Source organism: Lacticaseibacillus sp. 22 (assembly GCF_055413445.1).
Window position 1 is genome coordinate 57,672 of record NZ_JBVAYD010000001.1, and the last position, 57,671, is coordinate 115,342.

Sequence of the window (57,671 nt, forward strand, 5' to 3'; positions counted from 1 at the left end):
CAAGTTTCAGCTTGATGTGACCACAGGCAACGGGCTTAAGGCAATTAACATTTTCAAGAATGACAGCACGAAGGAAAATGTTGAACAATATGAATATTGGATTAACAATTTCATTGAACGTGGTGTGCTCGAGCCTAAATAAGTCTCTTTGAAAATCACGGTAACTTTCCTTTTAAACAAGCGGAGATTACCGTGTTTTTTTGTTGCATGAATCACGGATTAAAGCGTTACGACTGGTAAAGCATGAGCCACATCACGGATGCGTGGTTTTAGTGAGGCGAATGTCGTGACCGCCAAATCAAGTGACCAAAAGTGGTAAGCTGGAAACATTGAAATTTTGATATGAAGGAGGGCTTGTATGTTTGAACATGGGTTTATTGAGGTACATGATGCCAATCAGAACAATTTACAACATGTGAATGTGAAGATACCTAAGGATGCCATTACGGTTTTTGTGGGGCGGTCAGGATCAGGCAAATCATCGTTAGTGTTCGATACGATTGCTGCGGAGTCACGGCGGGAGTTGAACGAAACTTTTCCGAGCTTTACCCAGCAATATTTACCAAAGTATGGCCAGCCTGATGTCGGTTCGATCGATCACTTGCCGGTTGCCATTGTGGTGGAGCAAAAACGTATCGGGAAAAACGCTCGCTCAACTTTAGCAACTTACACGGGTATTTACTCACTGTTACGGCTGTTGTTTTCGCGTGCCGGCAAGCCATTCATCGGCTATTCGGACACATTTTCGTTTAATTTACCTCAGGGGATGTGCCCCACCTGCCAAGGCTTAGGTTACGTGGATGATATTGACGTCAGTAAGTTGATTGATCCCAATAAATCGCTTAACCAAGGGGCGATCACCTTTGTCAGTTTTGGACCGGATACCTGGCGTTGGCGGCGTTATGCCTACAGCGGATTGTTTGATAATGACAAACCCTTACGTGACTACACGCCCGAAGAAATGAAACTGTTGCTTTATGCACCCCAACAAACTCTGAAGCATGCACCGGCTAAATGGCCAAGAACAGCGCTATATGAAGGTGTCGTGCCTCGCATTAAACGATCCATTATTGGTAAAAAAGAAGCAGAACATCATAAGGCCGCACTGGCAGAAATCGTAACGCGTAAGCCTTGTCCGGATTGCCAAGGGACACGCCTACGTCCGGAAGTGTTAACCTGTTTGATTAATCAAACCAATATTGCCCAAGTGCTGCAAATGGACTTGGTAAACGTACGGCATTTTCTGAAAGCCATTCAAGTGCTGCTGGTTCAGGATGTGATCCGGGAATTATTACGCAAAATTGATGCACTGATTGATATTGGCCTCGGCTATCTTTCTTTAGATCGACCCACCGAGACGCTTTCCGGTGGTGAAACCCAACGGATCAAAATCGCCAAGTTTCTAACCAGTGCTTTGGTCGATATGGTTTACATTCTCGATGAACCAAGTGTTGGGTTACATCCTCACGATATCGAGCTAATCAAGCGGGCACTACTGCGGCTCAAGGAAAAAGGCAACACCATCTTGATCGTTGAGCATAACCCAGCGCTGATTGCATTAGGCGACTATATTGTTGAGGTCGGCCCCGGTGCTGGCACAACTGGCGGCCACATTACATTTACCGGCACTTATAAGCAGCTGTTGACGAGTCAAACCTTAACCGGGCGTCTGCTTAAACAGCGACTGACATTTCGGCAACCGCGATCGGCTAAAACGACCATCCATTTGCCGCATATTACCCGCCACAACCTTCAAGATGTCGATGCGGCCATCCCACTGGGCATCGAAACGGTTATCTCCGGTGTGGCAGGTTCCGGTAAAAGTACGTTAGTTGCGGCGTTACGTGATCATTTAACGGTGCCGTACATTGATCTGGCCCAAGCGGATATTGGCGCTAATATCCGTTCGACACCCGTGACTTATTTGAAAATCCTTGATCCAATTCGGAAAGTATTTGCTCAAGCCAATCACGTTGGCAGTAGCTGGTTTAGCTACAATGGCCGTGGGGCGTGTCCACGCTGCAAAGGCAAAGGGGTCACCATTACTAACATGGCCTTCATGGATCCGGTTGTTTCCGTTTGCGAACAGTGCCATGGCAAACGTTACAACGATCAGGCACTTGGATATACGTTTCAAGGCAAAAACATGGCAGATGTTTTAGCCATGCCGATTGCCGCAGCTCAGACATTTTTTGCGCAGAATCACGACATTGCCAAGCCGTTAGAAAATATGGCGCGAGTTGGCCTTGATTACCTCACGCTCGGTCAGCCGCTGACGACATTATCTGGTGGGGAAAAACAACGATTGAAGCTTGCGGTGGAATTAAACCGCACTGGCGAAATTTACTTATTGGACGAACCGACTGCCGGGTTGCATCTACAAGACGTCACCAAATTACTGCATTTGTTTGATGATTTGGTGGCAGCGGGGAACTCACTCATCATTGTTGAGCATAACTTGCAAGTCATCAGTCAGGCCGATTGGCTCATTGACATGGGACCGGATGCTGGTATCTATGGCGGTAAGATTCTCTATGCTGGCACGCCGCAAGCTAGTATGGAGGCTAAGCAATCGCGCACCGGACAGGCTTTGCGGCAATATAATGCAGCACCGGAGCGTCAGCCCGATTAATGGCAGCACTTTGGCGCACTTAGCAGGAAGCTCGCTTGCTATCTGTTCTTGGCCTGCTATAATAGCACTTACTGGAATTCGACCTTCAAATCGGATATCTCCAGAATCTGATGAAATGATGGTGATTGTTTTGGACAATTCCAACACCCGTGTTGTTGTTGGCATGTCCGGCGGCGTTGATTCAAGCGTCACGGCATTATTGCTGAAGCAACAAGGATATGATGTTGTCGGTGTCTTCATGAAAAACTGGGATGACACTGATGAAAATGGTGTTTGTACGGCCACCACGGACTATGAGGATGTTGCTAAGGTGGCTAGTGAGATAGGTATTCCTTATTATTCGATTAATTTCGAAAAGGAATACTGGGATCGCGTTTTTCAATACTTCCTTGATGAGTACAAAGCTGGGCGCACACCAAACCCGGACGTGATGTGCAACAAGGAAATCAAGTTCAAGGCATTTTTGGATTATGCCGAGCAGCTAAATGCGGATTACATTGCAATGGGGCACTATGCGCAGGTTAAAACCGATGAGCAGGGCGCTGTTCATATGTTGCGAGGCGCGGACGGTAATAAGGATCAAACGTACTTCTTAAGTCAGCTTTCCCAGGATCAGCTCAAGAAGTCGATGTTTCCAATCGGTCATTTGCAGAAGCCGGAAGTGCGTAAGATTGCCGAGGCAGCTGGATTGGCAACTGCCAAGAAGAAGGACTCAACCGGGATTTGCTTTATCGGTGAGCGTAACTTCAAACAATTCCTGAGCACCTATCTGCCTGCCCAGCCTGGTAAAATGATGACGGTCGATGGCGTTGAGAAAGGCACACACGATGGCCTGATGTATTATACAATCGGTCAACGTCAAGGCTTGGGCATCGGCGGTAACTCGCAAAACTCCGAGCCTTGGTTTGTGGTTGGCAAGGATTTAGACAAAAACATCTTGTATGTTGGTCAAGGTTTTGACAACCCAGCGTTGATGGCCACAAGTCTCAGTGCATCGAATCTTAATTGGACCACCGGCGAGGCTCCGGCTGATGGCACGCATATGACAGCTAAGTTTCGTTACCGGCAGCGTGATACCGGCGTGACGATTCACTATCATGATGACGGAACGGCGACTGTCGACTTTGATGTACCGGTTCGGGCCATTACGCCCGGTCAGGCAGTGGTCTTTTATGATGGCGAGGAGTGTTTAGGCGGCGGTACGATTGATGCAGCCTATGCGCATACTAGTGAGCTGCAGTATGTTTAGTGCGCCAGCAAGTTGGCATGATGTGATGTAAGGAAGATCGGTCCCGGAGATAAACTTTATCTCCGGGGCCGTTTTGCTTTGTCTGGCTGTTTGGGGGTGGGGTTATTTTGGGTTTTATAACGCCGCGGTTGGTTGGTCGGGTTTATTCTCCGAAACGCGCTCACAGGGCCAGAAACCTGCACATAAGGACCTTGGACGCAATGGCCAAAGCCCGGCCATCACGTCCAAGGCCGCTTATGCTCCGGTTTCTAAGCGGCCCTGTTCGCGCTCTGTTTCCGAAACGCGCTCACAGGGCCAGAAACCTGCACATAAGGACCTTGAACGCAATGGCCAAAGCCCTGCCATCACATCCAAGGCCACTTATGCTCCGGTTTCTAAGCGGCCCTGTTCGCGCTCTTGATATTTTGTCCGAAAATACTGATAATGAAAAGGTTAAGATGTGAAAAGGGGAGCGGCTTGTGACCAAGTTATATTTTGTGCGCCATGGCAAAACAGAATGGAATAATCAGGGACGTTATCAAGGTGCAAATGGTGATTCGCCATTATTGCCGGAGAGTTTTGAACAAATCAAAGCATTGGCTGATTATTTGCGTGGCATTTCGTTTGCGCATGCTTATGTCAGTCCGCTCAAACGTGCCCGCGTCACGGCCCAGACGCTTATTAAAGACTTAAATGAACCGATTCCGTTGACGATTATGCCGGCTTTGCGGGAGTTCAATTTAGGGAAAATGGAAGGGATGACATTTACGGATGTCGCTAAGCATTTTCCTCAGGAGTTACATGCATTTCGGCATGAACCGGCAGCGTATGATCCGCGTAAAATTCACGGTGAATCTTTTCCACAGTTGATTAATCGGGCCATTCCGGCGATTGTGGCTACCGTCGCGATGGATCGGACCGGTACGGCTAATTTGTTATATGTCAGCCATGGTGCGGCCTTGGCAGCGGTTATTCAGAGTCTGCTTGGTACACCATTGGCAGAGATTCGCAAAGATGGTGGGCTGACAAATAGCAGTGTGACGATTCTACAAGCGGATGGTCCGAGTCTGCCATTTAAGTTGCTAAACTGGAATGAAACGAGTTTTCTTCCCGAGCCACCGAAGCCAACCGACACGATTTAATGGTTGCGACTGCGATCATATCGCACACTGAATGAAGAGGATGTTATGGATTCAAATATTTTAACCGCATTTAATCAAGGAAAACACGAAGAGGCGATTCAGGCAGCCGTTAAAGCGATTGATGCTGATCCGAAAAATCCTAAGCGTTATGCGGTTTTGACAACGATGCTGATTAGTTTGAAGGCCTTGGATCAAGCAGGTGAGTTATTAGCCAAAGCGCGGGCACTCTTCCCAGATGACTTGGAATTACAGTACACAGCTGGTCTTTTTGCCTATGAGCAGGCGGATTTTCCGGCAGCGGCTGCCTGGTTTACTAAGTGTCGCCAGGATGATACGTTAAAAAACGATGCCACGTACATGCTGGCATTGAGCTATCAGCAAGCCGGTCAACCTAAAAAAGCACTGGCCTTTGCATTGACAGCACACGAATTGGCACCGAAGCAAACAGATGCGGCGTTGCTGGCGGCAGATTTGTTATTAGGCGAGCAAGCTTTTGACGCGGCTGCGGAGATTCTGAAGCCGCTGCTGGAAGCGCGGCAACCGCAAGTTTTATTCACGTACGGCATGGCGTTGAGTGCTGCGGGTAAAGATGGCAGTGCCTATTTAGATGCAGCCAAACAGTTTGATCCTAAAGGGTACGATCAAAAAGCCGGTACCGTTGCTGACATCAATCGCTTCTTACGGTTGCAGGAAGGGGGCCATGATGGACAGGCATGAAGATAGCGTTACTGGCCGGGTCAAAAGTATTTTCTTTCAGAATCCGACTAACTTTTTTAAAATCCTGCTGATTGATATCACGGCAACCACGATTACCTGGACGGAGCAGGATATTGTGGTGACCGGTACGTTCGGGGATATTAAAGAAGATGAGACGTACACGTTTACCGGGCATGTCGTGGACCATCCGAAATATGGCCAGCAGTTTCAAGCGGATAATTACCATGTGGATCGGCCTACGAATAAAACGGGATTGATCAATTATCTTAGTTCCGACAAGTTTCCGGGAATTGGCCCCAAAACAGCGGAGAAAATCATTGACAAGCTCGGAGTTGATGCGATTGATCGTATTTTGGATGACCCTGAGAGCTTAAAAGGATTGGGGATTTCGGCGGCCAAGCAGAAGATGCTGGTCACCAATCTGAAGACGAACCAGGGAATGGAACGGGTCATCATCGGCCTTAATGACTACGGCTTCACCAGTAACATGGCTGGCCGAATTTATCAGCAATATCAAAATGATGCGCTGGAAGTCATTAAGCAAAATCCGTATCAGTTAATCAATGATATTGACGGTATCGGGTTTACGCGGGCCGATCAGATTGCCGCCAAGTTAGCGATTGCCCCGGATTCGCAACTGCGGCTCGGCGGTGCGGTTATGGATACCTTACAGCGTTTGACAGACGGTGAAGGCGACACTTTTGTCGAGTTAAAAACGTTGGTCACCCAGACGCTTGATTTACTGGAGCGAGCGCGTCAGGTTGCAGTGAACCCCGAAGCAGTCGGCCAGGCAATCGTCACTTTAGCCAAGGACAATGCGCTGGTAGCGGAAGGTAAGCGCATTTTTCCTAAACGACTTTATGATTCCGAATGGCAGATTGCCCGGCAGTTAAAAGGACTGGCGGATGCCGGGAGCGCTGCCAAGCAACCTGCACTGGCCGAAATTAAACAAACATTGGCCGCCGTACAGGAAGAGACTGGCATTGCTTATGATGAGGTGCAAAAAAAGGCGATTATCACTGCCTTGCAGTCGCCGATTTTTCTTTTAACCGGCGGCCCCGGAACCGGAAAGACAACGGTGACGGACGGGATTGTCCGCACTTATGCGCAATTGCATGATTTATCCTTAGATCGTCACGAATACACGCCGGACGATCCTTTCCCGATTATGCTAGCAGCACCGACTGGCCGGGCTGCTAAACGGATCAGTGAGACGACACAGTTACCGGCAAGCACGATTCATCGACTATTGGGATTGGGCGTGGATACGCAGGAGTTTGCGCCTAATGATCTCCCGGACGGCCTTTTAATTATTGATGAAATGTCGATGGTCGACACGTATCTTTTTCGAACGTTATTGACGGCGCTGCACCCGGGTATGCAAATTGTGTTGGTTGGTGATAAAGATCAGCTGCCAAGTGTCGGACCGGGACAGGTTTTTGCTGATTTGTTACGCAGCCAGGCTTTACCTCACGCAGCGTTAACCCACATTCACCGCCAGGACGCGGACAGTTCGATTATTCCGTTGGCGCATGCGGTCAATGCCGGGCGCTTGCCGGATGACTTCACCCGCCCGCAAGTGGATCGGAGCTTTTTGCCGTGCTCTCCCAGTCAAGTTCCGGAAGTGGTCGGGCAGGTGGTTCAGCGTGCCGCGGTTAAACAGTTTTCGATTGCGGACATTCAGGTGCTTGCGCCAATGTATCGCGGAACTGCGGGGATTGATCGGTTGAATCCATTGTTGCAGGATATTTTGAACCCGAAACGCAGCGCTCGGACAAAAACCGTTCATTTTGGCGAAACCGAGTATCGAATTGGCGATAAAATTCTCCAATTGGTCAACGATCCGAATCAAAATGTGTTTAATGGCGAAATTGGCCAGATTGTCGGGATCACACTTGCCAAAGAGGCGGCCAGCAAAACCGATGAGTTGACGATTGATTTTGACGGCAATGAAATAACGTATAAACGCAGCGACTTCAGCAAAATCACCTTGGCTTATGCGACTTCGATTCACAAAGCGCAAGGTAGCGAGTTTCCAATGGTGATTTTGCCATTAACCATGCAGAGTCGCCGGATGCTGCGCCGGAACCTACTTTATACGGCCATTACCCGGGCAAAATCGTTTTTGATTCTGGTGGGCGAGCTCGCTGCATTTGAGACCGCAGTTGGCGAAATTGCGGTAAATCGGCATACGGGTTTAGTCCAGCGGCTGCAACAAGCGTTTGGTATGACCGTTTCTCAGCCGGACGTAGAAAAGCCGACGCCTGCAACTGAAGTCAGCCAGAATACCGGACAAATTGACACTAACCCGTCTGACTTGGATAATGGAATTAGTACTGACGAATCGAACAATTATCAGCTAACCCCTGCATTGGTGGCTTCACAGCGGATTGATCCTATGATTGGGATGAATGGTGTGACGCCACAAATGTTTATGACGAAGGAGAAATAACCTTTATGGAGGACAACATACGCAAGTCACTGCAAATTAAATCAGTGACGCCTAAGGATCTTGAACAGTTCAACGACCTTTTGACTTATGTATTTCAGGTCACGCAAAAAGATCTGGAACAATCCGGGTATGAAGAAGGGGAACTTGAACGGGCCAAGCGTCCGGTTTTGGAAAAGTCGGACGTATTGGGATGGTTTCATCAAAATGAGCTGGTCAGTTCGCTGGCAATCTATCCGTGCACCGTCAATATTCACGGTACCTTATATCAGATGGCTGGTTTAACCGGAGTCGGCACCTATCCGGAGTACGCGGGGCATGGCTTAATGCACGATTTGGTGAAGTTAGGCTTAGAGCACATGCGGCAACATAAGCAATGGATTTCCTATCTGTACCCGTATAGTATTCCGTTTTATCGGAAAAAAGGCTGGGAAATCATGTCTGATCATCTGACGTTTGATGTGAAGGATACCCAGTTGCCGAAACAAGTCGAGGTTCCGGGTCACGTTGAACGGCTGGAGATAGATGATCCTGATGTGATTGAAACTTACAATCGCTTTGCCATGAAAAATCACGGTGCCATGATTCGCAATCAGCTAAACTGGGACGAATACTGGCGTTGGGAAAATGAAGAAGAACGAACAGCCGGCGTGTATTATGATGCCAACGACGAACCTCAAGGCTATGTTTTATACTGGATTGCCGATGAAGTTTTTCACGTCAAAGAAATGATTTATACCAATCAAGAGGCACGCGTGGGTTTGTGGAATTTTATCAGTGCCCACTTTTCAATGGTGACCCACGTTAAGGGCAATATCTATAAAAACGAGCCGTTACATTTTCTTCTGGACGATGGCGATATTTATCAAACTATCAAGCCGTATTATATGGCGCGAATTGTGGACGTTAAAGCATTTTTGGCACAATATCCGTTTGCTGCCGAGACCACAGAACCGTTTCATTTCGTTGTAAGTGATCCCTTGGCGCCGTGGAATAATGGGACATTTGGCGTTTATTGGGATGAGCATCAGCAGGTAAAAATTACGAACCGACCTGTTGGCGAAGCGATTACGACGGATATTCAAACCTTGACCACGATGTTAATGAGTTACCGGCGCCCATCCTATTTAGCCCAAATCGAGCGTTTATCTGCTAGCAAACATGCGATCAAGTTGTTGGAGAATGCGGTACCGATGGAAGAACCTTATTTTTCAGACTATTTCTGATCGGTATTTCGAAAATTTGTATGCTGTTGTCAAAGCCTGCACGTGATGGGTTTTATGTGATAAAAGCGAAAAAGCCTCAGACTGATTTTTGTCTGAAGGCTTTTTTAATTGGAAACTATTTAAAAAGGTTAAATACTACGGTCAATCCAAAACTGTTGGGAGGCCACCGAAAAATCAATTTCAAACGGGCGTGTTCCCATTTCTTCACCATCCATTTGGCCAAATTCCAGTGAACTGGTTTCAACCGTCAACTTTTTAGCGTGAAAAAGATGTACCGCGCGACTTGTTGGAGCCTTGCCACGCATGAGTTGAATCATCGCGAATGCCCAGGACACGATATTAAACCATTCGACAATGATCAAATCAAGATGCCCATCAGTCGGGTCGGCCGGCTTATAGATTTGAATACCACCGCCAAAATAGGGGATGTTTGTCGTCGTGCAAATATAGGCGCGGTGAAAAAAATGCCGGACGCCTTTTTCATACACCGCAACCGGAAACGGGCGGCGGGTTAGCAAACTCCCAATAACGTGAAACAAGTAAGTTAATTTACCGAGATGAAATTTATTTAGCAGCTGTTTACTATCGCTGTGATTGGCTGCACTGACAACCGCTGCATCAAAGCCAATCCCGATATTATTGACAAAATAACCGGTTTCATCACGAGTACGTTCATGATAACGGCCAATATCGATTGCAACCGGTTTAGTGGCTTGCAGTACCTGTTCTAGCGCGTGCATTGGATCTTCCGACATCCCGATACCGCGAGCAAAATCATTACCTGATCCGGCCGGTACATAGGCGACGGGCAGATCGTGCTGCCGGGTACCGATTAAACCGTTGATGGCTTGATTTAATGTGCCATCGCCGCCGATCACCAGTAAAATAGCATGGTCGCGGGTATTAAAATTACCAATTTGCTTCGCGATGATATTGGTATGACCGGGATAGCGGGAGGTTTTGATTGCATAAGGCAATTGGCGTTGATCTAAGACGGCTTTAACCTGTTTAAAAATAGGAATTGCTGCTCCGCCACCTGCCGCCGGGTTATAGATGAGATAATAAAAAACAGCCGCCATCAACTTTCCTCCTAATTAGACACGCAATCAATTATACCGAAAAAGCCAAGAAAAACAATATTACCGTCATATTTGAATAGCATGTTCGCCAATAGAAGTAAACTTAACTTTTCGGCAAAGCCGGCGTAACGGTCAGGGGGCCTTTCAAAAAGATTAACGTTTAAATGGCAGGTTAAAAATTGCAAAAAAACACCGCACAGCTTATATGGCAAGTGCGATGTGAGAATAAACATTTGAGATTGTGAAGGCTGCTATAGCAGAATCAGCATCGGTAGAATAACCGGATGACGTTCGGTTTTATCAAAAAGGAATTCCTGCAAGCTGCTGGTAATCGCATCCTTCAAGGTAGCTTCGGTGACCTTTTCATTATTTGAAAAAGTTGATTTGATAGTGCGATAAACCCGCCGCTGAGCCTGGTTGATCAGTTCCCCGGATTCACGCATGTAGATAAAGCCGCGAGAGAGTAAATCAGGACCGGCCAGCACCGCTTGTTTTTGCATATTGATCGTTGCAACCACAACGACCAAACCTTCTTCGGATAACATGCGGCGATCGCGAATCACGGCATTACCGATATCACCGACACCGCTACCGTCAATGTAGACGTCACCAGCAGGGAAGTGTCCGGCAATTCGCGCACTTTTTTCGGTTAACGCCAGCACGTCGCCATTTTCCATGATGAAGCAGTTTTTCTCTGGAACCCCGCATTGTTGGGCGAGTTCGCAGTGAATTTTTTGCATCCGGTATTCGCCGTGGCAAGCCATGAAGAATTTCGGCTTAATCAGACGAAGCATTAATTTTTGATCTTCTTGACCACCATGTCCGGACGTGTGGACGTTGTTGACCTTGCCGTGAATCACTTCTGCGCCGGCTTCGCTTAACTGGTTGATCACGTGATTGACGCTGACCGTATTGCCGGGAATCGGGTTGCTGGAGAAGATCACCGTATCTCCTGGTTGAATACTGATCTGCCGGTGAGTTCCGTTGGCAATTCGACTTAACGCAGCCATCGGTTCACCTTGCGAGCCAGTACATAGAATCATTACTTTATCGGCTGGCAATGAATTCAGTTGATGTGCATCCACTAAGACGTCATCGGGAATATTAAGGTAACCTAACTCACGGCCATTCACCATTGCCGTTTCCATAGACCGTCCGAAAACCGCAATCTTGCGGCCATGTGCCATTGCTGCATCGGCCGCTTGAGCGATCCGTGAAATGTTGGAAGCAAAAGTGGCAAAAATGATGCGGCCATCAATGCGATCGAAAATATGTCGAATCGATTTGCCGACGAACCGCTCTGATTTTGTAAAAGTCGGAATTTCAGCATTGGTCGAGTCAGACATCAAGACCAAAACGCCTTCTTCGGCGAACCGGCACATTTTTTGGAAATTCGGTGATGGCTGATCCCCAACCGGAGTCAAATCAAACTTGAAGTCCCCGGTTTGGATGACAATTCCTTGTGGCGTATGCACCGCAATCCCGAGCGTATCCGGGATACTGTGGGTGGTACGGAAAAATTCGACACTTAGCTTTTTAAACTTCAAAACCGTGTCTTCGTTGATTTCAGTTAACTTTGTGGTCCGTAATAACCCATGTTCTTCAAGTTTGCCGCGAATCAACGCTGCCGCTAATGGGCCGGCATAGATGGGAACGTTGGGCACTTGCTGAAGAAAATAGGGAATCCCGCCGATATGATCTTCGTGGCCGTGGGTGATGACCAAAGCCTTGATCTTATCTTTGTTTTGAACCAAATAAGAGTAATCGGAAATAACATAATCAATCCCAAGTAAATCGTCTTCGGGGAATTTAATCCCTGCATCAATGACGATGATCTCATCTTGGAATTGAACCCCGTACATGTTCTTCCCGATTTCACCTAAACCGCCGACAGCAAAGACGGCGGTTTCGTTTTTTTTAATATTTAATTTCATATGATTAGAAAGTGGTCAGCTTGAAATTGGCTGACTTTTCCTCATACTCCAGGAAATTTCCAGAAAGTTCCTGAATAAATTCAATGTTGTAAGGCGTGTTGGCTTCTACAAGCGCACGCGCCTCAACCGCAGATGGCGCCTCGAGGTAAAGCGTCTGAGTGGTTTCCCGTCGCGGATTTTGGATCTTGTCTTTTTGATATAAGACTTTGTAGATCATGTTTGGACTCCTTCCGTGGTACAAAAAGAAAGGAAGTGCAACAAAACAGCTTCCGAAAAAAAGGACATGCCATCAAGATGACGAACCACAAAAAGCATGGGCGATCTTGCTGGAATGGCCGATGTTTCGTCGCTTGAACCGCAAAATGGCAACATAACACCGTTGCCGTGGTCCATTTCCTGCCACAACTCCTAAAACTTTTATGACCGATCGATTTGTTGTGAATACAACAGCTAGGCATAGTTTAGCATATTTAATGGAGCGTGAACAGCTTACGAGCATCACAGACGTGCCTGCGGGAGAATCAGGTAATTGTGGCAAGAAAAGTTTAACGTACTTGGTCGATACCTCGATCTTAGCTGGATGGCCCCGGCTGCCAGGTTTTATAGTACCGAGGAGCTGCCCTTTTAAGTAGCAATGGTGAGTTAATTGCTGAACTTAGGTATAATGAGAATAGGCACGTTCGCAGAATCAGCGTGAAAGGGGTGGATGCCATGGTGTGGCTTCTGATTGTTGTACTGCTTGTTGTGCTTGCCATTCTTTGGCTATTCAGAAAACGTTGGCGGCGAAACAAGGCGATTCAGATCCTGCTCTACCACAGCCAACGATTAACCGATCAGGCGATGGCAGAGGCGTTACAGCAGCTTGGCATCTCAACTGACAAGCCGATGACGTCAAAGCCCATCGCCGATATTTGGGGGCATGGGGTGATGGCATTTTCATATCAAATTTCGTCAAGTCTGGGGAAAGTCACCCAGCCGGCACTTGAGCAAGCTTTGCGCCAAGCAGCCAGGCAGTTAGACATTGCCAGCTCAGACCCGGCATTGCCACCGTTTGTTTTAACCGATTTTTTTGAACTCGAAGGCGAATTACATATTGATGTTGCCTTTATTACTAACGAGGCAACCATTGAATATGTTCGCGACGTTAATCGGGTGTCGTCATAGGCAGATAAGGAGCTCGCGCGATATGAATGATGATCAGGACTTAATCATGCGTTAAATCAAAAGCTTTGCTCAGGGATTAGGCGCTGCTTTAGGCAAAAATCAACGCAAATCAAACCAACCCGTGATCGTTTTTCACGAAGCAGAAGTGAGTCTGGCCAGTTATCAAAAAACGCTCATGAATGTGATTCGCGAAAAAGGGTTAATCGCGGCCCAAGCACAATTGAAAAAGTGGCAACAGACAAGATTGTCTGCTCACCAATATCAGCGTTTAAATGCGTGGATTCAAGAACAGCAGTTAATAAAAAATCGTAATCCGGACAAGTAAAAAAGCAGCGAGTCGTTTTATAAGGCTCGCTGCTTCATTATTTAATGGATCAGAACCGCTTCCGGATCAATCGAGAAGGGATGTTCCTTGTTAATGTGGTCATAGAATAAAACGCCATTGAGGTGGTCGATTTCATGTTGACAAACAATTGCCGGATAGTTTTTGAGTCGGACTTTTTTGTGTTCGCCGGCTTCGTTTTGGTAAGCAATCGTAATGCGATCGGCACGGACAACGTAACCCGGAACATCTTTATCGACCGAGAGACAACCTTCGCCTTCAGCCAATGCGGCATGTTGCACACTGTTACTAATAATCCGCGGATTAATTAAAACTTCTTTGAAGAGAATTTCATCGTTGTCTCCAGGAACCAAGACAGCGGCCATTGCTTTACTTTGACCAACTTGCGGCGCTGCCAAGCCAACACCCGGACGCAAATGATATTTCTCGTTTTGCTCTTCGTCTTGACTGATAACCAAGTATGCCATCATATCATGCGCCAATTGCTTATCTTCATCGGAAAGCGGAAAAGTAACCGGTTTGGCCCTTTCTCGCAAAACCTTAGCGCCGTCACGGGTGATATCCTTCATTAAATACACGATCCGTACCTCCGTTCATTTCTTCTACTAGATTAGCACAGGAGCGAAAATGTGAAAAGCGCGTTATTACGTTAGAGGGTTGGTAAGCGGGGATAAAGCAGCTTTTGTTTCGCCTTCTTACTGCGTGGCTTGCGTGCAGAAAAAACGTGTTTGCCAGTGCAGAAGCCTGTATATAGGGGTCTTGAGTGCAATGGGCAACTCAAGACGGCTTAACATTCTAGCTTACGCCCATAACACTCTTGACGGCGCAGAAACCGGCAAATGGGGCCTTGAGCGCAATGGCCAAACCCGGGCGACTTATATTCTAGCTTATGCCCATAACGCGTTCGCAGGCGCAGAAGTCTGCGTGTAAGGGCCTTGGACGCAATGGCCAAACCTGGGGAACTTACATTCTAGCTTACGCTCATAACGCGCTCGCCAGCCCAGAAACCTGCACATAAGGACCTTGGTCGCAATGGCCAAACCCGGGCGACTTATATTCTAGCTTACGCTCATAACGCGCTCGCCAGCCCAGAAACCTGCACATAAGGACCTTGGACGCAATTGGCAACCCAAGGCGACTTACATTCTAGCTTATGCCCATAACGCGCTCGCCGGCGCAGAAGTCTGCGTGTAAGGACCTTGGACGCAATGGCCAAAGTACGGCCATCACATCCAAGGCCGCTTACACTCCGACTTCTAACCGCGCCGGCTCGCGCTCACTTTCTGTTAGTATTGACATCCCACTTTTAATCCGTTATTATAAACAAGGTTCAACAAATACGGTGCTTTCCGTTAGGTGAGGCTCCTATACGAACAATGCTGCTGCTCAGAAACATCGAGAGATGCCAATTGAGTCAACTGCGTCTGCCCATTAAGGCTTACGCTAATGCAGCTGAAGCTCGCTTCTAGGCGTATAGTGCTAAAACTAAACGATTGGGATGCTTTTTCTGCACGCTCTCAATCGGCGTGCAGTTTTTTTGCTTGATGGAAAGAAAAAAGGTGGTGAGCATAATGGAACAATCTTCAAAGAGTAGTGGTAGTAGTAGCGATTTAGCAGATCCCGGAAGGCCCATTATGCTGCCACTACGATCTCTTAAGTGAAATTAATGGATTCGGCAGCATCGCGGCTCTTCCCGGGATACGGGAAGGAGTTTGTCGATGTTGATGATGGTATCAAGCGGTCTGACACGCTACGAAGCGCAGAAGGCCCAAAAAACAACTACCATACGCCAAGAAACGATCAGCAAGACGAATCTCTTTTTGCCCTTGCTGATGACATTGGCTGGTGTGAGCAGTTTAATCTTGGTTATGAGCCACAGTTGGCTTTTAACTGCTATTGTTGCGATTTTGGCTAGTTTGACGGTGATGGTCATTGCTTATTTGGCAAAAGCAATCACGCGCCATCAAGGTCAGCCGCAGCAGCCAGTGTTGGTCGTGCGTGACGGATTGGTTCGTCAAGTTCGCGCGCAAGATCTCGTTGTTGGTGATGTTTTAATGCTGACAGCAGGAGAAAAGCTGCCGGTTGATGTTGCATTAGCTCCTGGTGCATCCGTAACCTTGCCACGTGACCTGGCCGGGCTGCTGATTTTGTTAAATCGGCGGGTGCCAACCGGGGTGGGTATTGCCGGTGCTGTGATGGCAACCGATACCCAGGCAACAGTGACCGCAGTTTTAAATGACGGATTGCTTGATCATGGACTCAAGCAATTGGCTGGACAATCTGTTACAACAACGCCAACTTCACTTGTAACGAGTGCGGTTGCCGGCATGAAATTGGTCTTACAACAGATTTGCCGAATTTTCCGTCTGGCTGTATCAGTTGCGTCACTTGAAATGTTAAAAAATAAGCAAATAGACCGAGACGAGCAGATTCGGGTAGAGATCGCATTTGCTCATCACGCTACCTTGGTTGGGGCTATGAAACATCACAGTAAAACCAGTGATTTTCGGCACAACCAAGATCCAGTCTCGTGAAGCTTGGTCATTAAATTCAATTATGAAAGCATGCGCTTGTGAAGGCGCATGCTTTCTTTGTGTTTTAGTTTAACAAGTATTCTGTTATAGTCCATTAAGCTTTCGAATAAGTGGCAATCTTATCGCAAGTCAGTTCTTGCTCACCTTGAAATAAAACGCTTGCAACGAGAATTTTGCAATGTTACGCTTTCTTTGTAGGAGTTTTAATTAGTACAGTTTTCCTGAGTTAATGACTACAGGAATGGAAAGAGGTTCTGATTATGGCAAAACAGCATGCTGCAGTTGATTTTAAGCAACTGTTGGACAATCAAGATGCCGATTTTAAGCCCACAATCCAAATTCTGGATGAAGTTGGTAAAGTCGTCAATCCTGATATTATGCCCGATTTGAGTGATGATCAGCTGGTCGATTTGATGTCAAAAATGGTTTGGCAACGCGTGCTGGATCAAAGGGCGACAGCGTTGAATCGGCAGGGACGATTAGGCTTTTATGCCCCAAGTGCAGGCGAAGAGGCCAGCATGATCGGTAGTCACGCTGCTATGAAGTCATCAGATTGGCTGCTTCCGGCTTACCGTGATTTACCGCAATTGATTCAACACGGGTTACCGCTTGACAAAGCTTTTCTCTGGTCGCGCGGTCACGTTGCCGGCAATGAGTATCCGGAAGATTTTCACGCATTACCGCCGCAAATCATTATTGGTGCGCAGTATGTTCAAACTGCGGGTGTTGCGCTCGGTTTGAAGAAAAATGGCAGTGATGAGGTGGCCTTCACCTATACGGGTGATGGCGGTACTTCACAAGGTGACTTCTATGAAGGCGTTAACTTTGCTGGGCATTTCAAAGCGCCGGCACTGTTTATTGTTCAGGATAACGGCTTTGCTATTTCCGTGCCGCGGGCGAGTCAGACGGCAGCCAAAACGCTTGCGCAAAAGGCGGTTGCAGCCGGTGTTCCCGGCGTGCAGGTTGACGGGATGGACGCTTTGGCAGTCTATGAAGTCACCAAGGAAGCGCGTGCATGGGCGGCTGCTGGCAATGGACCGGTTTTAATCGAGACGTTGACATATCGGTATGGCCCACACACGCTATCAGGTGATGACCCAACTCGTTATCGCTCCAAAGAGACCGATGAGTTATGGCAAAAACGAGATCCGTTAATTCGAATGCGCAACTATTTGACCGATAAAGGCTTGTGGAGCAAAGACAAAGAAGATGCCTTGATTGAAAAGGTCAAGGATGAAATTAAAGATGCTATCAATAAGGCCGATAAAGCGCCGCAGCAGACGGTATCGCGCTTCTTGAAAGACACCTATGAAGTTGCCCCGCAAAATGTTGCTGAACAACTGGCAGAATTTCAAGGAAAGGAGTCGAAGTAACCATGGCACAAAAAACAATGATCCAAGCCATTACCGATGCGCTTGATGTTGAGTTGGCGAACGACCCTAAGACCTTGGTATTCGGCGAAGATGTTGGTAAGAATGGCGGGGTTTTCCGGGCAACCGATGGCTTACAGGCCAAACACGGTGAGGATCGTGTTTTCGATACACCATTGGCAGAATCAGGCATTAGCGGTTTGGCAATTGGACTTGCCTTGACTGGTTGGCGGCCAATTCCGGAAATTCAGTTCTTTGGTTTCGTTTTTGAAACGATGGATAGCATTGGCGGGCAAATGTCACGTATGCGCTATCGGATGGGCGGAACACGGTCCATGCCGATTACGATCCGGGCACCGTTTGGCGGTGGCGTCCATACACCGGAAATGCATAGTGATAATTTTGAAGGATTGATCGCTCAATTTCCTGGTATGCGGGTTGTTATTCCAAGCAATCCATATGACGCCAAGGGGTTACTGATCAGTTCGATTCGCAGTAACGATCCGGTTTTGTTCCTGGAACACATGAAACTTTATCGTTCATTCCGGCAAGATGTTCCGGATGGGACTTATACGGTTCCACTGGACAAAGCGGCGGTTACCCGCGAAGGCACTGATGTTTCGATTATCACGTATGGTGCGATGGTTCGTGAAGCGCTTAAGGCGGCTGATAATCTGGCTAAAGATGGTATTAACGCTGAGATTGTCGACTTACGAACGATAGCGCCGCTTGACGTTGACACGATCATTGCGTCCGTCAAAAAGACACACAAAGCAGTCGTGGTCCAGGAAGCACAACGGATGGCGGGAGTTGCCGCCAATGTTATCAGTGAAATTTCCGAGCGGGCCATTTTATCGCTTGAGGCACCGATTGGTCGGGTCGCGGCTCCAGATACCCCATTCCCATTTGGACAAGCGGAGAATATCTGGTTACCAAATGCTAAGGATATCGAAGCTAAAGTTCGGGAAACTGTCAATTTCTAGAGAGAAGAGGTGCCAACATGGCTTTTGAATTCAAACTGCCAGAACTTGGCGAAGGTTTGGCAGAAGGCGAGATCGTTAAGTGGGACGTGAAGCCAGGTGATGACATCAAGGAGGATGACACCCTGCTTGAAGTTCAAAGTGATAAAAGTGTCGAGGAAATTCCTTCACCGGTTTCAGGGAAAATTTTGAAGATTTTAGTACCAGAAGGTGAAACCGCAACTGTTGGCGAAGCGCTGGTTGATATTGACGCACCGGGGCATAATGATACGCCGGTTGCATCGGGTACCGCTGCAGCACCCCAAGCCAATACGGATACGGCTGCACCGGCCGCGGCACCAGCTGCTGCCGGATCAGTACCGGCCATCACCGATCCAAATCGGGAAATTCTGGCGATGCCGTCTGTTCGCCAATATGCACGCGAACAAGGCATTGATATTTCACAAGTGCCAGCAACCGGGAAGCATGGGCGCATTACCAAAGCCGATATCGATGCCTTTAAAGCAGGGGCACCTGCTGCAGCGCCTGCGCAGCCAGCAGCAACCTCCGCGCCTAAAGCAGCGCAACCAGCTCCAGCAGCAACACCGGCAGCGCCAAAACCGCAGCCAGTCGCGCCTTACGTTTCGACCGGCAGTGAAGCCGAGCTGGAGACTCGCGAGAAGATGACGCCAACGCGCAAGGCAATTGCCAAGGCAATGTTAGCCTCGAAACAACGGAGCCCGCATGTCACGAGCTTTGACGAGGTTGAAGTGTCCAAGTTAATGGCGCATCGGAAGAAGTACAAGCAGTACGCGGCTGATAAAGGCATTAAATTAACGTTCTTGCCATACATCGTTAAAGCTTTGGTCACGGTATTGCGTGAATATCCAGAATTTAATGCGTCAATTGACGACACCACCGATGAGATTGTTTACAAACATTACTTTAATATCGGGATTGCCACGAACACGGATCATGGGTTATACGTGCCGGTCATCAAGAATGCTGATGCCAAGAGCATGTTCGAAATTGCCAAGGAAATCAGTGACAATGCACAAAAGGCATATGACAGCAAGTTGAAGCCAGATGAAATGCGCGGCGGTTCCATGACCATTAGTAACGTTGGTTCAATTGGTGGCGGCTGGTTCACACCGGTGATCAATCAGCCGGAAGTTGCCATCCTTGGTGTCGGTAAAATTGCTAAAGAGCCATATGTCAACGCTGATAATGAAATTGTTGTCGGTAACCTGTTGAAGCTGAGCTTGAGTTATGATCATCGCTTGATTGATGGTGCTTTGGCGCAAACCGCATTGAATCTCATGGATAAATTGTTAGCAGACCCTGATCTGCTGTTGATGGAGGGATAAGCATGGTTGTAGGCGATTTTGCAATCGATTTGGACACCGTTGTGATTGGCTCTGGCTCAGGTGGTTACGTAGCTGCGATCCGAGCAGCCGAAATGGGTCAGAAGGTAACTGTTATCGAGAATACCTTCATTGGCGGGGTTTGTTTGAATGTTGGCTGTATCCCATCAAAAGCTTTGATCAATGCCGGTCACCGTTATCAAGATGCCTTGGAAGCAAGCACGTTTGGTATTAATGCCAAGGGCGCGGATCTTGATTTCAAAAAAACCCAGGATTGGAAGCAAAACAAGGTTGTGCACACGTTAACCAGCGGTGTTGCGATGCTTTTAAAAAAGCACAAAATCGAAACCATCATGGGGACGGCTTTCTTGAAAGATGATCATAGTCTGCGGGTTATGCAAAAAGACTCGGCTCAGACATACACCTTCAAGAATTTGATCATTGCAACCGGAAGCCGGCCAATTGAAATCAAAGGCTTCAAATTTGGCAAACGGATTTTGGATTCAACCGGTGGCCTAAACTTACCGGAAGTACCAAAAGAATTCGTGGTGATTGGCGGTGGCTACATCGGATCCGAACTGGCGAGCGCCTATGCCAACTTAGGCGCACATGTCACAATTCTTGAAGGCACCAGCTCAATTTTGCCAAACTTTGAAAAGGATATGGTTCAACTCGTCTTGAACTCCTTTAAAAAGCGCGGCGTTACAGTGATTACCAACGCGATGGCGAAGGAAGCCGAAGATACCGGCAATGGCGTCAAGGTAACCTATACAGCGGACGGTAAAGAACAAACCATTGCCGCAGATTATGTGATGGTCACAGTCGGGCGGCGGCCAAATACCGATGATTTGGGCTTAGACATTGTTGGCATTGAAACAACGGATCGCGGCTTGATCAAAGTCGATGCGCAAGGACGAACCAATAAGCCTAATATTTTTGCAATCGGTGACATTGTTCCCGGTGCTGCATTAGCGCATAAAGCAAGTTACGAAGGTAAGATAGCGGCTGAGGCGATCAGTGGCAAGGCAAGCGCGGTTGACTATAAAGCAATGCCGGCTGTTTGTTTCACGGATCCAGAACTGGCTACAACTGGCATGACGCTTGCTGAGGCCAAGGATAAAGGCATTAAAGCTAAAGCAAGCAAGTTTCCATTTGCGGCGAATGGCCGTGCTTTAAGTTTGGCGCAAACCGAGGGCTTCGTTCGTCTGGTTACGGATGAAAACGGAACCGTCATCGGTGGTCAAGTTGCTGGTGCCGGTGCCAGTGATTTGATCTCAGAATTAACGGTCGCGGTTGAAGGTGGACTTAACGCTGAAGATTTGGCTTTGACCATCCATCCACATCCGACCTTAAGTGAAACCATTATGGATGATGCTGAAGTTGCATTAGGGTTGCCAATTAATATCTAGCAAGTAGATTCATATTGCCAACATGATGCACTGTTAAGGTGGGTATCGACAACTGATTGTCCGTGCCCACTTTTTTGATGGGAAAGCACAAAGTCAAAACCGAAAGTGCGAGTGTAAGGACTTCATGAAAAAGGACCAATATTTCAGTTAGTTAACAATTGCAAAAATAACCCTGTTTAATTTTGTCTTAAGATTGCGCTTCCGCTAAAATATAGATAACGCAGCTGAGAGGAAGGGTTTTCATGCAAAGAGTCGTGGTACATGGTGCCAGCACGGGGACACAAGGGCTTTTACAAATGCTGATTATGTCATTGCTTGATTTGCAAGTCGGCTGTTATGAACCTGATGAAACATTGGTTGACGTAGCCGGGTTGACGGCCTTGAGTCAAATTTGTCACAATACGTTTGTGAAGGTGACGCCCAAAGTTCTAAAGGCAGCCGATGTTTTGATTCTGACTGATACAGGGACGCCAGCGGATGAGGGGTTTGTAGCCACTAATATTACGGCCATTCGGAAAGTGCTAAATTCGGCAATGGCAGCAGGGTTTAAGGGTCGCATTATCGTTGCCATGACCCATGACGAGCTTTTCACCTATTTCGCTCAACGATTTTCCGGTTTGAATAAGCGTCAGGTTGTCGGTTTAGGTACTTTTGGTGCAACCTGGCAATTTGAACAATTTCTAGCAGAGCGGTTGGCTGTTCCTGCCGCTCAAGTGACTGCCTATGTGGTCGGAACCAGTCAGACGCCGGTTCTGGTTTGGAGCCGAGCCTATGTAGGTGCCACGCCGGTGTTGCGCCTACTGGATGACCAGACAATTTTTTCCGAGGCTGTGAAGGCGGTTCAGACTTTCTTAGCCAGTACGTTGACCGTGATGCTTGGCAAGTTGGTTGAACCGATCCTAGCTGCTTTTGCCGGTGATGGGGTGATAGGCACTTTTACCCACTTACGCGATGCCGATGATGGTACAGGACAGATTAGCAGTTCGCCGGTTTTATTGGATGAACGCGGGGTGGTGACGTTGGCGATGGTGGCAGGTTCCGATGATGAAGAAGCTGCCTTAAGCCAAGCGATTCAAGCAGCCCAGACCCAGATTGAAGCGATCGAACAAGGAGCAAATAAGAATGAAAGCTAACTATCATTATCCTTTAGATCTCGATTGGACCACGGCAGAAAAGATCAAAGTGACCACCTTTTATGCACTGGTCGAGGATGCTTATGAGCATGGGGTTGATCGGGATAACCTACTTGCTGCCTATAAGGGTTTCAAGCAGGTCGTACCGGATAAAGGAACCGAGCGTCAACTGGGGCGTGAATTTGAAACACTCTCTGGTTACTCGATGTACACGGTCGTACAAATGGCACGCCAAGGTGTGAGTCAAAAGATTAGGGTGAGGGTGAGTTAAACATGACACAAGATCCAGAAAAGATACGTGAGACATTGATCGGTTGGTTTGCTGCTAGCCGGAAACGCATTCTGACAGCAATGGCACAGCCACTTGATGTTGCCCAAAAAAGCAATCGTAATGACCTGGTCACCAATGTCGATAAAGCCAATCAGCAATTTTTGATTGAACATATCAAGACCGATTTTCCAACGGCGCGAATCATTGGCGAGGAAGGCCACGGCCATGATGATACGGATCTTAATGGGTTGGTCTTTTTTGTCGATCCGATTGATGGCACCATGAATTTTGTTAAACAGCAGGCACATTTTGCGGTGATGATCGGTGTCTATCGTGATGGGCAACCGATTGTCGGGGCTATTATGGATGTGATGCGCAATGAAGTGTTGAGTGGCGGTCCGAATCTACCAGTCACGTTTGCCGGCCGTCAGTTGAAGCCATTGCTGGATCTGCCACTGAAGGACGGTTTGTTGGGAGTGGCAGGACCCATGGCTATCAAGAATCGCTTGCATTTAGGTGATGTGGCCTTAGCTAGTTCCGGTGCGCGGATGAGTGGTAGTGCCGGGATGGAATTTATTGAAGTCGCCTTAGGAAGGCAAGTCGGCTATGTTTCCTATCTGCAGCCTTGGGATGTTGCAGCAGGCATGGCGATTACGCAAGGCTTGGGCGTCGAATTTAGTCGGGAAGACGGTTCGGCAATCAACTTAAGTCAGCCAGGCGTTGTCGTGGCAGCGACTCCGCAAGCACATCAAACGATTCTAGCCATGATGGCCGGTAAAAGTGAACAGGCGCATTAACGCCGCTCATTAACGAGCAACCTCAAAAACTGGCGGAGACGATTCCCGTCAGTTTTTTGAATGTATGGCCTAGATGCACGGATTCCAAAGAAAATTCCATCAAATCATTCGCGTGAATCACTTCACTTTTCAGAAAACTCACACAGATTGGGTAGAATGTGTTATAATTCAAAATCGTATAACTGTGTCAGTTGCTGGCACTTTTTTAATGCGGTAAGCGGCCAGTAGTGCCAGCAGAAAGGAAGTAGAAACGTGAAAACACGTGACGATATTCGCAACATTGCGATCATTGCCCACGTTGACCATGGTAAGACAACTTTGGTTAACGAGATGCTTAAACAATCGGATACACTTGATCAACACATTCAATTACAAGACCGGGCGATGGATACCAACGCCATTGAAAAGGAACGCGGTATTACCATCCTTAGTAAAAATACGGCGGTGAAATACGGCGACACCACCATCAACATCCTCGATACCCCGGGGCATGCTGACTTTGGTGGTGAAGTAGAACGGGTTATGAAGATGGTTGACGGCGTTTTGCTCGTTGTCGATGCATTCGAAGGCCCAATGCCGCAAACGCGTTTTGTTTTGAAGAAGGCGCTTGAACAGCATCTAACACCGATTGTGGTCATCAATAAAGTTGACCGTCCTGGTGCGCGTCCTGAAGAAGTGGTCGATGAAGTGCTTGAATTGTTCATCGAATTGGGTGCCGATGATGCGCAATTGGAATTTCCAGTAGTTTATGCTTCTGCGGTTAACGGGACTTCAAGTATGGATTCCGACTTATCAACCCAAAAGCACACGATGAATCCGCTTTTTGATACCATCATCAAGACGATTCCAGCGCCAATCGATAACAGTGACGAACCATTGCAGTTTCAGGTGGCCATGTTGGATTATAACGATTACGTTGGTCGGATCGGGATTGGCCGGATTTTCCGGGGCAAGATCAAGATCGGTGACAATGTAACGGTTATGAAACTAGACGGTTCACAAAAGAATTTCCGGGTCACCAAGCTCTTTGGTTTCTTCGGTTTAACCCGGACCGAAATCAATTCTGCTAAAGCCGGTGACTTGATTGCCGTTTCAGGGATGGATGACATCTTTGTCGGCGAAACCGTGACCGCTGCGGATACGCCAGAAGCTTTGCCAATTTTACGGATTGACGAACCGACTTTGCAGATGATGTTTGTGGCTAATGACAGTCCTTTTGCCGGTCGTGAAGGTAAGAACGTAACGGCGCGGAAACTAGAGGAACGGTTGAAGGCACAGCTGCAAACCGATGTCTCGTTGCGTGTTGACGATACGGATCAAGCCGGTGCCTGGATGGTATCCGGTCGTGGTGAGCTCCATCTTTCCATCTTGGTTGAAGAGATGCGGCGTGAAGGCTTTGAATTACAGCTTGGCCGGCCAGAAGTTATCTATCGCGATATTGATGGCGTGACGATGGAACCGTTTGAAACGGTGCAAATCGATACCCCTGAGCAATACACCGGTACGGTTATTGACGCTATGAGCCAACGCAAAGGCGAAATGCAGAATATGGAAAATGAAGGCAACGGTCAAACGCGGCTCACTTTCCTTGCTCCATCCCGTGGTTTAATCGGCTATTCCACCGAGTTCCTATCTTCTACAGGCGGTTATGGCATCATGAACCATACGTTTGAAAAGTATGCGCCAGTGATCAAGAACTGGGAACCGGGTCGTACTCAAGGCGCGTTGGTATCTATCAATGCCGGCACTGCGACTACCTACAGTTTGCAATCCGTTGAAGATCGCGGCCAACTCTTCATCAATGCTGGCACGGAAGTTTACGAAGGCATGATTGTCGGTCAAAACTCTCGTGAAAACGACATTGCTGTTAACGTTACTAAGGGTAAGAACCTGACAAACACCCGTGCTGCCGGGAAAGACCATGCAGCTGCCATCAAGACGCCAAAGAAGATGACGCTTGAAGAGTCGATTGAGTTCTTAAACGATGATGAATATTGCGAAGTCACCCCGGAAAACATTCGCCTACGTAAAAAGATTTTAAACACCGGCGAACGTCAAAAGGCTGCAAAGCGTAAGAAGATTGCTGCTTCTAAATAATTTTTAAAAAAGTCGTCAAGTTATTGGCGGCTTTTTTGATTTCAAAAATTAAGCCCTCTTCAAAAAATATCTTAACCACCGTAGACAATGACCTTAATGATAAGCAATGGCAACTTTGAGGCTTTTTTCAGGACTTTTTCTGATTAAGACAAACTAAACTTCCTGATACATTCCAGCAGCAGTGCGATGGGTCACCTTGTTCGAATATTAAGATAGAAAGCAAGAGCTGGCGGAGCGGTGGCGGGCTCAGTGGTGAAATTGGTCTTAAGCGGAGTGGGCTTCTCCGCTTTAGACCAAGGCCGAGCTTCGAAACCGCGGTCTTTGCGGGTTCGAAGTCGTGCCCACCACTCTAGCTGCGCGGTCGCCAGCCGCCACCACCGCGGAGCCAGCTCGGAGTAACGGAAATCACTTAATTAGAGTAGAACCGAGAAAAAGTTGACACTTACCGATTGCCAGTGCGGCTTGGCGGTACGAGCCGGTATGCTATAATTAACCCAATCATTGCTTGAAAGGCCGCGTTTTCCTAATGAAAAAAATACGCCATGTGGATTATTTCATCTTGGTGCCGTATCTGATTTTGTGTGCGATTGGGATCGTCATGGTTTATTCTGCCAGCGCCTATTGGGTACAACGTCAATATGGCGCCGCCGAAACTAAATACTTAGTTCAGCAGATTCTTTTTGTGATTCTTGGCATCGGAACGGTATTCTTCTTTTATAAGATGTCACTCAAGATTTTACGTAATCGCTGGGTGCTTTTTATTTTGATGAGTACCTTGCTGGTGTTGTTGGTTTATTTGATCCTGCATGGTCGTGCGGTCAATGGGGCATCGGCCTGGATTACGATTGGCGGTTTTCGATTACAGCCATCCGAGTTTGCCAAAATGATTTTGATTTTTTATTTAGCGCACATGTTGTCATCGCGTGAAAACAGTTTCCAGCAAGAAAATTTCCGGTTACACCAAATGTGGCAGCCGCTGTTTATGGCCGGCGTCATCATGTTTTTGGTTTTCATTGAGCCGGACACTGGCGGATTTGCGATTCTCTTCTTGATTACCTTGGTCGTTGTGATGTCAAGCGGGATTCCCATGCGTTATGGACTGCTCTGGGTGTTGGGGTTGATTGCAACCGGCGTCTTAGGGTACTACATTGTGTCACATTACCATTTTGCCGGTCTTGAAAATAACTATGCCTACCAGCGACTGGTAGCGGCGATTCACCCGTTTGAGAAAGCCAATGCTGCGGGTAATCAGGTGGTCAATTCTCTTTACGCGATCAATCATGGCGGCTGGTTCGGAGTCGGCTTGGGAATGAGCAGCCAAAAGCTGGGTTATCTGCCGGAGCCATATACTGACTTCATTTTGGCAGTGATTGCCGAAGAGCTCGGATTGGTTGGAACCGTGGTCATCTTAAGCTTATTATTTTTCTTAGTGATGCGGTTTTTCTTAATCGGGGTTCGGTCTAAAAATACGTATCACACCCTGATTGCTTATGGCATTGCGACGATGATGCTGGTGCAAACCATTTTCAACGTGGGTGCAGTGGCAGGCGTTATCCCCGTGACCGGTGTGACATTGCCATTTATTAGTTACGGCGGATCGAGTATGATCGTTTTATCCATGGCAGTAGGGATTATGCTTAATATTAGTTATCACAGCGAACGTACGCAACGAAAGGTAGAGAAGACGCATGCATAAAGTTTTAGTCGCAAATCGGGGCGAAATTGCTATTCGGATTTTCCGTGCCTGTGAAGAACTGGGCCTAAAAACCGTGGGCATTTATGCCAAAGAAGATGCTTTGTCGATTCATCGCTTTAAGGCCCAGGAAAGTTATCAGGTGGGAGCAGGTAAGGCGCCGATCGCTGCGTATTTGGATATGGATGACATTATCCGGATCGCTAAGCAAAGCGGGGCGGATACAATCCATCCCGGTTATGGTTTGCTTTCCGAAAATGCCACCTTTGCGCGAAAAGTACGTGCGGCCGGGCTGACGTTTGTTGGACCGCGCTCGGAACTATTGGATGTGTTTGGCGATAAGGTAGCGGCTAAGGAAGCTGCCCACAAGGCTGGGTTAACGACCATTCCGGGAACACCGGAGCCAACGCGTGATTTTACCGAAATTCAGGATTTTACGGCTAAGCACGGCTTCCCGGTTATGTTAAAAGCGGCAAGCGGCGGCGGTGGTAAAGGCATGCGAATCGTACATTCTGAATCCGAATTAGAAGCCGTTTACCAAAATGCGGTCAATGAAGCTAAGGCAAGTTTTGGCGATGATCGGATGTATGTTGAAAAATATATTGCGTCCGCCAAACACGTTGAGGTACAAGTTCTGGGCGATGAACATGGGCATCTATTGCACCTTTTTGAACGTGATTGTTCGGTTCAGCGCCGGCAGCAAAAAGTTGTTGAAATTGCCCCTGCTGTGGCTCTGCCGTTAGCATTAAGAAACCGTATCTGTCAAAGCGCCGTTGATTTAATGGCCAGTCTGCATTATGAAAATGCCGGCACTGTCGAATTTTTGGTCGATGGCGATCAGTATTACTTTATTGAAGTTAATCCACGTGTGCAGGTGGAACATACCATCACGGAATTGATTACCGGGGTCGATATTGTTCAGTCCCAATTGCGCATTGCTGCCGGGGCCGATTTATTTGCGGACCTGCACTTACCACAGCAAGATGCGTTACGGGAAAATGGGGCGGCTATTCAGTGCCGCATTACGACTGAAGATCCAGAAAATAACTTCATGCCTGACACCGGCACGATTAATACTTATCGGTCACCAGGCGGCTTTGGCATCCGGCTTGATGTTGGTAATGCCTATGCGGGTGCCGTTGTCAGTCCATATTTTGATTCGTTACTGGTTAAGGCAAGTGTCCACGCACCTAGTTTTCCTGCTGCAGTGGCTAAGATGCAGCGCGCGTTACATGAGTTTCAAATTACCGGCGTCAAGACCAACGTCGCCTTTTTGGAACATTTACTGGCAACTCAGACATTCCGGACCGGTGAGGCAGAAACGGCCTTTATTGATGCGCATCCGGAATTATTACAAGTGCAAGCGAAACCAGATATTGCATCCCGGTTGCTTTGGTATATCAGCGATGTAACCGTCAACGGCTTTAAAGGCGTTGAACGTCAAAGCCAAAAGTACTATCCGGAGTTGCAATATACACGCCATTTTGCTGCTGCTAAACCGCAGACGGATTTGGTGGCCCTACTTAAAAATGAAGGTGCCCAGGCGGTTACGGATTGGGTCAAGGCTCATCCAGCGCTGCTTTTAACCGATACGACTTTCCGCGATGCCCATCAAAGTCTGTTTGCAACGCGAATGCGGACCCGCGATATGTTAACGGTCGCCGAGGATATGGGAAACGGCTTGCCTAATCTCTTCTCAATGGAAGTTTGGGGCGGCGCAACTTTTGATGTGGCTTACCGCTTTTTGAATGAAGATCCGTGGGTGCGCTTAAAGAAGTTGCGGGCTGCTTTACCGCACACCTTGTTACAAATGCTTTTTCGGGGTAGCAACGCGGTCGGATATCAAAATTATCCCGACAATGTTATTAAGGCCTTCATTAACCAGGCAGCAAATGACGGTGTGGATGTCTTTCGGATCTTTGATAGTTTGAATTGGCTGCCGCAGATGACTTTGAGTATTGATACGGTTAAGCAGGCTGGCAAGATTGCCGAAGCGACCATGTGTTATACCGGGGATATTTTAAGTGACGCCCATCCGAAATATCAGTTGGCATATTATGTCGACTTAGCTAAGCAGTTAGTTGATGCCGGGGCGGACATGATTGCCATTAAAGATATGGCGGGACTACTCAAGCCACAAGCTGCGACTGAATTGATCGCGGCACTTAAGGATGCGGTGACAGTTCCGATCCATTTGCATACGCACGATACAACCGGTAATGGGATTGCAACTTATCTGGCTGCTACCAATGCCGGCGTGGATATTGTGGATGTGGCGCAAAGCAGCTTTTCCGGGACAACCAGTCAGCCGAGTCTGGAAAGCCTGTATTACGCGTTGAGTGGCAATCAACGTCAGCCGGAAGTCGCGATCGAAAAGGCGCAATTGTTGAATCGATATTTTCAAGCGATTCGTCCGTATTATGCGGACTTCAGTAATGGTGTGACCGGTCCGTTAACCGATATTTACACTGTCCAGATGCCAGGCGGTCAATATAGCAATTTACAACAGCAAGCACACAGCATGGGCATTACGGATTTTGAGGCAGTTAAAGCCATGTATGCGCAAGTCAATACGCTGTTTGGCGACATTATCAAGGTGACGCCTTCGTCAAAAGTCGTTGGGGATATGGCATTGTTTATGTTACAAAATCATTTGACCCCGCAAGATGTTAAGGAACACGGAGAGCAATACGATTTTCCTGCTTCAGTCGTGGCTTTTTTCAAGGGCGACTTAGGGCAGCCGGTCGGTGGTTTTCCTAAAGCCTTACAAGAAAAGATTCTAAAAGGACAAAAGCCGTTAACCGTGCGTCCCGGACAATTAGCCAAGCCGGTTGATTTTGCGGCGGTGCGACAGGATTTAATCGCGGCAGGTGTGCCGGATCCAAGTACCGAAGATATTTTAAGTGCTGTTTTGTATCCTGATGTTTTCAAGGCTTATGCACGCAAGCAAAAGCAAATCGGGCCGGTGACCAAATTGGATTCACCTTCCTATTTTCAAGGTATGCGCCTAGGTGAAACGGTGGAGGTCCCAATTCGGGCCGGCAAGACATTGATTATTCAACTAAACGCCATTGGCAAAGCGGACGCCAGTGGAATGAAGACATTGTACTTTACCGTTGATGGGCAGAAACAGGAAATTCAGATCCGCGACGCTCATCAAAAGAGTGCCGGCTTGCAGCATCAGTTGGCCGAACCGACCGATAAGAATCAAATCGGGGCCCCAATGGCCGGAAAAATTGTTTCGGTTGCCATTAAGCAAGGACAGCATGTGGCCAAAGGTGAGGCTTTGTTTGTCATTGAAGCGATGAAAATGGAAACAACGGTGCACGCACCATTTTCCGGAACAGTGACCCATCTGTATGTAGAAGCAGGCGCATTAATCAAGAGTCAGGAACTGTTGGCTAAACTGCAACCCGGGGCCGCCAAGCAGTGAGTTTAGAAGGTGAGAACATGTTTGCAATGAAACAGCGGCAAGGTTTAGTCGTTTGGGTCTATTCACTCAAGCAATTAAAGACCTTGCGCCGTTATGGCACCATTATGTACGTTTCGCGGCGGTTAAAATACGTTTATTTATATCTGGATCGGGATGAAATTGCAGCAACGAGTCACAAGCTTATAAAATTGCGGTTCGTTAAACGCGTTGAACCATCACATCGGCCTGAGTTGAAAACAGAGTTCGGTGATGAAATTGGCAAATTCAAGCCGACTGAGGAAGATTTGGAAACCAAGGCGAAACCCCAACGACATGCCAGACTTTTAACCGGCGAGGCAAAAGGTGATCAACATGCGCGTCATTAGCGGTACATTTCGGGGATTACGCTTAAATGCGGTGCCGGGTAATCAAACGCGGCCAACCGCCGATAAGGTAAAGGAATCGATGTTTAACATGCTTGGCCCTTATTTTGATGGTGGGCATGCACTGGATTTATATGCTGGCACCGGAGCGCTTGGCATCGAGGCCGTATCACGGGGGTTAACGGATGCAGTTTTGGTGGATCGGCAATATGCAGCGATCAAGACCATTCACACCAATGTTGCCCTGACTAAACAGGCAGAGCGCTTTACGGTTTTGAAAATGTCCGTGACGAAAGCGATTAGCCATTTTGCGGCCAATCACCAGCAGTTTGATCTTATTTTGATGGATCCGCCGTATGCCCAGCAGCATGTTCTCGCACAATTAGCTGCGTTTGTCAGCGAACAATTAGTGGTACCAGGCGGGCGGGTGTTGGTTGAAACCGGCTTGGATGTTGATTATCCTGAGGTCATCCCCGGATATACCAAAATACGGCGTCAGACCTATGGCGTTGCGCAGGTGCTTATTTTAGAGCGAAACGAGGAAGACCATGACTAAGAAAATTGCAGTATTTCCCGGCAGCTTTGACCCGTTTACAAATGGCCATTTAGACACGGTATTACGTGCCAGTCGCTTATTTGATGAGGTGGTCGTTGCGGCGATGACGAACACCAGTAAACGTGCGCTGTTTTCCAGTGATGAAAAACTCGCGCTGATCGAGGCCAGTACCGCTGATATAGCGAATGTTAAGGCAGTTGCGGCCCCAAGACGGTTGACAGTTGAATTTGCCCGGTCAATTGGCGCACGGTTTATCATCCGCGGCATTCGCAATGTTGCCGATTTTGGTTACGAAGCTGATATTGCCACAGTTAATCATGACTTGGATCAGGAAATTGAAACTGTCTTTTTGCTGGCGGACAAGCAGTACGATGCCTTGTCTAGTACGATTATTAAGGAGGTCGCGGCGTTTGGAGGCGACATCCATCGATTCGTACCGGCACCGGTTGAAAAGGCCTTATATGCGAAACTAGGTGAGTCTCATCAAGCAAAGTAATCATTTGAAGCCCAAAAAACGTTGGCGGTGGCTAGTTGGCGCGATTATTGCCATCATCTTGATCGCTGCGTTTTTATTCTTCCCCACCAATTATTATTTGGAAGTACCCGGTTCCGCCGAATCCTTAAAACCGTTTGTCAAAGTCGCCGGCACCAAAGATAAAGCCAAGGGAAGCTACATGCTGACGACGGTCGGTGTTGTGGGCCCGGCTTCACCTGCGTTATTACTTTTCAGCAAAACCCAGGCGCATACTGAGATTGTGTCCAAGCAGGATTTAATGGGTAGTGACAGCAGTGCCGAATACGATCAGTTGCAGACTTACTATATGAAAAGTGCGGCCAATAACGCGGTAGCAGCTGCGTTTAAAGCCGCAAAACAACCGGTCAAAACCGAGCATCGCGGTATCTATGTGATGTCCGTATTGCCACAATCACCATTTAAAGGCAAACTAGCCCTCGGAGACACGATCACAAAATTGAATGGCAAGTCTTATCAAACGGCGGATGCGTATGTCAAGGCCATCAAGTCAAAAAAAGTTGGCACGAATATCACGTTAACCTACCAACATAAGGGCCAAACGAAACAGGCAACCGCTAAATTAATTCGTCTACCGCAGACCAAACGAGCGGGTATTGGCATTACTTTAACTGAGAATACGGCGGTGACCAGCGATCCTAAAGTGACGATTGATGCGGGAAACATCGGCGGTCCTAGTGCCGGCACCATGTTTGCTTTGCAGATTTATACGCAAATCACCCACCAGGATTTACGTCGGGGTCGAATCATCGCGGGGACCGGTACGATTGATCCAGATGGTCATGTCGGTCAGATTGGCGGGATTGATAAGAAAGTTGTTGCCGCGGATGCAAAAGGTGCCAAGATTTTCTTTGCCCCGAATCAACCGGCCACAAAAAAGTTGAAGCATTACGATCCTAATTATGTCAACAACTACGCCGAGGCGGTCCAGACCGCAAAGCAAATCAAGACCAAAATGAAAATTGTGCCAGTCAAAACGCTCGGTGACGTCATTCGTTATATGAAAGCTTATGCCAAAGCTGACCAGTAAGTGGTTAGTGGTTGTAATAAGTTCAATTTAAAGAGGAACTGTTGAAAAAATAGTTCTTTTTGTTTGCCCTGCGTAATGTGTTGTTGAGGTGAGAAAAATGGCGACACTGACTTATTGGCTGAAAACATATTGGTATGCACCCTTGATTATTTTAATCGGCGGTTTCTTTTTTTGGCAGCAGGCGAAGGCAGGATCGGCAAATCAGCCTTTGTCGGTGAGTGTGAATTCCCATAGCAGTTCGCACATGGCGGCGTCACGATCTAGTAGGGCAACAAGCATGAGTGGCAGTCATCGTCCGAGCCACGGTTTCGTGCATTTAAAAGGCGCAATACAACATCCCGGCATTTATCCGGTCAAAGAAAACACGCGCTGGGATGAAGTGGTTAAAGCTGCCGGCGGGTTGACGGCAGCGGCTGATATTCAACAAGTCAATCTAGCCAAGATCGCCAGTGATCAGGAAAGCCTATATGTCCCGGAAAAAGGCGAAACGTCAACTGCAACGGCACCACCTACCACGGCAGGCGGCACTTCTGCTACTGGGAAGCCCGCCCAGACTGCCAGTGGTGCCGTTGTTGATCTTAATAAAGCGGATGTGGCGCAACTGACGACCATCAGTGGGATTGGCCCCAAAAAGGCTGCGGATATTATTAGTTATCGCGACAGCCATGGTGGGTTCAAGGATATTAACGAACTCAAAGAAGTTCATGGTATTGGGGATAAGACTTTTGAAACCCTGGCGCCGCAGCTAACCGTGGGCCCATGAGCGGGCGGTTAATCTTACTTGCGACTGCTTTACTTGCCGGCATCATGGGCGGTATCGGTTTGTGGTGGGTGCTGGCTATCTTGCTTATTTGTCTTGTCATGAAAACCAATCGAACCAGTTTCGTTTATGTTGGCCTTTTTTTAATCATTGGCTGGGGGTGCGGAAGGGCAGATGCCAATCAATGGCAGAATCCGCCGCAACCCCGTGGTAGTGTGACCATCCCGGCGTCAGCCATTAAGCTTAAAGACGGGTATGTCAGCTTTATCGGTCGGGCTGCCAACGGGATTGCCGTCAGTGGTCGTGGTTCGGTCTCAAAGGAACTTGCGGAACGGTTGGCTAGTAATGATCAGCCGGTACAATTGGCCGGTGGTTATGAAGTAGCACGTTTGGCACCCGCACGTAATCAGTTTGAATTTGATTATGCAACTTATGCGTGGCAAAGCCGGCAGCTTGCCTATGAATTAGTCAAACCGACTTTGAACTTTTCTTTTCAACCACGAAGACAATTTTTTGATGTCGTTGATAGTTGGCGCGTCCATCTGTTTGCCTATTTCGAACAATTACCGAACAAGGTACGCCAATATGCCAAAGGGTTGCTTTTAGGGCAATTGGATGATGATTTTTTAACGCAACGCCAAGCATTTGTTGATTTAGGCGTCTTTCATCTTTTTTCGATTTCCGGATTGCATCTGTTCGCCTTGGTTGCCGCGCTTTATTGGTTGGCAGCAAGGTTACGGATACCGCAAGGATTAGTCGATGGCCTGCTATTGGGATTGTTGCCACTATTCTTATTATTGCTGCCATTAGGTGCGGGCTTGTGGCGGGCGGTATGGATGCGGTTAGCTGGCATTATTAATCGTTATCTTCGGTTTGGCTTAACCGGGCTGGATCTGTTTAGTATGGTGTTGATGGTCAACTTGCTCTGGCAACCGCGTGTCTTGATGACCATGGGTGGGCAATTGACGTACTTGATGACCGGGTTGCTCATTGGTTTACCGGCGCTGCATAAGTGGCAGGTGAATTGGCGGTTAGTATTAGGCGGCATGCCTGTCATTGCCTGGCATACGTTCAGCTTTAATCTTTTGACGGTATTCTTCAATTGGCTTCTCATGCCGATTTTTGAACTGATCATTATGCCGGGGTTGGTATTTGCCTTATTGATGCCGCACGCAGGGTTAACATATTTGTTTAACGATGCATTGCAATTATTGGAGACCATCCTCATTCGACTGAGTCACCTGCCTGGGCAGATTATTATCGGTGCGTTTCCCAGCTGGTTGGCTGTGCTGGGGGTTTTTGTTATGATGCTGGTTTTGACGTGGCAATGTTGGCCCGTAGCAGTTGGCTGGTTTGTAGTACTTGCCTTGTGGAGTTGGTATCAGCCGAATTATCGGGTGGTGATGTTTGACGTGGGTCAAGGCGATGCGATTTTGATCGAATCCCCGTTTCATCAAGGGGTTATGTTGATTGATACGGGTGGCCGCATATTCGGCAAAACCAGCCATCCTCCTGTTAGCCGCGCGATTGTCCCATATTTGCATGCACGCGGATATGCCCGCTTGAATACGCTGGTTTTAACTCATCCTGATATGGATCACGTTGGCGATGCACCTAAACTTGCTGAGTTGATACCGATTGAGCGGCTAGTAACCACCCCAACCGCGCAGCATCATCCTATGATTAAAAAAGTTAGCCAGCGGGTTGCCGCAACGCAAACAGTCACAGCGGATCAATGGCTGCAGGTCGGGCCACTTCGATTACAGGTACTTGCGCCAAGTGCCACGAGCCATCACGACCCCCAGGATACAAACGCGGATTCCATTGTTCTCTATGGTAAAATAGGTAGCAGTCGCTGGTTATTTACTGGGGATGCTGACCAAACCGTTGAAAAAACGCAAATTCTGCCGCGACATTTGCAAGTCGACTATTTAAAGGCAGGACACCATGGTTCAAAAACCGCCAGTGCACCGGCGTTAATTTCGAGTTTACAGTTAAAAGCCGCTTTAATTTCCGCTGGTGTCGATAATCGATATGGTCATCCGCATCCAGAAACATTGGCAACGTTTGCTAATGCCCATGTTCCATGGGTCAGTACCAGTGAACAAGGGATGCTTTGGGTGGAACCAAACCCGCAACGTCAACAGGATCAGCTATTTGGCTGGTTGCAGAAAAGGAGCAAACAATCGCATGCAGGTCCGTGATTTTATCAAACATCTTAAAAATGGCGAACGACCGCCGCTGACATTAATTCTTGGCGAGGAGCAGGCTTTACGGCAACAGGCTCAACAAGCGCTGGCTAATTTGATTCCTGAAGACCAAAAGGCCATGAATTTTGGCCGTTATGACATGCATCAAACTCCAGTGGGCGTTGCCTTGGATGATGCGACTTCAATTCCTTTTTTCGGCGAATACCGCGAAGTTGTGATTGACGATCCTTACTTTTTAACCGGCGAAAAAAGTACCGATAAGATTGAACATGATCTCACCGGACTGCAGGCTTATTTTGACAATCCGGTTCCGTCAACGATGATGGTGTTAATCGCACCGTATAAAAAACTTGATGAACGTAAACGGCTGACGAAAGCTTTGAAGAAGGCAGCTTTGATTGTTGATGCTGCGCCACTGGATGAACGGTCAGCGCGAATGGCATTGGCACAAATCTTCAAGCAACATCAAGTCGATATTCAGCCACCAGCACTCGATGCGCTTGTTCAGCGAACGAACGGACAGTATTCGGTCATGATGGGCGAAGTCCGGAAGCTTCTGACGTATGCAAGTGATGGTAGTCCATTAACCGTTGCTGCGGTATCGGCATTGGTCCCCAAGCAGCTTAATGATCGGGTTTTTGATCTGGTAACGGATGTGTTACGTCAAAATGCCGCGGATGCTTTGGCACTTTATCGTGATCTGCTTGCACAACGCGAAGAACCGATTCGGCTCAATGCGTTAATGCTAGGCCAATTTCGACTTTTAATTCAGGTTAAGTTATTAGCACAAAAAGGTTACGGTCAAGGTGATATTGCTGCTACGCTCAAGGCCCATCCGTACCGAGTCAAATTAGCGTTACGGCAGGTTGGTCGCTTGCCTTATCACCAACTGGCCCAGGCTTATAGTGGGCTGGTGGATACTGAAACCGCGATGAAGACGGGAACGATTGATAAGGCACTGGCCTTTGAACTGTTCATGCTGAAGTACACAGGTCAAGCGTCAGCGCATCGGAAGGGGAAGTATACGGCTTCACGCTCCTAAAACTGAGATGGTCAATGATGTGCGGGTGTGCTTAGCCGATGACAACAAAAAATAACCCTTGTGGACGAAATATCGTCACACAAGGGTTATTAAAGTTGGCATAACGCCTTGATTACTTGTTAAGTAGGGCTGCAAGACGGCTCTTGTCGCGACCGGCCTTGTTCTTCTTGATCAGGCCTTTGCTGTTAGCCATGTCGATGGCACGAGTTGCCGCTTTATAAAGATCCTGACTGTTGTCAGCATTTTGTTCGCTTGCACTCTTGAACTTCTTAACAGCGGTACGCATTGCGTTCAGCTGGGCAATGTTACGTTCACGGGCATTTTCCTGCGTCTTAACGCGTTTGATTGCAGATTTGATTTGTGGCATGAGATGTTCACCTCCAACAGTGGATTATGATAAAACTGCATAAGTTTCAACAAACGCTATTATACAGAAGCCAGAGCGGCAATGCAATAAAAAGTTGTAAAGGAAAATTGCTTGATAGCTAAAATTACTTGCAATCAGTGGCAGACTTCGGTAAAGTATGAAGGTACTTTTGAACCTGATACTTAGTTTAGCGAACCACCGACGCTTTACTCAGTTTCAGGCAATATTCTGAAAGGTGGTACAACACAATGGCAATTGACCAAACGCAAAAGAACGAAATTATCAAGCAATACGCACGACACGATGGTGACACTGGTTCACCGGAAGTTCAGATCGCAGTTTTAACTGCTGAAATTCTGGCTTTGAACGACCATTTATCCGTTCACAAGAAGGATCATCATAGTTATGTCGGTCTGATGAAGAAGATCGGCCACCGTCGTAATCTGCTTGCCTATCTGCGCAATAAAGACATCATTCGCTACCGTGACTTAATCAAGTCATTAGGTCTGCGTCGTTAATCACGTTTAACAAAGGTCGCCGCGGCGGCCTTTTTGCGTGTTTTTATATTAATAGCGGGCATCAGCTAGTGGTAAAAGGCCAAAAAGACAGTTCCAACTTACAGGAGGGATCAGCTAATGTATCCAGAATATCGGCAGCGTTATCAGGGTCAGTTAGTACGCGTCACCATTTTAAGCGTAACGACAACGGTTGCTTGGGTGATTGGCACGATTGGCTCACAGTGGGCAGTTGCCGGTGTGAGCCGTCATGATGAAAAACAGGCGTCCTCGGAACAAGTTGATCCGGTACTCGTCGAATTGGTCCGCGTTATCGCAGGTCGCTTAGTCCACAAAAATTTAGCGACGACCTCATTGCCGGAATCATTGCTGCCAATGGTGACGGCACTGACCGAGCATCACTGGCGGGAGCCGGATCCGGAATCGGCGTTAAAGTTGATTCCAAAGCCGGCAGGGGCACCGCTGGACTTCTGGTCATGGCGCAAGGCGGTTTTCTTGACGGTTCCCCAGCAAAAAGTTCGACCAGCTGATTTGCATGAGTGGCTTCGGAACATTTTGCCGAATGTCCATGGGTTAGGATACGGGCCGGTGACAGATCTGGCTGCCTTAGCTGTTTTAGCGCTGGATACCAGTCACCACCTTGCTGCTGGCAGTTCACCTGAAGTAGCGGTGGTGCTGGATAACGGAAAAGAAGTTGCTGCGTATCATCTGGATGCCGCTCAAACAAGCGATACCGGGTATCAAAGTGCACTTAAAGCGGCCAAACAAAATCTGAAAACCGTGCATCGCTTTTTTGCAAACGAGGTGTAACTGCGCCTCCGCGTTTTAAGGTGATATGGTAGTTGGAATTTTAATTGTCTGATAGAGCATGTTGAGCTAACGTTGTCGTTTGGATATTAAGTCCACGTTCTCCATCCAGTGACCATTTTCGGGGGCACTGGATGGATTTTTTTATAGCATTCAACGCCAACCATTTGCCGCCTGAAATTCGGCTCTATAGGTTTTCGCCTTATCGTGTGGTACACTTGTATCAGAATTTATTCGGCGGAGGTATGCGGCAATCGATTGTCGGCAACCATACTTCCATAAATTAACCACGAGGTGAAACCATGACGAAGATCAATCTGGTCGCTCTTGGTGGGGTACGTGAGAATGGAAAAAACATGTACGCCGTCGAAGTTGACGACCAAATTTTTGTATGCGATTTTGGGTTGAAATACCCTGATAATGAATTACTTGGGATTGATGTTGTGATCCCGGACTTTAGCTATTTGACTGAAAATGCCGACCGAATTGCCGGAATCTTTCTAAGTCACGGCCATGCGGATGCAGTAGGAGCCTTACCTTATTTTCTTGTGGATCATCCAGTTCCGGTTTTTGGTTCGGAATTGACGATTGCAATGGCCAAGGTCTTCATGCAGCATGACAGCAAAGCCAAGAAGTTTAAAGACTTTCATGTTATTGATGAAAAGTCGGTCATTGACTTTGGTGATGTGTCGGTATCGTTCTTTAAAACAACGCATAGCATTCCAGGCTCGTTAGGTATCGATATTGAAACCAGCGAAGGCCAGATTGTGTATACCGGCGACTTTAAGTTTGATCCTAGCGCTACCCCGATGTATCAAACGGATTGGGCGCGATTGGCACAAATCGGTAATAAGAAAGTGCTGGCGTTGTTATCTGATTCAGCCAATGCAGAGTCGCCTTATCCGAATGCCAACGAACATGAAATTTATGACCATATCAAAGAAACTTTTGAATACCAAGATGGCCGAATTATCGTGGCAGGTGTTGCCAGCAACATTCAGCGTATTCAACAGGTGATTAATGCCGCTGCATCGCTTGGGCGGCGGGTTGTCTTGACCGGCCGTGATGTCGAAAAGGTCGTTAAAACCGCCATTCGTATGGGTTACATTAAATTGCCGGATGATGACATTTTAGCTAAAACCAAAGAGCTAAAAGGCCTGGCACCGGAAAAGACCGTCATTCTTGAAACCGGTCGGATGGGTGAGCCGATGAAGTCATTGCAACGAATGGCAACATCCCGTCATCGCCTGATTCACATCCATGAAGGTGATCTTGTTTTCATTACCACCACGATTGCCCATGCGATGGAAACTATGGCGGCTCGAACGAAAGACATGATTTATCGTGCAGGCGGGGATGTCAAAGTCTTAGGCGACGATATTCACTCTTCCGGCCACGCTTATAAGAATGATTTGCAACTGATGATCGATTTACTCAAGCCAGAATATTTGGTACCGGTACAAGGCGAATATCGCTTACTTGCAGCCCACGCGGAAATTGCGCATGAAGCTGGCATTCCGTTAGCTAACATCTTTATTGTCGGGATGGGCGATATTTTGCGGTACGAAAAAGGCCAGATGAACGCCTCCGGTCATGTCAACGCCGGCAATACCATGATTGATGGCATTGGCGTTGGCGATATCGGCAATATTGTTTTACGTGATCGCAAAATGCTGGCCGAAGATGGCATTTTCATTGCGGTTGTCACCATTGACCGTAAGAAAAAGCGCGTTGTTTCCAAGCCCAAAGTCACAAGTCGCGGGTTTGTTTATCTTAAAACCAGTCGTGACTTATTGGCCGAAAGCGGCACCTTGGTAACGGAGACGGTACAAAAGAATCTGGATAACAAAGAATTTGACTGGACCCATTTGAAACAAGATGTTCGAGATAAACTCAGCCGCTTCTTATTCGAACAGACAAAGCGGCGTCCTGTCATTTTGCCGGTCATCATGGAAATTAATCAAAACAGTGCAAAACGGCAATAAACAACAAAAAATTCGGATCATTTTCCGAATTTTTTTATTGTCATTGCAATATCTGAATAAAACAACGACAGGAGGAAGGCATGACCAATATGGTATCATTACCCGACAATGAGCAACGTCACCTGACAATCGGCAAACAGGCGCTGCAAAAGGGTAACTATGCTTCGGCGGCGGCGCATTTAGAAAAGGCGTATGAAGCAAAGCAAACTTTTGCAATCGCCCAGCCATTAGCGGCTAGTTTAAATGGGCTTAAACAGTTTCATGAAAGTCTCAATGTGATGTTGGCGCATTACCAGTCGTTTATGCAAACAGACGGTGATGTCCAACTGGTTTTGGATGCTTGGCTTGGTACGCTTAACTTTGTCATGGCGCGAACGATGCTGCGGCAACTTGATCCGATTCGGCGCCAGCGTTTTCGCCAGCAAATTGAGGCGGCAGAAGCTTTAGCCTTGAATGAACGGAGCGAACAAATTGCGGAACTGGTTCGCAAAGTCAGCCATCTGGGGGGCTTTTCCCGGCAGGAGCAGCAGGATCTGTTTAGTCAGGTGGGGTTATTGCCAAAAGCACAACTCATCAAAGCGGCGGTTCCCGACTTGATCGACGAATCGATTCCAGTGGCGATGCGCCTGTCATTGTTAGACCTTTTAACGAATGTTGGCTATGATCAACCGGTGCAATATCAGGCTTATGATCGAGTCGAAACCATTATTCCGAGTGAGTTACCCGGCATGGCGGATGAGCCAACCGGGCCACAGATTCTGGATCGACTGCAAAAAGCATTAGGCGATGACGATCAGGAGCTGGGGCAAGCTTTGATCCAAATGGCGCGGGTACAGATTGCCTTTTTATATCCGGATATCAGTCGGCTAATTCCTGACCAAGCGGCATTTGTTCAAGCTTATCTTGATCATCATCAGGGGAAAACCACCGCGTTTGACGATCTTTTTGCTTGGCAAGCGGCTGAAACAGCGAAATTGTCCGAATAGGCGTGATGACACGTTTTCACTGTAAATGAAAGAAACTTGACGGTAGCTGTTTACAAAGTGAAAATGACCATGTATACTCATTGCTGGAATTCATTTCCAGCGTAGATATTTGTTTTGGTATTTACGCTCAAATGTAGTACACTTAAACGTAAAGGATTATCAGGGTACACAAACAAGGTATCCTGTATTCTTACGAAAAATACAGGAGGTTCGTTTTTTCATGGCTGAAAAAGAACACTATGAACGCACAAAGCCCCACGTAAACATTGGTACGATCGGGCACGTTGACCACGGTAAAACTACTTTGACCGCGGCTATCACCAAGGTATTGTCGGAGAAAGGCCTTGCCCAAGCGCAGGACTATGCTTCGATTGATGCTGCTCCAGAAGAAAAAGAACGTGGTATCACCATCAACACCGCCCACGTTGAATATGAAACGGAAAAGCGCCACTACGCACATATCGATGCGCCAGGGCATGCCGACTACGTTAAGAACATGATCACCGGTGCTGCCCAGATGGACGGTGCGATTCTGGTCGTTGCTGCAACTGATGGCCCAATGCCACAAACACGTGAACATATTCTGTTGGCGCGTCAGGTTGGTGTTGATTACATCGTTGTTTTCTTGAACAAGACTGATTTGGTTGATGATCCAGAATTGATCGACTTGGTTGAAATGGAAGTTCGGGAATTGCTCAGCGAATACGATTATCCTGGTGATGATATTCCTGTTCTCCGCGGTTCTGCCTTGAAAGCACTTGAAGGCGATCCTGAACAGGAAAAGGTTATCATGGAATTGATGGATACCATCGATGAATATATCCCAACCCCAGTTCGTGAAACCGACAAGCCTTTCTTGATGCCTGTTGAAGATGTCTTCACCATTACTGGTCGTGGTACCGTTGCTTCAGGTCGTATCGATCGTGGTACGGTTAAGGTCGGCGATGAAGTTGAAATCATCGGTTTGAAGCCAGATGTTCTCAAGTCCACCGTTACCGGTCTTGAAATGTTCCGTAAGACCTTGGATCTTGGTGAAGCCGGCGATAACGTTGGTGTCCTGCTTCGTGGGATCAACCGTGACCAAGTTGAACGTGGCCAAGTTTTGGCAAAGCCAGGTTCAATCCAATTGCACAACAAGTTCAAGGGTGAAGTTTATATCTTGACAAAAGAAGAAGGTGGCCGTCATACGCCATTCTTCTCCAACTATCGTCCGCAGTTCTACTTCCACACCACCGATGTTACCGGTGTGATTGAATTGCCAGATGGCGTTGAAATGGTTATGCCTGGCGATAACGTTACTTTCGAAGTTGACCTGATCGCTCCGGTTGCTATCGAAAAAGGTACCAAGTTCACCGTTCGTGAAGGTGGCCGTACTGTTGGTGCCGGCGTTGTTTCCGAAATTCTTGACTAATTTCTGAATAAACGTTTAAAAGTCTGCAAGCTTGCTTGCAGGCTTTTTTTGTGAGCGCGAGCCGGCGCGGTTAGAAGCCGGAGTGTAAGCGGCCTTAGCCGTGATGGCTGGTCTTTGGCCATTGCGGCTAAGGTCCTTACACGCAGACTTCTGCGCCGGGGAACACGTTATGGGAGTAAGCTGGAACATATGAGGCATAATGGCCGGGCTTTGGCCATTGCGCCTCAGGGTCTTTACACGCAGACTTCTGCGCTGGGGAACGCGTTATAGAAAGTGAGCGCGAGCCGGTGATGATTACAGGGTTGCGTGTCAGGTCAATAATAATGGATAAGGAATGAATAATCGCAGGTATTTTACGTTTCAAGATTTTGACGCTTGAACAGCCTTGGGAAATCAAAGATTATTTTATCGAATCATGACACCAAAAAATCTCAAGTCGTGTTTGGCTTGAGATTTTTTGGGCTATTTTCAGCAGGGATTAGGTAAACCAAGTAACTGCAAAACATTAGCCGCTCTGAGTGATCAAGGAAGGGATTTAAAATTAAGCTGACTGTTTAATTTCGCTTGGCTGTGTCACTGTAATCTTGGTTTTAGCTGGTTCAATTTTGTCCGCTTCCAGAATGATGTTACCGATCGATTGTACTCGGATGTTGCCGCTGCTTGGATTCTTGACGCTGACAATATCGGAACAAATATCGGCATTGATATTGGTGCTGTATTCAAAGACCAAATCGGAATGAAGCAGTGCGCAGTTTTTCATTGTTAAATGATCAACATAACATAACCCCTGATTGCTCTCGATTGTACAATTGATAAGCGTCAGATTTTTTGTATTCCAGCCTAGATAAGCACCATTAATAGTGGAATCATAGATAGTAATGTTCTCACAGTTCCAAAATGCATCTTTGGTTACAAGCGTGGAATGATGAATTTCAACATTTTTAGCACCATCAAAGGCGTAATCACCAATCAAATCGAGGTGGTCGGCGACAATGTTTGTGCTATTCATACCAAAATAGTTCCCATTTGCTTGCACATGGTCGAGTCTAATGTGATTGCAGTTCCACAAACTTTCACTGGCATCGGAAAAAATGAACGTTTTTTAGGCGAATATTCTGGCTACGGCGAAAAGTTTTTGGTGCTTGAATTGTACTATCGGACATAGTGATGTCATTCGTATACCAGATGCCTGACCGCGCCATGGTTTCGAAGATGGTGTTAGACATCGTGATGTGCTGGCTGTACCAAAGTGGATACTTATATTGAAAAATTGACTGATCTAGTTTAATATTGCGACTTTCCTTCAGAGGAGATTCACCTTTTCCAAAAGTCGTTTTGACAATGGTGGCATTTTCCTGACCAAACAGAGAACGTTCACCATGAAAAAATTGATTGTTGTAACTCACCATAAAAGATTCGCTTCTTTCTATATGTTCTCGAAAAATGGTCGCTACTTCCAAAACTTTGATTGCAGCTGTTACGCTACGATGTCATGGAGAAGTTCAGCAGCCTTACCAGATAAATAAATGGTATTTGACTCATGCAAACTGTCTCTAGCAGATTGAGAGGTATTGATGACAATTTTTGGACAGTTTAATCGAAAACTGGTGGCAGGACGGCGCGTGCCAATGATTAACAAGAGGTCCGCTTGTGCGAGCATTTGCTGACCATATTTTATTTCGTCTGGGTAGGTTGCCAGGTGTCTTAAAACGAAGTCAGGTAAAATCAGTCCGCCACAATTGGGGCAAGTCGGCACAGTGCTGGTTGACGGTTTTTGCCAGTCATAAGAATGATGACAAATCGTGCAGTGATTATGCCGGACATCGTCCCAGTATTCGGCAACATGACGGGTTCCGGCTGTTTGATGGAGATAGTCAACATTCATCGTCACCACACCAAGCAGCTTGTTAGCCTGTTCGAGCTGCACTAACGCTTGATGGGCTCTGTTGGGTAACGCTTCCGGCTGACAGAACGTCTGGCGGTATAGCTGGTAGAAAGCGGACGGGTCGGCGCTGACTTCTTCTGGATCAAGAAAACGAAATACGTCACCAGCAAATTTGTGTGATTTTTTTAAGATTTGATCAATCCCGTTCAAATCTGGAATGCCAGATTCTGTGGAGATACCGGCACCAGTGAAGGCAACGATTTGGTGATGTTGGCGAATAAGGGTTGCTGCCTGCTGTAAACGTTGTGCTTGTTTCAAGGGACTCATCTGGTTTCGAAAACGTGCCGGGCAACCGTTAAGCCATTTAGTACCCGAGGAAAGCCAATATAAGGAATGCAGTGAATCATCGTTTCGACAACTTCGGTTTTAGTCAGACCGACATTGAGTGCACCATTGAGATGAACCTGTAGTTGGTCGGCGGTATCGCCTTGGATAAGCAGCGCGGTCACGGTGATCATTTCCCGCTGTTTTAGATCCAAGCCGGGACGGTTGTAAATATCGCTAAAAGCAAATTCCAAAATATATTTACCAACATCAGGCGCAATGTCGGCTAACGAATGCATAACGTTGGCCGCAGCCTCACCGTCAACTTGGGCAAGCGTCTCCTGACCATTTTCTAATCGTGTTTTTTCTGACATGTTCATGACCTCTTTCATTTAGGATAGCTTCACTCTAAATGCTGGAGTTAACTCCATGTCAATCACTTTTTTGAATTTTCTGTGGTTAATTTGGCTTTTAGCTGATGATAGGTCGTGATTTTGTTTTCTAAAAATGCAATATGGGCATCAATTTCCCGGCGTTGTGCCGCTAACCGGGATTTTTGCGTGAAGAGTAACTTCAGACGTTCGTCAATGGTGCTATTGCCTTGATAACGTAAACGGGCATAAGTTTTGATTTCCTTGATGGGCATGCCAGTTGCTTTTAGCCGCTTGATGAATGCAATCCAGCGCTGATCAGCATCTGAGTAGGTCCGTCGATTATTTTGATCGCGGTCGGGAATAATCAAGTGTTCTTTTTCGTAGTATCGCAACGTATCAATTGACAGTGAAACCAATTTTGAAAATTTACCAATTGGGTAGCCCATCAACGAAGCCTTCTTTCTTAGGTTATGTTGGGTTGTATGATGAGACTTTCTGTGAAATTAGTCAATACTTATACAAGAGGCTAAGCGTTTTAATCGCTAAACTAAAACTATTGTTATATGATAAAGTCTCGGAAAAGGGGGCCATTCATTTGACGAAATCAACAACTTGGCGGATGATCGCATTTTTCTGGCATCAGCTGGCAGATATGAAACGTCAATTGTTCCGTATTATTGCGGCATTGGTAGGGGTGGCGGTGGCTTCGTATCTGGTGCCGCGATTAACGCAATATGTCATTGATCAGGTCATTCCGCAACGTGCGATGGGAACACTAATGGGCGTGATTGCGATGGCGCTCTTGCTGACGGCTATGGCTGGGTGGTTAAGCGGTCTTAGTACTTATTGGATCGGTCAGGTGAGTTTGCATGCAATTGCCCGCATGCGCGATGACTTGTTTCGCCATACGCTGGGATTAGATATGCGGTATTTTGAAACGAGTCAAACGGGTGATTTGATGGTGGTGCTCACGAGTGACGTCAATACGTTACAGCGTTTAATATCGAGCAATACATTGGGTCTATTTGGCAGCTTACTCAGTTTTGTCGTCGTACTGGTGCTGATGATCGTTCAGGACTGGCAACTGACCGGGCTGATTTTATTAACTTTTCCGGTTTTGTTTATTCTGAATAATATTTTCGTTCGCAACATTCGTGCTGCTTATCGGCGGGTGCGGGCAAGCTCTGGCATGATGAATAATCAAATTCAACAGGCTTTGACGAGTATCGGGCTGATTAAAAGCTTTACGACCGAAGCCACAACGGCAAGGACCTTTCAACAAGCCAATGCACGTAACCGCGATTATCAACTTAAAGCGACCAAACTCAGCGCGACTTTTTCACCGCTAACCGATTTCGTCAATTATTTGGGAACGGCAATTATTTTAGGCTTTGGTGCGATTCAGGTGATGCATGGTCAGTTTACGATTGGCTTGATCGTCGCTTATACTGCCTATCTTGGCATTTTGCAGGCGCCCATTCGCCAACTGACCGGGTTGATTCAACAATTACAGCAGGCAACGGTTTCGTTTGAACGGATTGAAGCATTGCAGGCAGCGACTCCGCAAATTGTTTCGCCGCCAAATGCTGTCCACTTGCCGCGATTTCAGAAACGAATCCAGTTTGATCACGTAGATTTCAGTTACGATGAGGCTGTGCCAGTACTGCAGGATGTCGACTTTACCATCGAAAAAGAAGAAGTCGTGGCACTGGTTGGGTCGTCAGGCGCCGGAAAAACAACGATTACAAATTTATTGGCGCGGTTTTACGATCCCACTAGTGGGCGTATTTTGATGGATGGCATCGATTTGCGTCAGGCGGATCTGATGAGTTTACGGCAACAAATTGCCATTGTCTCGCAAGATGTGATCTTGCTTGATGGCACCATTCAGCAGAACCTTGAATATGGCACATCATCTGCCAGTGAGGCGGCCATTTGGCAAGCAGCAGAGGCCGCTAACATTGCAGCTTTTATCCGCAGTTTGCCTCAAGGACTGGCGACGCAGGTAGGTGAGCGCGGAATTCGGTTATCAGGCGGGCAAAAGCAGCGCATCGCAATCGCGCGAGTTTTCTTGAAAAATGCGCCGATCGTCATCCTTGATGAAGCAACCGCCGCATTGGATAATGAGTCGGAGCGTTTTGTGCAAACCAGTTTTGATCGGCTAATGACTGACCGGACATCGATCGTTATCGCGCACCGGCTTTCCACCGTGCGGCACGCGGATAAGATTCTTGTATTAGCACATGGGCGAATTGTTGAAGCGGGGAATCACGAGCAGTTAATGGCCCAAAACGGACGCTACAAGGAACTCTATGATTTACAGTTTACGTGATTGCTGTTGTTGCGATTGTTATTCTTAGGTTCATGCGCAGTTTGTGAAAATCAGAAAAAATCAAGTTGCGACAAGGCTTTTTTTGTCACAACGTTTACTTTCCCACCGGTTTCGGGTATCATACATTAAGTATGCAATGTGAATTGCGAGACTAATTGTCGGAGGTACAGCATGTCTGCAAAATGGGAAAAAAAGGGCACCAATGATGGTGAACTCACCTTTGAAATCGATTTACCAAAAATTCAAGAAGGCTTAGACCAGGCGTTTCAACGTGTTCGTAAGAACCTGACCGTCCCTGGATTTCGGAAGGGCAAAGTTAGCCGGACCGTTTTCAAACGGATGTATGGTGATGCCGCGTTATATGAAGACGCCTTGAACATCTTGTTACCAGATGCTTATGAAGCAGCGGTTAAGGAATCCGGTATTGACCCGGTTGACCAACCAAAAATTGACGTTGAGTCCATGGACGAAGGCAAGCCTTGGGTGATCAAGGCTAACGTAACGGTTAAGCCAGAAGTTAAACTTGGCCAATACAAGGGCGTTGAAGTGCCTAAGCAAGACGTTGAAGTATCTGACGACGACGTTAACGCTGAATTGGAAAAGCGCCGCGAACAACAAGCCGAACTCGTGGTTAAAGACGACAAGGCAGCTGAAAATGGTGATACCGTTGTGATTGATTACGTCGGCACCATTGATGGCAAAGAATTTGACGGCGGTTCTTCCAAGAACTATAGTTTGGAACTCGGCTCAAATTCATTTATCCCTGGCTTTGAAGAACAATTGGTCGGCCATAAATCTGGCGATGAAGTAACCGTCAATGTTACGTTCCCAGAAGACTACAAGGCAACCGATCTTGCTGGTAAAGCAGCTGAATTCAAAACCACCATTCATGAAGTTAAGGTCAAGGAATTGCCAGAATTAGACGATGACTTTGCCAAGGATCTTGATGATGATGTCGATACATTGGCTGAGTTAAAAGACAAGATCAAGAAAGAATTGACCGATCAGCGTAAAGAAGCGGCCAAGAATGCGGTTCAGGAAGCGGCCATCAAGAAGGCTACCGAGAACGCAACGATCGAAGAAGTGCCAAATGCGATGATTGAACAAGAAGTGCATAATCAAATGGATCAATACCTAGGCAATATGCAACGCCAAGGTATCAGTCCTAAGATGTACTATCAATTGACCGGTACGACTGAAGAAGATCTGCATAAACAGTTTGAAGCCGATGCAGAAACTCGGGTTCGTACTAACTTGGTTCTTGAAGCCATCGTTAAGGCAGAAGATATTCAGCCAACTGAAGATCAAGTGACCGAAGAAGTTAAGAATTTAGCTTCCGAATACAACATGGATGAAAAAGCCGTTCGTCAGGCATTGAGTGAAGATATGCTCAAGCACGATATTGGGGTTAAAGAAGCCATCGACATCATTACTGACAATGCCAAAGAGGTTGAAGCGGCCAAGGATGAAACAGCTGATAAGGCTGATTCTGACAAGAAGTCAGCTAAATAGTTGTCACAATCGCGTCAAAGAGACGATCCTTGATCGTCTCTTTTGTCGTCTTAACAGGTCCAAAAAGCCGAACAGATCCCTTGACATTGGCATAGCGGTTAGTTGCTAGTCGGTACTTGACGGTTCTGGTAGAATGAAGGTAACAAGAAAGGGTTGAATTAGATGTTTGACAACGTTGAAACAACGGGTCCGGTGACTTGCTCTTTTTGTGGCAAGTCTCAGGATCAAGTGAAGAAAATCGTTGCTGGCCCTGGGGTTTATATTTGTAATGAATGTATCGACCTCTGCAAAGAGATCATTGACGAAGAATTTAAAGAAGAAGCCTATCAGAATCTGCTCGAAGTCCCTAAGCCAATCGAAATCATGAAATCACTTAATGATTACGTGATTGGGCAGGATGCTGCGAAAAAAGCACTTTCGGTTGCCGTTTATAATCACTACAAGCGCGTTAACCAGATGCAGACTGCGACAAAAGACGATACTGAACTCCAAAAGAGTAACATCGCACTGATCGGCCCAACCGGTTCAGGGAAAACATTCTTGGCGCAGACTTTAGCCAAGATCCTGAATGTGCCATTTGCCATTGCGGACGCGACAACGTTAACAGAAGCTGGTTATGTGGGCGAAGACGTCGAGAACATTTTGCTTAAATTGCTGCAAAATGCTGATTACGATGTTGAGCGCGCTGAAAAGGGTATCGTTTACATTGACGAAATTGACAAGATCGCCAAGAAAGCCGAGAACGTTTCGATTACCCGTGATGTTTCCGGTGAAGGCGTTCAGCAAGCTTTGTTGAAGATCTTGGAAGGTACGATTGCCAATGTTCCGCCACAGGGTGGACGTAAACATCCGCAACAGGAGTTTATCCAAATCGATACCACCAATATTCTCTTTATTGTCGGCGGTGCCTTTGACGGTATTGAAAATATTGTCAAGAACCGGATTGGCGAAAAGACGATTGGCTTTGGTACCGACTCCACCAATCAAGTGGATCCGGATAAGTCACTGATGCAGCAGATTATTCCGGAAGACCTCATGCAATTTGGAATTATTCCTGAGTTCATCGGCCGAATTCCGATTTTGGCAGCATTGGAGAAGCTCAACGAAAGCGACTTGGTTCGGATTTTAACCGAACCGAAGAATGCGTTGGTTAAGCAGTATCAGAAGTTGTTAAGTCTCGATGATACGGATCTTGAATTCACACCTAACGCATTGAAGGCCATTGCCCATCAAGCGATTGTACGTGACACTGGGGCGCGTGGCTTGCGCTCTATCATGGAAGCCATCATGCAAGACACCATGTTTGACTTACCTAGTCGCAGCGATGTCGACAAGGTAGTCGTCACAAAGTCTGCTGTTGAAGGCAAGGCTAAACCACAATTAGTGCTTACCAAGGGCCGTGAAGCCTCCTAAAGCAAGCAGGGTTTCAAAGAGCACCAGGTTGGATAACCTGGTGCTCTTTGTTTGGGCTCAACCATGAATAAAGATTTGTAAATTCCTGCTAGCGGCCCAGTCAGCTTTTAAAATATGCTAAACTATTGAAGGCAGTGGTGCTTGAGTGCCACTAAAAGAGATGAATAAAAAAGGAGGCCGTTTAAGATGGACGTCCATGATGTCAAACTGACAATCAGTGCGGTTGCGGCTGCGCAATATCCAGAAGATGGCCGTCCGGAGATCGCCTTTCTCGGACGCAGTAATGTTGGCAAATCTTCACTGATCAATAAGTTAATTAAGCGTAAGGCGATGGCTAGAACATCCAGCGTTCCGGGGAAAACCCAGACGCTTAATTTTTACGATCTTGATAGTCGCCTGTTTTTTGTTGACGTTCCCGGTTATGGGTATGCCAAGGTCAGCAAATCAGCTCGGGCAAAGTTTGCAGCGATGATCGAGACCTATCTTACGACGCGACAACCATTACGTGGGGTTGTCTTGCTGGTGGATAGTCGTCATGAGCCAACCGCCGACGATATCAGTATGTATCAATATTTAAAGTATTATCAGCTCAGGACTTTAGTGGTCGCCACGAAAATCGACAAAACGCCTAAAAGTAAACGGCTGCATGTTGTTAAGCAAATTAATCAACGGTTGGATTTAAACCAGACTGACACGGTTATTCCGTTTTCCGCAGTCACCGGTGAAGGCTATGATGCGATTTGGTCTTGGTTGAGTCAGACTTCGGGAGTGGGGGAAAATGAATAATGAACTTTAATGAATATCAACAGAAGGCTAACCGCACATTGGCTGGCAACGAACATGTGTTAACCAACTTATCGCTAGGCTTGGCAAGTGAAAGCGGCGAAGCAATTGACTTGATTAAAAAGTACACCTTTCAGGGTCAGGATTTAGATAAGGTTAAATTACAGCACGAATTAGGGGATGTGCTGTGGTATCTTTCTCAAATTGCATTGTGGGCTGACATTGACTTTGATGATGTTGCCGCTGGTAATATTAAGGCATTGGCAAAACGCTATCCGCAATCCAAAAAGTGAACTTAGCACCATTCAGAACATATTTAAACGCAGCTAATGATTTAGCGTCTAAAAAAGCGACCTCCGAAAAATTTTCGGCAGTCGCTTTTCTGTTTGCTTGAGTATGGAAATCAGCATAAATGGTTACTTTACTTTTTCGGCTTTTTAGCGCTATCTTTATCAGACTTTTTCGTCATCTTTTCGTGATGTTTTGGATCTGGCCCGGTAGCTTGTTCTTTATCGCTGGGAATGCTTGCGAATTTATCGAACATGTCGTTTAGGTTGGTTTGAGTGTTGATCTTAAGTGCCATGCACGGCCACCCCTTTCCTTGGAGAAAGTATAGCATCAACCAGCATTAGCGTCTAGACTGACAACCGGTTTTTCTAATGCCGATATTTGGCCAAAGGTTGATCTTGAAAACGATTTAAGAACTAGGCCGTGTTTTTCGATGATTTTACGAGTTAAAAAAAGAGTCACCAAAATATGAATATTTATTGCATAAAAATTGAATTACGTGTATAGTACATTCTTGTAATCAAGGAGGGTATTATGACGCATTTGAAACGTTGGTTAATCGCTTTGGTCGCAGTTTTTGCCGCAATTGTGACCTTAAATATGCAAACTGTCCAGGCAGATGACAGCCTGGCAAAGATTCAACAAAAAGGCACGATTGTGATGGGCACTAGCCCTGATTATGCACCATACGAGTTTTTGGTGAATAAAAATGGCAAGAATCAGGTTGTCGGCATGGATGTCGAAGTTGCCCGCAAAATTGCCAAGGATCTTGGGGTCAAGTTAGTCATCAAGCAGATGAATTTCAGCTCGTTGCTAGTGGCGCTGCAATCCGGCAAGGTTGATATGGTGCTGGCTGCCATGTCACCGACTAATGCTCGCCGCAAGTCAATTGATTTCTCCAAGACGTATTATAAATCGGGTCAGGATATTCTGATTAATAAGACGGATGCTAAGATTTACAAAGACCACAAGAGTTTTGCCAATAAGAAAGTCGGCGTTCAAAACGGTAGTCTGCAGGAGACCTTAGCAAAAACCCAAATGAAGTCCAGTACGACTTTAGGACTGACAAAAGTAACCGATTTGATTCTGGCGCTAAAAACCCACAAAGTCGCCGGGGTTGTCGCGGAAGGTGCGGTTGCTGAGGCCTATACGTCTAACGATGATAAATTGGTTGAAATTCCCGGTCATTTTAATCTGTCAAGTGACACGATGGGGACTGCTATCGGGTTTGCCAAAGGATCTGATTCTTTAGTCGCAGCGGCCAATAAGAGCTTAGCAGATATTAAACAAAAGAATTTAATCCCGCAATATCTGAAAACCGCTGGCAGTTACATGAAGACGAATACCGAAGATACCAGTATGCTGCACTATTGGACTTATTTCCTTAAAGGGGTTGAGTATACTTTACTCATCAGTGCGATTGGGGCGTTCTTTGGGGTCTTACTTGGTACGATCTTTGCTTTATTGCGGTTGAGTAAGCATCGATTGCCACATCTCATTGGGGTTGCCTACATCGAGTTCGTCCGTGGTACGCCGTTGATGATTCAGGTCATGTTTGTCTACTTCGGTATTGGCATTTTCATTGATATTCCAGCGCTAGTAGCAGGGTTGATCGCGGTATCGCTTAATTCAGCTGCATACGTTGCCGAGATTATCCGTAGTGGGATTGATAGCATCCCGATTGGTCAGACTGAAGCGGCCCGTTCGCTGGGCTTATCCGAGCGCCAAACGATGACCAGCGTTGTGTTACCGCAAGCCATCAAGAACATTTGGCCAGCGTTAGGAAACGAGTTTATCTCACTGATTAAGGAAAGTTCCATTGTTTCGATCATTGGGGTTACGGACTTGATCTATCAATTAACGGTGGTTCAAACCGCAACTTATAAAGGTGTTCAGCCGATTCTGATCGCAATGGTCTTATATTTTGTTTTGACATTCGGGCTATCCAAGCTCCTGAGTCACTTTGAAAGGAAGATGAATCATGCAGCATAAACCTTTGATCCAAATCAACCACTTGACCAAGAAGTTTGGCGATAATGTGGTCTTGAATGATATTAGCGAAACGATTGACCAAGGCGATGTGATTGTCGTGATCGGTGCGTCAGGTGGCGGGAAAAGTACCTTCCTGCGCAGTTTAAATCTGTTGAACCGTCCAACTGCAGGCGAAATCCTTTTTGAAGGAACAAACCTGGTTGATCTTAGCGAAAAGCAGTTGGATAATGTCCGGGAGAAAATGGGGATGGTGTTCCAGAGCTTCAATCTTTTTCCGAATATGACGGTTCTAGAAAACATCAAGCTGGCGCCGTTAAAAGTCAAAACGGTGACGGATGAAGAAGCAACCAAAACAGCCAAGGAACTGTTGGAACAAGTTGGCTTGGCGGAAAAAGCCGATGCCTATCCTGCTAGCCTCTCCGGTGGTCAACAACAGCGGGTGGCGATTGCCCGCGCGCTGGCGATGCACCCTGATGTGATGCTCTTTGACGAACCAACGAGTGCATTGGATCCGGAAATGGTTGGTGAAGTTTTGAAGGTCATGCAGGATCTTGCCAAAACCGGAATGACGATGGTCGTGGTGACGCACGAAATGGGATTTGCCCGCAGTGTGGCCGACCAAGTCTGGTTTATGGATGGCGGGAAGATTCTTGAAAAAGGCACGCCTGAACAGCTTTTCGAACATCCTCAAGAAGAGCGGACACAAGACTTTCTTTCTAAGATTCTCGCACAATAATTTTCATCAAAGTACTTTGTCTGGCACATACTGGGCAAGGTGCTTTTTTTGTGAAATCGAGCTGGTGGGGTATCATGAGGTTTGAGGCAGAAGTACAGGCTAGATGTGACAAGCATGCTGGCATGTGTATAGGCTATCTGCTTGCAATCGTATTTTAGAATCTTTATAATGTTAGGCGAACATTTGTTTTATAAGGAGCTTACAATGGCATCTGCACACATTGAACATAAGTTATCGTTACTGCCGGATCTTCCTGGTAGCTACCAAATGAAAGACATCAACGGGAAGATTATTTATGTCGGCAAAGCCAAAAATCTCAAGAATCGGGTTCGATCCTACTTTAAGAGTTCGCATGACGGAAAAGTAGCGGCAATGGTGGCACAAGTGGCGGATTTTGACTACATTGTGACCTCTACGAATAAAGAGGCGTTCTTGCTTGAGATTACGTTGATTCAAAAGTACCAACCTTATTACAATATCAAGCTGAAAAAGGGGACTGGTTACCCTTATATCAAGATCACCAATGAACGCGACCCCAAGATTGAAATTACCGGGACGATTCGCAAAGACGGCGGCTACTATTTTGGCCCTTATCCCAATGTTTACGCTGCCCAGGAAACCATGCACTTTATTCAAAAAGTGTATCCACTACGCCGCTGTAACGGCTATCAGGGTCGCCCGTGTCTTTATTACCATATGGGGCAGTGTCTCGGCGCTTGTTTTCGCACCGTCCCGGAGAAGGAATATACCGATCAGATTGCGCGAATTAAACGCTTTTTGAACGGTAATGTCAGCAAGGCCAAGGCCAGTTTGACTGCCAAAATGGAGCGCGCGGCAAAGAATCTGCAATTTGAACGGGCAGCCGAGATTCGGGATCAACTTTATTACATTGAGCAAACGGTTGAGAAGCAAAAGATTATTTCGACGGATAATACCACGCGCGACTTGTTTAATTTTTATATGGATAAAGGCTGGATCAGCATTCAGGTCTTCTTTATTCGCCAGGCGCGATTGATGAAGCGTGAGTCGCGCTTGTTTCCGGTGGTCAATACGGCTAAAGAAGAGTTTGAATCTTTTATCTTACAATTCTACAGCCGGAAAAATAACGTTAAACCGCGTGAAGTATTGGTGCCTGCAGGGCTCGATAATAAGGTGCTAGCCGATATCCTTGAAGTACCGGTGCGCACACCCCAACGAGGCGAAAAACGCGAGCTGATGGCGCTAGCAGCCAAGAACAGCAAGATTAAACTGGAAGATAAGTTTCGGTTAATGGAATTAGATAATCGAACAACGGTAGGGGCGATGAAAGAGCTGATGGCAGCCTTAAAGTTACCGATGGGCCATGTAGTAGAAGCATTTGACCATAGTCATATCCAAGGTGCCGATCCGGTGTCTGCCATGGTTCAATTTGTCGATGGCCAACCTGCTAAAAACAATTATCGCAAATACAAGTTGGATGCGGACAAAACCCATAATGGTGCTGACGAAGCTGCCAATACGCGCGAAGTCATTCGCCGGCGATATACGCGGCTGCTAAAGGAACATGCGGCATTGCCGGACTTGATTCTGATGGACGGCGGTGAGATTGAAATGAACGCGGCTAAAGATGTCCTGGAAAATGAATTGAATCTCGATATTCCGGTTGCCGGAATGGTCAAGAACAATAAGCATAAGACGGCTGCCTTGCTATTCGGTCACGCCGACGAGATGATCAATCTGGATCCGAAGTCGCAGGGCTTCTACCTGTTGGAACGGATTCAGGATGAAGTGCACCGGTTTGCCATCACGTTCCATCGCCAGCTTCACGCCAAAAACTCGTTGGCATCGCGCCTTGAGGGAATTAAGGGCGTCGGACCCAAGACACGCTTAAAGTTGCTGCGTAAATTCAAGACCATCACAAAGATCAAAGAAGCACCATTGGAAGATATTCAGGAGCTAGGCATTTCAAAACGCGTCGCCCAGGCACTGAAGCTTTCGTTAACGGCAGATCCCACGCCGGCACGTCGGGTATAAATGATGCGGATAACGTGGTAATTTTTTAGAGCCGTTTTCAAGACAATGGAAAAAGCAGGTTCCAAAAGACAAACGTTGCCTTTTGATGCCTGCTTTTTTACAAGATTATTGAGAACCGAAAACCGAATTTAAAAAGCGTCATTCAAACGCACAAAAAAACTCGCAGCGCATTTTCAAAGCTGCGAGTTTTTAATTTAAGCCATGACCACTATCAAGTGACGCTTACAAGCTTATCTTGACTTAGCGATTCTCTTTAGCAACTGGACGCCAGAAGCCAAGAATCAGTGCGGCGATGATGGTCCCGATAATCAATGACATGATAAAGCCAAATTTCTGATCGGTTAGTAAGAGTGCAACGACACCGCCATGAGGAGCCGGAACATTAACGTGCCAGAGCTGAGTTAAACCACCGGCAATCGCAGAACCGATTACGGAGCTACCGATGATGTGCAATGGATCGGTGGCTGCAAACGGAATCGCAC

At 47.0% G+C, this 57,671-nt stretch carries 50 protein-coding genes, 1 pseudogene and 1 riboswitch (2 of these 52 cut by a window edge); of the genes and pseudogenes, 40 read left to right on the forward strand and 11 right to left on the reverse strand.

Going from position 1 to position 57,671, the window contains the following annotated elements:
- The 7 genes from ACWP87_RS00260 to ACWP87_RS00290 form a co-directional block, all read left to right on the forward strand.
- Positions 1–142 carry the 3' portion of a DUF1831 domain-containing protein gene (locus ACWP87_RS00260; RefSeq protein ID WP_005708322.1) on the forward strand. 200 nt of this gene lie to the left of the window's left edge, so only the last 142 of its 342 coding nucleotides appear in the window; its start codon lies beyond the left edge, outside the window; the stop codon is at positions 140–142.
- A gap of 216 nt (positions 143–358) precedes the next feature.
- The gene (locus ACWP87_RS00265) at positions 359–2,632 is read left to right on the forward strand and encodes an ATP-binding cassette domain-containing protein (protein ID WP_014569597.1); all 2,274 of its coding nucleotides are present in this window, start codon (positions 359–361) and stop codon (positions 2,630–2,632) included.
- Positions 2,633–2,747: 115 nt separating this feature from the next.
- Positions 2,748–3,881, forward strand: coding sequence for a tRNA 2-thiouridine(34) synthase MnmA (gene mnmA, locus ACWP87_RS00270; RefSeq protein ID WP_014569598.1), 1,134 nt, complete (start codon positions 2,748–2,750; stop codon positions 3,879–3,881).
- 458 nt (positions 3,882–4,339) lie between these two features.
- Complete coding sequence (locus ACWP87_RS00275; protein ID WP_005685606.1) at positions 4,340–5,002, forward strand: histidine phosphatase family protein; 663 nt, start codon at positions 4,340–4,342, stop codon at positions 5,000–5,002.
- Between the two features lie 45 nt (positions 5,003–5,047).
- On the forward strand, positions 5,048–5,719 hold the full coding sequence (locus ACWP87_RS00280; RefSeq protein ID WP_014569599.1) for a tetratricopeptide repeat protein: 672 nt from the start codon (positions 5,048–5,050) through the stop codon (positions 5,717–5,719).
- Positions 5,706–8,171, forward strand: a complete 2,466-nt coding sequence (recD2, locus tag ACWP87_RS00285; RefSeq protein ID WP_014569600.1) for an SF1B family DNA helicase RecD2 — start codon at positions 5,706–5,708, stop codon at positions 8,169–8,171. The genes ACWP87_RS00280 and recD2 overlap by 14 nt, the downstream gene beginning before the upstream one ends.
- A 5-nt stretch (positions 8,172–8,176) precedes the next feature.
- Entirely contained in the window at positions 8,177–9,394 is a 1,218-nt protein-coding gene (locus ACWP87_RS00290) for a GNAT family N-acetyltransferase (RefSeq protein WP_005685609.1), read from the forward strand.
- Positions 9,395–9,522: 128 nt separating this feature from the next.
- On the opposite strand, the gene ACWP87_RS00295 is transcribed toward ACWP87_RS00290, so the two are convergent.
- From ACWP87_RS00295 to ACWP87_RS00305, 3 genes are all read right to left on the reverse strand, one after another.
- The gene (locus ACWP87_RS00295; protein WP_005715741.1) at positions 9,523–10,473 is read right to left on the reverse strand and encodes a diacylglycerol/lipid kinase family protein; all 951 of its coding nucleotides are present in this window, start codon (positions 10,471–10,473) and stop codon (positions 9,523–9,525) included.
- A gap of 251 nt (positions 10,474–10,724) precedes the next feature.
- Complete coding sequence (rnjA, locus tag ACWP87_RS00300) at positions 10,725–12,407, reverse strand: ribonuclease J1 (protein WP_014569602.1); 1,683 nt, start codon at positions 12,405–12,407, stop codon at positions 10,725–10,727.
- A gap of 4 nt (positions 12,408–12,411) precedes the next feature.
- On the reverse strand, positions 12,412–12,624 hold the full coding sequence (locus ACWP87_RS00305; RefSeq protein ID WP_005685615.1) for a DNA-dependent RNA polymerase subunit epsilon: 213 nt from the start codon (positions 12,622–12,624) through the stop codon (positions 12,412–12,414).
- A 494-nt stretch (positions 12,625–13,118) separates the two neighbouring features.
- On the opposite strand from ACWP87_RS00305, the gene ACWP87_RS00310 reads away from it, so the two are divergent.
- Together ACWP87_RS00310 and ACWP87_RS00315 are read left to right on the forward strand one after the other, a co-directional pair.
- The gene (locus ACWP87_RS00310) at positions 13,119–13,571 is read left to right on the forward strand and encodes a hypothetical protein (RefSeq protein ID WP_014569603.1); all 453 of its coding nucleotides are present in this window, start codon (positions 13,119–13,121) and stop codon (positions 13,569–13,571) included.
- Between the two features lie 55 nt (positions 13,572–13,626).
- On the forward strand, positions 13,627–13,896 hold the full coding sequence (locus ACWP87_RS00315; protein ID WP_223804816.1) for a hypothetical protein: 270 nt from the start codon (positions 13,627–13,629) through the stop codon (positions 13,894–13,896).
- Positions 13,897–13,937: 41 nt separating this feature from the next.
- On the opposite strand, the gene def is transcribed toward ACWP87_RS00315, so the two are convergent.
- Complete coding sequence (def, locus tag ACWP87_RS00320) at positions 13,938–14,492, reverse strand: peptide deformylase (RefSeq protein ID WP_005685619.1); 555 nt, start codon at positions 14,490–14,492, stop codon at positions 13,938–13,940.
- Positions 14,493–15,255: 763 nt separating this feature from the next.
- Positions 15,256–15,419, forward strand: a riboswitch (M-box (ykoK) riboswitch).
- A gap of 213 nt (positions 15,420–15,632) precedes the next feature.
- Between def and ACWP87_RS00325 the strand changes: the two genes are divergently transcribed.
- The 18 genes from ACWP87_RS00325 (at position 15,633) to holA (ending at position 37,466) form a co-directional block, all read left to right on the forward strand.
- Positions 15,633–16,448, forward strand: a complete 816-nt coding sequence (locus tag ACWP87_RS00325) for an ATPase (RefSeq protein WP_014569607.1) — start codon at positions 15,633–15,635, stop codon at positions 16,446–16,448.
- Between the two features lie 260 nt (positions 16,449–16,708).
- Positions 16,709–17,821: a pyruvate dehydrogenase (acetyl-transferring) E1 component subunit alpha gene (gene pdhA / locus ACWP87_RS00330; RefSeq protein WP_005685622.1), complete on the forward strand. Its 1,113-nt coding sequence runs from the start codon at positions 16,709–16,711 to the stop codon at positions 17,819–17,821.
- 2 nt (positions 17,822–17,823) lie between these two features.
- Positions 17,824–18,801 carry an alpha-ketoacid dehydrogenase subunit beta gene (locus ACWP87_RS00335; protein WP_005685623.1) on the forward strand — a complete coding sequence of 326 codons (978 nt, stop codon included), beginning with the start codon at positions 17,824–17,826 and terminating at the stop codon, positions 18,799–18,801.
- Between the two features lie 17 nt (positions 18,802–18,818).
- Complete coding sequence (locus ACWP87_RS00340) at positions 18,819–20,144, forward strand: 2-oxo acid dehydrogenase subunit E2 (RefSeq protein WP_014569608.1); 1,326 nt, start codon at positions 18,819–18,821, stop codon at positions 20,142–20,144.
- 2 nt (positions 20,145–20,146) lie between these two features.
- Complete coding sequence (gene lpdA, locus ACWP87_RS00345) at positions 20,147–21,550, forward strand: dihydrolipoyl dehydrogenase (protein ID WP_014569609.1); 1,404 nt, start codon at positions 20,147–20,149, stop codon at positions 21,548–21,550.
- Positions 21,551–21,792: 242 nt separating this feature from the next.
- The gene (locus ACWP87_RS00350; protein WP_005689193.1) at positions 21,793–22,683 is read left to right on the forward strand and encodes a Rossmann-fold NAD(P)-binding domain-containing protein; all 891 of its coding nucleotides are present in this window, start codon (positions 21,793–21,795) and stop codon (positions 22,681–22,683) included.
- Complete coding sequence (locus ACWP87_RS00355; protein WP_005685627.1) at positions 22,673–22,954, forward strand: UPF0223 family protein; 282 nt, start codon at positions 22,673–22,675, stop codon at positions 22,952–22,954. Before ACWP87_RS00350 ends, ACWP87_RS00355 begins: the two co-directional genes overlap by 11 nt.
- 2 nt (positions 22,955–22,956) lie before the next feature.
- A complete protein-coding gene (locus tag ACWP87_RS00360) occupies positions 22,957–23,751 on the forward strand; it encodes an inositol monophosphatase family protein (RefSeq protein ID WP_014569610.1) in 795 nt (264 codons plus the stop codon).
- Positions 23,752–24,003: 252 nt separating this feature from the next.
- Positions 24,004–25,848, forward strand: coding sequence for a translational GTPase TypA (typA, locus tag ACWP87_RS00365; RefSeq protein ID WP_014569611.1), 1,845 nt, complete (start codon positions 24,004–24,006; stop codon positions 25,846–25,848).
- 526 nt (positions 25,849–26,374) lie between these two features.
- A complete protein-coding gene (locus tag ACWP87_RS00370) occupies positions 26,375–27,544 on the forward strand; it encodes an FtsW/RodA/SpoVE family cell cycle protein (protein WP_005715717.1) in 1,170 nt (389 codons plus the stop codon).
- Complete coding sequence (locus tag ACWP87_RS00375; protein ID WP_005685631.1) at positions 27,537–30,974, forward strand: pyruvate carboxylase; 3,438 nt, start codon at positions 27,537–27,539, stop codon at positions 30,972–30,974. Before ACWP87_RS00370 ends, ACWP87_RS00375 begins: the two co-directional genes overlap by 8 nt.
- Positions 30,975–30,991: 17 nt before the next feature.
- Positions 30,992–31,339: a YlbG family protein gene (locus tag ACWP87_RS00380; protein WP_005685632.1), complete on the forward strand. Its 348-nt coding sequence runs from the start codon at positions 30,992–30,994 to the stop codon at positions 31,337–31,339.
- Positions 31,326–31,892 carry a 16S rRNA (guanine(966)-N(2))-methyltransferase RsmD gene (rsmD, locus tag ACWP87_RS00385; RefSeq protein WP_005685633.1) on the forward strand — a complete coding sequence of 189 codons (567 nt, stop codon included), beginning with the start codon at positions 31,326–31,328 and terminating at the stop codon, positions 31,890–31,892. The genes ACWP87_RS00380 and rsmD overlap by 14 nt, the downstream gene beginning before the upstream one ends.
- Complete coding sequence (coaD, locus tag ACWP87_RS00390) at positions 31,885–32,388, forward strand: pantetheine-phosphate adenylyltransferase (protein ID WP_005685634.1); 504 nt, start codon at positions 31,885–31,887, stop codon at positions 32,386–32,388. The genes rsmD and coaD overlap by 8 nt, the downstream gene beginning before the upstream one ends.
- Positions 32,366–33,454, forward strand: coding sequence for a SepM family pheromone-processing serine protease (locus ACWP87_RS00395; protein ID WP_014569612.1), 1,089 nt, complete (start codon positions 32,366–32,368; stop codon positions 33,452–33,454). The genes coaD and ACWP87_RS00395 overlap by 23 nt, the downstream gene beginning before the upstream one ends.
- A gap of 97 nt (positions 33,455–33,551) precedes the next feature.
- Positions 33,552–34,217 carry a helix-hairpin-helix domain-containing protein gene (locus ACWP87_RS00400; RefSeq protein ID WP_005685636.1) on the forward strand — a complete coding sequence of 222 codons (666 nt, stop codon included), beginning with the start codon at positions 33,552–33,554 and terminating at the stop codon, positions 34,215–34,217.
- Positions 34,214–36,418, forward strand: a complete 2,205-nt coding sequence (locus tag ACWP87_RS00405) for a ComEC/Rec2 family competence protein (protein WP_005685637.1) — start codon at positions 34,214–34,216, stop codon at positions 36,416–36,418. The genes ACWP87_RS00400 and ACWP87_RS00405 overlap by 4 nt, the downstream gene beginning before the upstream one ends.
- The gene (holA, locus tag ACWP87_RS00410; RefSeq protein WP_005685639.1) at positions 36,405–37,466 is read left to right on the forward strand and encodes a DNA polymerase III subunit delta; all 1,062 of its coding nucleotides are present in this window, start codon (positions 36,405–36,407) and stop codon (positions 37,464–37,466) included. Before ACWP87_RS00405 ends, holA begins: the two co-directional genes overlap by 14 nt.
- 112 nt (positions 37,467–37,578) lie before the next feature.
- On the opposite strand, the gene rpsT is transcribed toward holA, so the two are convergent.
- Positions 37,579–37,833, reverse strand: coding sequence for a 30S ribosomal protein S20 (gene rpsT / locus ACWP87_RS00415; protein ID WP_005685641.1), 255 nt, complete (start codon positions 37,831–37,833; stop codon positions 37,579–37,581).
- Between the two features lie 248 nt (positions 37,834–38,081).
- On the opposite strand from rpsT, the gene rpsO reads away from it, so the two are divergent.
- The 5 genes from rpsO (at position 38,082) to tuf (ending at position 43,537) form a co-directional block, all read left to right on the forward strand.
- Positions 38,082–38,351 carry a 30S ribosomal protein S15 gene (gene rpsO / locus ACWP87_RS00420; RefSeq protein ID WP_005685642.1) on the forward strand — a complete coding sequence of 90 codons (270 nt, stop codon included), beginning with the start codon at positions 38,082–38,084 and terminating at the stop codon, positions 38,349–38,351.
- A gap of 117 nt (positions 38,352–38,468) precedes the next feature.
- Positions 38,469–39,158 (forward strand): hypothetical protein, encoded by a 690-nt coding sequence (locus ACWP87_RS00425; protein ID WP_005685643.1) that lies wholly within the window; start codon positions 38,469–38,471, stop codon positions 39,156–39,158.
- Between the two features lie 299 nt (positions 39,159–39,457).
- Positions 39,458–41,140: a ribonuclease J gene (locus ACWP87_RS00430; protein ID WP_014569613.1), complete on the forward strand. Its 1,683-nt coding sequence runs from the start codon at positions 39,458–39,460 to the stop codon at positions 41,138–41,140.
- An 80-nt stretch (positions 41,141–41,220) separates the two neighbouring features.
- Positions 41,221–42,126 carry a hypothetical protein gene (locus tag ACWP87_RS00435; protein ID WP_014569614.1) on the forward strand — a complete coding sequence of 302 codons (906 nt, stop codon included), beginning with the start codon at positions 41,221–41,223 and terminating at the stop codon, positions 42,124–42,126.
- A gap of 220 nt (positions 42,127–42,346) precedes the next feature.
- On the forward strand, positions 42,347–43,537 hold the full coding sequence (gene tuf / locus ACWP87_RS00440; protein WP_005685646.1) for an elongation factor Tu: 1,191 nt from the start codon (positions 42,347–42,349) through the stop codon (positions 43,535–43,537).
- Positions 43,538–44,078: 541 nt separating this feature from the next.
- Here tuf and ACWP87_RS00445 read toward each other — a convergent pair.
- From ACWP87_RS00445 to ACWP87_RS00460, 4 genes and pseudogenes are all read right to left on the reverse strand, one after another.
- Positions 44,079–44,946: pseudogene (locus tag ACWP87_RS00445) on the reverse strand (DUF3737 family protein).
- 68 nt (positions 44,947–45,014) lie between these two features.
- The gene (locus ACWP87_RS00450; protein WP_014569617.1) at positions 45,015–45,740 is read right to left on the reverse strand and encodes an SIR2 family NAD-dependent protein deacylase; all 726 of its coding nucleotides are present in this window, start codon (positions 45,738–45,740) and stop codon (positions 45,015–45,017) included.
- A 5-nt stretch (positions 45,741–45,745) separates the two neighbouring features.
- A complete protein-coding gene (locus ACWP87_RS00455; protein WP_005715694.1) occupies positions 45,746–46,120 on the reverse strand; it encodes a carboxymuconolactone decarboxylase family protein in 375 nt (124 codons plus the stop codon).
- 62 nt (positions 46,121–46,182) lie between these two features.
- Positions 46,183–46,566 carry a MerR family transcriptional regulator gene (locus tag ACWP87_RS00460; protein ID WP_014569618.1) on the reverse strand — a complete coding sequence of 128 codons (384 nt, stop codon included), beginning with the start codon at positions 46,564–46,566 and terminating at the stop codon, positions 46,183–46,185.
- 149 nt (positions 46,567–46,715) lie between these two features.
- Here ACWP87_RS00460 and ACWP87_RS00465 point away from each other — a divergent pair, with 149 nt between their 5' ends.
- The 5 genes from ACWP87_RS00465 (at position 46,716) to ACWP87_RS00485 (ending at position 52,453) form a co-directional block, all read left to right on the forward strand.
- Positions 46,716–48,452: an ABC transporter ATP-binding protein gene (locus tag ACWP87_RS00465; RefSeq protein WP_014569619.1), complete on the forward strand. Its 1,737-nt coding sequence runs from the start codon at positions 46,716–46,718 to the stop codon at positions 48,450–48,452.
- Between the two features lie 171 nt (positions 48,453–48,623).
- A complete protein-coding gene (gene tig, locus ACWP87_RS00470; protein WP_005689230.1) occupies positions 48,624–49,964 on the forward strand; it encodes a trigger factor in 1,341 nt (446 codons plus the stop codon).
- Between the two features lie 162 nt (positions 49,965–50,126).
- Complete coding sequence (gene clpX, locus ACWP87_RS00475; RefSeq protein ID WP_005685655.1) at positions 50,127–51,377, forward strand: ATP-dependent Clp protease ATP-binding subunit ClpX; 1,251 nt, start codon at positions 50,127–50,129, stop codon at positions 51,375–51,377.
- A gap of 186 nt (positions 51,378–51,563) precedes the next feature.
- On the forward strand, positions 51,564–52,163 hold the full coding sequence (gene yihA, locus ACWP87_RS00480) for a ribosome biogenesis GTP-binding protein YihA/YsxC (RefSeq protein ID WP_005685656.1): 600 nt from the start codon (positions 51,564–51,566) through the stop codon (positions 52,161–52,163).
- Complete coding sequence (locus tag ACWP87_RS00485; RefSeq protein WP_005685657.1) at positions 52,163–52,453, forward strand: nucleoside triphosphate pyrophosphohydrolase family protein; 291 nt, start codon at positions 52,163–52,165, stop codon at positions 52,451–52,453. The genes yihA and ACWP87_RS00485 overlap by 1 nt, the downstream gene beginning before the upstream one ends.
- A 128-nt stretch (positions 52,454–52,581) precedes the next feature.
- On the opposite strand, the gene ACWP87_RS00490 is transcribed toward ACWP87_RS00485, so the two are convergent.
- Positions 52,582–52,743 (reverse strand): SPJ_0845 family protein, encoded by a 162-nt coding sequence (locus tag ACWP87_RS00490; RefSeq protein ID WP_005685658.1) that lies wholly within the window; start codon positions 52,741–52,743, stop codon positions 52,582–52,584.
- Positions 52,744–52,982: 239 nt separating this feature from the next.
- On the opposite strand from ACWP87_RS00490, the gene ACWP87_RS00495 reads away from it, so the two are divergent.
- From ACWP87_RS00495 to uvrC, 3 genes are all read left to right on the forward strand, one after another.
- On the forward strand, positions 52,983–54,440 hold the full coding sequence (locus ACWP87_RS00495) for an ABC transporter substrate-binding protein/permease (RefSeq protein WP_005685659.1): 1,458 nt from the start codon (positions 52,983–52,985) through the stop codon (positions 54,438–54,440).
- A complete protein-coding gene (locus ACWP87_RS00500) occupies positions 54,430–55,176 on the forward strand; it encodes an amino acid ABC transporter ATP-binding protein (protein WP_005685660.1) in 747 nt (248 codons plus the stop codon). Before ACWP87_RS00495 ends, ACWP87_RS00500 begins: the two co-directional genes overlap by 11 nt.
- Positions 55,177–55,380: 204 nt before the next feature.
- Entirely contained in the window at positions 55,381–57,189 is a 1,809-nt protein-coding gene (gene uvrC / locus ACWP87_RS00505; protein WP_005685661.1) for an excinuclease ABC subunit UvrC, read from the forward strand.
- Positions 57,190–57,429: 240 nt separating this feature from the next.
- Here the strand turns inward: uvrC and ACWP87_RS00510 are convergent, their stop codons facing one another.
- Positions 57,430–57,671: the 3' end of a PTS fructose transporter subunit IIABC gene (locus ACWP87_RS00510; protein WP_005686490.1), read on the reverse strand. The gene runs 1,732 nt beyond the window's last position; only the last 242 of its 1,974 coding nucleotides appear in the window; its start codon lies off the right edge, out of view — the gene reads right to left on this strand; its stop codon occupies positions 57,430–57,432.

What these genes read in the sequence shown, in the direction of transcription:
- ACWP87_RS00500 (WP_005685660.1), top strand. Translation starts at nt 54,430, where the DNA reads ATGCAGCATAAACCTTTGATCCAAATCAACCACTTGACCAAGAAGTTT.
- rsmD (WP_005685633.1), top strand. Translation starts at nt 31,326, where the DNA reads ATGCGCGTCATTAGCGGTACATTTCGGGGATTACGCTTAAATGCGGTG.
- rpsO (WP_005685642.1), top strand. Translation starts at nt 38,082, where the DNA reads ATGGCAATTGACCAAACGCAAAAGAACGAAATTATCAAGCAATACGCA.
- ACWP87_RS00280 (WP_014569599.1), top strand. Translation starts at nt 5,048, where the DNA reads ATGGATTCAAATATTTTAACCGCATTTAATCAAGGAAAACACGAAGAG.
- uvrC (WP_005685661.1), top strand. Translation starts at nt 55,381, where the DNA reads ATGGCATCTGCACACATTGAACATAAGTTATCGTTACTGCCGGATCTT.
- tig (WP_005689230.1), top strand. Translation starts at nt 48,624, where the DNA reads ATGTCTGCAAAATGGGAAAAAAAGGGCACCAATGATGGTGAACTCACC.
- mnmA (WP_014569598.1), top strand. Translation starts at nt 2,748, where the DNA reads ATGATGGTGATTGTTTTGGACAATTCCAACACCCGTGTTGTTGTTGGC.
- ACWP87_RS00495 (WP_005685659.1), top strand. Translation starts at nt 52,983, where the DNA reads ATGACGCATTTGAAACGTTGGTTAATCGCTTTGGTCGCAGTTTTTGCC.
- ACWP87_RS00375 (WP_005685631.1), top strand. Translation starts at nt 27,537, where the DNA reads ATGCATAAAGTTTTAGTCGCAAATCGGGGCGAAATTGCTATTCGGATT.
- ACWP87_RS00355 (WP_005685627.1), top strand. Translation starts at nt 22,673, where the DNA reads ATGAAAGCTAACTATCATTATCCTTTAGATCTCGATTGGACCACGGCA.
- rnjA (WP_014569602.1), bottom strand. Translation starts at nt 12,407, where the DNA reads ATGAAATTAAATATTAAAAAAAACGAAACCGCCGTCTTTGCTGTCGGC.
- rpsT (WP_005685641.1), bottom strand. Translation starts at nt 37,833, where the DNA reads ATGCCACAAATCAAATCTGCAATCAAACGCGTTAAGACGCAGGAAAAT.
- ACWP87_RS00455 (WP_005715694.1), bottom strand. Translation starts at nt 46,120, where the DNA reads ATGTCAGAAAAAACACGATTAGAAAATGGTCAGGAGACGCTTGCCCAA.
- lpdA (WP_014569609.1), top strand. Translation starts at nt 20,147, where the DNA reads ATGGTTGTAGGCGATTTTGCAATCGATTTGGACACCGTTGTGATTGGC.
- ACWP87_RS00310 (WP_014569603.1), top strand. Translation starts at nt 13,119, where the DNA reads ATGGTGTGGCTTCTGATTGTTGTACTGCTTGTTGTGCTTGCCATTCTT.
- ACWP87_RS00370 (WP_005715717.1), top strand. Translation starts at nt 26,375, where the DNA reads ATGAAAAAAATACGCCATGTGGATTATTTCATCTTGGTGCCGTATCTG.
- coaD (WP_005685634.1), top strand. Translation starts at nt 31,885, where the DNA reads ATGACTAAGAAAATTGCAGTATTTCCCGGCAGCTTTGACCCGTTTACA.
- ACWP87_RS00490 (WP_005685658.1), bottom strand. Translation starts at nt 52,743, where the DNA reads ATGGCACTTAAGATCAACACTCAAACCAACCTAAACGACATGTTCGAT.
- pdhA (WP_005685622.1), top strand. Translation starts at nt 16,709, where the DNA reads ATGGCAAAACAGCATGCTGCAGTTGATTTTAAGCAACTGTTGGACAAT.
- ACWP87_RS00380 (WP_005685632.1), top strand. Translation starts at nt 30,992, where the DNA reads ATGTTTGCAATGAAACAGCGGCAAGGTTTAGTCGTTTGGGTCTATTCA.
- ACWP87_RS00360 (WP_014569610.1), top strand. Translation starts at nt 22,957, where the DNA reads ATGACACAAGATCCAGAAAAGATACGTGAGACATTGATCGGTTGGTTT.
- ACWP87_RS00350 (WP_005689193.1), top strand. Translation starts at nt 21,793, where the DNA reads ATGCAAAGAGTCGTGGTACATGGTGCCAGCACGGGGACACAAGGGCTT.
- ACWP87_RS00305 (WP_005685615.1), bottom strand. Translation starts at nt 12,624, where the DNA reads ATGATCTACAAAGTCTTATATCAAAAAGACAAGATCCAAAATCCGCGA.
- ACWP87_RS00335 (WP_005685623.1), top strand. Translation starts at nt 17,824, where the DNA reads ATGGCACAAAAAACAATGATCCAAGCCATTACCGATGCGCTTGATGTT.
- holA (WP_005685639.1), top strand. Translation starts at nt 36,405, where the DNA reads ATGCAGGTCCGTGATTTTATCAAACATCTTAAAAATGGCGAACGACCG.
- recD2 (WP_014569600.1), top strand. Translation starts at nt 5,706, where the DNA reads ATGGACAGGCATGAAGATAGCGTTACTGGCCGGGTCAAAAGTATTTTC.
- ACWP87_RS00430 (WP_014569613.1), top strand. Translation starts at nt 39,458, where the DNA reads ATGACGAAGATCAATCTGGTCGCTCTTGGTGGGGTACGTGAGAATGGA.
- tuf (WP_005685646.1), top strand. Translation starts at nt 42,347, where the DNA reads ATGGCTGAAAAAGAACACTATGAACGCACAAAGCCCCACGTAAACATT.
- ACWP87_RS00485 (WP_005685657.1), top strand. Translation starts at nt 52,163, where the DNA reads ATGAACTTTAATGAATATCAACAGAAGGCTAACCGCACATTGGCTGGC.
- ACWP87_RS00265 (WP_014569597.1), top strand. Translation starts at nt 359, where the DNA reads ATGTTTGAACATGGGTTTATTGAGGTACATGATGCCAATCAGAACAAT.
- ACWP87_RS00400 (WP_005685636.1), top strand. Translation starts at nt 33,552, where the DNA reads ATGGCGACACTGACTTATTGGCTGAAAACATATTGGTATGCACCCTTG.
- ACWP87_RS00405 (WP_005685637.1), top strand. Translation starts at nt 34,214, where the DNA reads ATGAGCGGGCGGTTAATCTTACTTGCGACTGCTTTACTTGCCGGCATC.
- ACWP87_RS00290 (WP_005685609.1), top strand. Translation starts at nt 8,177, where the DNA reads ATGGAGGACAACATACGCAAGTCACTGCAAATTAAATCAGTGACGCCT.
- ACWP87_RS00435 (WP_014569614.1), top strand. Translation starts at nt 41,221, where the DNA reads ATGACCAATATGGTATCATTACCCGACAATGAGCAACGTCACCTGACA.
- ACWP87_RS00340 (WP_014569608.1), top strand. Translation starts at nt 18,819, where the DNA reads ATGGCTTTTGAATTCAAACTGCCAGAACTTGGCGAAGGTTTGGCAGAA.
- ACWP87_RS00425 (WP_005685643.1), top strand. Translation starts at nt 38,469, where the DNA reads ATGTATCCAGAATATCGGCAGCGTTATCAGGGTCAGTTAGTACGCGTC.
- ACWP87_RS00325 (WP_014569607.1), top strand. Translation starts at nt 15,633, where the DNA reads ATGTTGATGATGGTATCAAGCGGTCTGACACGCTACGAAGCGCAGAAG.
- ACWP87_RS00460 (WP_014569618.1), bottom strand. Translation starts at nt 46,566, where the DNA reads ATGGGCTACCCAATTGGTAAATTTTCAAAATTGGTTTCACTGTCAATT.
- clpX (WP_005685655.1), top strand. Translation starts at nt 50,127, where the DNA reads ATGTTTGACAACGTTGAAACAACGGGTCCGGTGACTTGCTCTTTTTGT.
- ACWP87_RS00295 (WP_005715741.1), bottom strand. Translation starts at nt 10,473, where the DNA reads ATGGCGGCTGTTTTTTATTATCTCATCTATAACCCGGCGGCAGGTGGC.
- yihA (WP_005685656.1), top strand. Translation starts at nt 51,564, where the DNA reads ATGGACGTCCATGATGTCAAACTGACAATCAGTGCGGTTGCGGCTGCG.